A 48,870-nucleotide genomic window follows, 5' to 3' on the forward strand; every position below is an offset into this window, starting at 1 on the left:
TTGTTCAGAAAACCCTATCCACTCGGACTCATGCTTGTCAGTGTGGATGTGTCTTGGACAGAGACCACAATGCAGCGAGGAATATCCTCGGTCGGGGATTGAGTACGGTAGGGCATACCGGAACTTTGGCGCTAGACGCAAGTAACGCTTCAGGAGAATGGGCCTCTACTTTGGCTGGAGTAATCCTGTCAGGGCAAGCTGATTCGTTGAGTGAAGAATCCCCGTGCCTTTAGGCCGGGGAGTGTCAATTTGTAACAAATTTAGCAGTAAAAAACTTTTCAGCTTCTTGAGTTTAACAAGATTTTGGGATAAGAATACTTTTGTCCTAGATTTTAGCTTTCTGGGTCAATACCTAACGCTCTGAGTTGAGCCGCTAATCGTTCTGCCCTTTGCCGCTCCTGTTGGGCCCTTTGCCGTTCTTGTTCGGCCTGTCTGCGTTCCTCATCGGCTCTTTGCCTTTCCCGTTCAGCTCTCTGGTCGGCCTGTTGGGCCCGTCGGCGTTCCTGTTCGGCTCGTTGCCGTTCCTGTTCGGCTCGTTGCCGTTCCGCTTCCCCCCGTTGTTCCAACTCCAAAAAGCTCAAAAATGGCCGGCCATCGGGGCGATATATTTCCAACGTGCTAGCCGTCAGGACAAAACGAATCCCTAGACGAGGACTTGTCCAATTCTGGAGGTTTTCAATCCCTCTTAAACCTTCTTCTGAACGCCACAGTCCATGTAAATCGTTGCGCTCTGGATTGTATATATAGTATTCTTCCACCCCGTAATCGTCATAAAATTGCTGCTTTTTGCTCATTTCTGCTAAACGATTGCCGGGGGAGAGAATTTCAAAGACGACTTGAGGGGCAATATTTTCCTCTTCCCACTGTTTATAAGAACCTCGTTCTCCTTTGGGGCGACCAAACGCTACCAGTGCATCGGGAGCAACGCGGATTTCGGGGTGTCCTTGGACGGGATACCAGAGTAAATCCCCCGCCACAAATACATCAGGCTGATTGGCGAAAAGTAGTTCTAGGTTTTCTTTAATCAGGACAATCCAGCGAAACTGTAGGGTATTGTCTGCCATCGGTAGACCATCACTGTCGGGATAGAGTATCTCACAATCCAAGGAAACGGTCATAGGAATTATCTCCTCTGGGTGAGGGCTGCATCATCATTTTTCAGTTTAACAAGATTTGATGTTTCTGGGTTAATGCCTAACTTGATTGTTCGCTTTGTTTCCGTTCTAATAGTTGTAAGCGGATTTCTTGATGGACTTCTTGGGTAATGGGGTAAAAATAAGCCAAGATTAAGCCAATAATTAACATCAACATGGGCAATGGACCAATAGCAACTCGTATGGCGAATAAAGCACTGTCTGGCTGAATGGGAATGGGTTCTCCGGGAACTTGTTTAATAAATCCAGCCCATTCTAAAGTTTGACCGACAATAAATAAAGAGAAGGCTAAACAGAGTTTTTGTAGTAACACCATAAAGCCGTAAAAAATGCCTTCCCGTCGCTGTCCGGTTTTCAGTTCGTCGAGTTCAATAATATCTGGCACCATTGACCAAGGAATGAGATAGGCAACGGATACCCCGGTTCCGGCTAAGATGGCTAAACCATACATGAGCAAAACTTGACCGGGTTGGAGGAAAAATAGACCGGATTGGGCAATTAACCAGAGAAATGTTCCCATGAAGTAAACCTTTTTTTTGCCCAGTTTATTGCTGACTTGTTGCCAGACAAATAGCATGATCAAGGCTGTCCCTTGAACGGCAATGGCTGTTAAGGGAAAACTGGCTTCCGTGAAGCCCATCCAACTGACGACAAAGTAGATGAGGATGGAGGCAGTGAGTTGAACGGCTAACCAGGAACAAAGGTAAATGCCAATCAAGTAAAGGAACGGTTTGGTACTTAAAGCAATTTGAAATTGTTCGCGTAAATTAAGGGTTGGGAAGGCGTTAGTTTGGGTTTCTTCGCTGTTTGTTTGAATGGTTAAGTATTCTTCGGGGACGGAATCAATTAAGGTTAATCCGGCAACAATAAAGAGAATGCAGAGTAAGATTCCATTAATAACGTTAAAGTCGAAGCTTCTGAGGAAAATTATAAAAATGGGATCATTTCCGAGGTAGACGAGCAGAGATTTGAGGGTATTGAAGAATAAAATACTGAATCCATAAAGACCGCAAGCTCCCCCAATCCAGAGGGAAATCCAGCCCCATTGTTGACGTTTTTCTAGGGGAATTAAGGGTTCCATGCCTCGTTCTTGAATGCGCAAAACACACCATAAGGTGGAGAGAACGGCAATCATGGCGCAGGCTGTGCCTAAAACCCGAAATTGGGTAAAGGAATCGTCAGGATACAGGAGGAAAACAATTTGCGCGAGAATGAGGGAGAAAATACTGCCCCCAATGGAAAAAGCCATGCGGAAACTGTTTAAACGGGTGCGTTCGTTGTAGTCTCGGGTGAGTTCTGGGGTGAGGGTGGTGTAGGGTAGGTTGACGACGGTGTAGGCTAAATGGAAGCCAATGGCAATGGTGACGTAGTAGGCAAAGAGTAACCATTCGTTGGTGGTGACGTTTTCGCTAAAGCGGGGGACAATCCAGAGTAAGCAGTAGAACAGACCAAAAGGGATGGCTCCGGCTAACATCCAAGGGATACGTCTTCCCCAACGGGTGCGGGTGCGATCGCTCAAAATGCCTGTAATGGGATCGTTAATAGCATCCCACACTTTCCCCACGGCCAAGACTAAACTCGCTAATCCCGGTGATAATCCTGCAACATTGGTTAGAAAAAATAACAGGAAGAAGATCATCACGTTAGCGGAAATGGCTGTCCCAAGATCCCCGGCACCATAGGCTAATTTCGTCGAAAAGCGTAGGTGTTCGTCGGCAGGTTTGATCGTCTCTGGATTTGTATCCTTGGAGGTCGAAACGTCACTCATAGTTATTGATAGATGGAGTAGTTCATGGAGTCAACCAATGGCTGTGTGAGGATATTATCGCTGTCTTAGTGATACAGATTTTTTGCAATTTCTGCAAGCAACCCTAGGTTGTCTTTCACGGGAAATAGGCTGAGTCAGGAAAGTGTCTGTCCCGGTCATCTTGCTGCCATAATAAGGGGACAGTTGCTCAGTTTTCACGTTTCGGGATGGAGGTATGGTAGAACAAACGGAACTCTATGTCTCTTGGTCGGATTATCATTACTTGGTTGAACAGTTAGCTGTCCAAATTTACCGTTCTGGGTGGGAGTTTAACCAAATCATCTGTATTGCCAAGGGAGGGCTTCGGGTGGGGGATACGCTCTGTCGTTTGTATGATTACCCTCTGGCGATTTTGTCGGCTTCGTCCTATGGGGGGAGTAAAAATCAGGTGCGGGGGGAGTTAAAGTTTTCTCAGCATTTGGCTATGACGACGGAAGGATTGGGCGATCGCATTTTATTGGTAGATGACTTGGTAGACTCTGGTCTTAGTCTGAGAGAGTCCATCCATTGGTTAAAACAAAATTACGAATCCCAGATTCAGGATCTGCGCACGGGAGTTTTATGGTACAAGTCTTGTTCGGTCATTGAACCGGATTATTATGTGGAATATTTAGCCGATAATCCTTGGATTCATCAGCCTTTTGAGTATTACGAACAAACCACCCCGGCTGAATTGGCCGCTAAGTATGGCTTCGATACCCCTTGAGGGAAAACCTGCAAAATTCCACCAAAAGCGCGTACAATCAAAAAGGAGAATTTTGCGTACAAGAAAGATTGTAGAACCAAGATGATCAAGTTGAGATTAAAACGCTACGGCAAGAAAAGAGCGGTGAGTTATCGGATTGTGGCCATGAACAGTCGCGATCGCCGTGATGGTCGTCCCTTAGAAGAGTTGGGATTTTACAACCCCCGCACCGATGAAACCCGTTTGAATCTTCCCGCCATTATCAAACGCTTACAAGAAGGGGCGCAGCCTACGGATACTGTGCGCTCTATTTTAACCAAAGCCCAAGTTTTTGAGCAACTGAAAGCTTAGGTTGAGGCGTGGTGAGGAATCCTAGCCCTTGAGGGCGGGGAAGATGTCAAGATTTCCGAATATCAGTTAAGATTATGAGTCCCAATTATGACCAACTGGTGCGTTATTTAGTCGAGCCATTACTCGATAACCCTGAGTCTTTGAGTCTGAATTGTGAATTGTCGCGGGGCAATCAAAAGGTTCTGATTCGTCTGGCGTTTGACCCAGAAGAACAGGGGAAAGTGTTTGGTCGAGGGGGACGGAATATCGAAGCGATTCGGATGGTACTAGAAGCGGCAGCGAGCGCAGTAGGACAGTCGGCCCGACTGGAAATATATGGGAGTCAGAACGCCCATTCCTCTTCTTCAGAAACCAGCGGCCCCAAACGAGAACGGAACAACCGTCCTCCTCGCTCGCCTCGCCGTTCTTCTCCTGTCTCTAAACCGTCTCCTCGCAGACGGAGTGAAACGTGATTTCAGAAACCATACCGTTCCCGAGTCCAGAAAGTGCGATCGCCTTGGCGGGAATGCGGGAGGAGAACTTACAACTCCTCTCCCGCCATACGGGGGTTCAGGTGGTGATGCGAGGCTTAGAATTGTGGCTCTCGGGTCAGCCGAAAGCGGTGGAACGCTGTTCTCAAGTGGTGCGATCGCTTAAACCCCTTTGGAAGGAGGGTAAAACTATTGCTCAAGCGGATATTTTGACGGCCTTTCATGCCCTCGACACGGGACAGACCGACGAATACCAAGATTTACAGAAAAGTGTTCTCGCCCATACCCGACGGGGAGAACCCATCCGGGCGAAAACCTTCCGACAACGGCAATATATTAAGGCGATTCAAACCCACGATATTACATTTTGTGTCGGACCGGCAGGAACAGGTAAGACGTTTTTAGCGGCGGTGTTGGCGGTGAAGGCCTTGTTAAGTGATGAATGCGATCGCCTAATCCTTACCCGTCCGGCCGTGGAAGCGGGGGAAAAACTGGGTTTTTTACCCGGTGACTTACAGCAAAAAGTCAACCCCTTCCTCCGTCCCCTCTATGATGCCCTCTACGAGTTCATCGACCCGGAAAAAATCCCCGACCTCATGGAACGAGGCAAAATCGAAGTCGCCCCCCTCGCCTATATGCGCGGTCGTACCCTCAGCAATGCCTTTGTCATTGTAGATGAAGCCCAAAACACCACCCCAGCCCAGTTAAAAATGGTGTTAACGCGCTTAGGGTTTCGCTCCCGTATGGTGGTGACAGGAGATATTACCCAAACCGATTTAGGCCCGGCTCAAGATTCTGGTTTAGTGGTGGCGCAAAAAATCCTTAAATCCGTTGAAGGGATTGCCTTTTGTCACCTGACTTCTAGTGATGTGGTGCGTCATCCCTTGGTACAGCGCATTGTGGCCGCCTATGAGCAGTTTGAGCGTTAGGGGAAATGGGGAGTTGGGCTGCGCGCTCCACCCAAAAACGGCAACGAGGATGCTGCAACCATAATGGGTTCGCAGTTGCGCTTTATCGCCAAATAGTTATGATCTGCTGAATAACTCTACTTAAACTAGGGAATCTTGACTTTGAATATATTTCTTGATGGTTTCCAGAGACCCACCGCCGGGAATCCTCCCACCATAATCTGTGATCATCATCTGTGATTTGGTGGGATGAGGATGTCAATTCGGCAAGCCTAACTGTGAAGGCGCACATTGCCTCGTCGGACGGCGTGTAAAATGCGGTCAATGGCGCGCCGTTCGTCCTCTTGCAGCGTGTCATCTAGTAAGGCTGCCATCAGACCATAGCGATCGCCAATTGTTAAAGTTTGGGTGTCAGCGACAGAGGCCATAATGTCTGCCAGTGCGCCCGGAATCAGTTGCAGTTGGTTTAGCATAATGCAGATTGGCTGGTGCGGATAAGCTCTCTCTAATCTTATTTTATGTGCTTTCACGGAAGATTAACGGCTTATATCCTAAAGATTTTGTAAAGTTTTTTAAAGTTCTCTGAGTTAACCCCGTAATTATACTGAACGTATTTTTGCGGCCGCACTTTTTCCGGAGAACGCAGCACAACGGTGAAAAGTGAGAGTAATAATCGGGGACTTTTAAAACAGGGAGAACCTTGTGTTGAACAGCAAAACATACCATTCACCTGTCGGACAACTGCTAAATCGTCGTTACGAAATTGTCCAAGTTTTAAGTTCTGGTGCGTTTGGTCAAACCTATATCGCTCAAGATATTACGCAACCAGGCCGGCCGCGTTGTGTGGTCAAATATTATCAATCGAATCGGGATTATCCCAACCTCTTAAAAACCAGTCGTCGTATTTTTGTGTCAGAGGTTGAAACGCTCAAAAAATTGGGAAATCATGACCAAATTCCTCAGTTTTTTGATTGTTTCGAGGAAAATCAAGGATTTTATTTAGTGCAAGAGTTGATTATTGGGCAAACTCTCAGTACAGAATTGTCCTTTGCGCGTTACGGGGAACCGACAGCGAAAAAAGAGCAGGTGGTGTATTTGTTGCGGGATCTGTTGACGGTCTTAGACTATGTACATCGTCAAGGGGTGATTCACTGTGATGTGAAGCCTAATAATATTATCCGGCGGATTGAAGATGGTCGCCTGATTTTAATTGACTTTGGGGCGGCTCAACCTGTCCGTTCTCCGGCCTATGATAAAAAAATTATTCATCCTCTGTCCTTAAAAACTACCGTTGCGGTTAGTCCTTCGGGCTATTTAGCCACGGAACAACTCCTCGGAACTCCCTATCCTTGTAGTGATATTTATGCGCTGGGTATTATTGCCATTCAGTTTTTAACGGGTTTAGACCCGGCTAAGTTACAACTGAACTTAGAAACCAGTGAGATTAATTGGCAGGAGCATTATCGCCAAAATAGTGCGCCAGAGGATTACAGCGAAGAACTGGCGGCTATTTTAAGCCAGATGGTGCGCTATAACTACCGGGAACGCTATGCCTCTGCGCAAGCGGTTCTTGATGCCTTAAAGCCTTTATTAGTGGAGGCTAAAGCGATTACCTTAGAGGCCTCTAGTCGGGCTTTAGAAGAGGCTTTTGACCGGGTGAGTGAAGAATGCACCCAGGATATTATTTCCCTGTTTCCGGTGCCGGGGAGCGATCGCCTTGAACAAGAAGCGGAACAGGCCAACTTTGAGGACTGGAGCGAAGAGAAGGAACTGTTTAAACCCCAAGAACAACCCATTGTCTCGTCAATGGGGGGATTAAGCCAAGCACCCAGCTTACCCAGCACTCCCCCCCGTCGCAAGACCCAACCAACACAAGCTAAAGCCAAAGGGAAATCAAGCTCGGGACAACTCCATCCCAGCATGATGAAAATGCTCACTCGTATGGGGGTTCTGGTGGCCGTGTTAAATGCCTTTGCCATTGCCTTGGGGATTTATACGTTAGTGGATAGTCGGGCGAGTGAACCCGCAGAGCGTCTGATTGAGGCCGAACAAGCCTTACACGCGGGTAAACTAGAAGATGCGATCGCCATTGCCCAATCCATCCCCGCCGACAGTCCCGCCTATGAAGAGTCTCAGGCCTTCATCCAACAGTGGCAAAAGGAATGGAAACAGGCCTCTCGCTACGCTAGCGAAACCGAACAGGCCTTTCAGGCGCAACAATGGCAAGAAGTCCTGAGCGTAGCGGCGAAAGTTCCCCCCATTGACTATTGGCGTAATCGGGTAAGTCCCTTGGTCAAAAAAGCCCGCACCCAAGCCGAAACCGAAGCTCAAGACTTACTCAATCAGGCGTTTACTGCCGCCATCAATAAAGACTTCTCCCAGGCCATTGAAAAATTACAACGCATCTCCCCTCAAACCAGTATCGGTCAAACCATCCAACCGAAACTAGAGGAATATCGCCGGAAACAAAACATTCGCGCCATGTGGATGTTACAGCAGGCCTACAACCTCGCGGCAGAACAAGAGTTTCAACGGGCGATTACCTTCCTCGAACAAATTCCCGCCGATACTCCCGCCGGTGCGATCGCCAAAGAAAAACTACCCGAATACCAACAAAAACAGCGTATTATTGAACGCCTTGGTCGCCGAATGTCCTACCATCCCAGTGAAGAAGCAACCTTTGTCTCCACCCTACCGAGCTTCTCCACCCTCTCGGATCTCAACCCCGGCGCCCAATTACAAGAAGTTGGGTGAGGTTATTCTCCCCCTTCACCTCCCCAACCGCTCTAACTCCCAAAGTTATAATCAGAGCAGAACGGATCTGTTTCAACAGCATGATCTCAAGGAGGAACTTCCCATGTTTTACTGGCATTGGTCCTATTTACTCTTAATCCCCGGCATGATCCTAATGTTCTGGGCGCAAAGTAAAGTCAAAGGGACTTATGAGCGTTATTCTCAAGTCGCCTCTAGTTTAGGCTTAACCGGGGCGCAAGTCGCACGACAGATTCTGTTAGCGATGGATATTCGTGACGTTAAAATTGAACCCGTTGCCGGGCAGTTAACCGATCACTATGATCCCAGTGCCAAGGCTGTCCGACTGTCTGAAGGGGTATATAACTCCACCTCCCTCGCTGCGGCCGCCGTAGCCGCCCATGAGTGCGGTCACGTCATGCAGGATAAACGAGAATATACCTTCATGAACCTGCGCGCTAGTTTAGTCCCGGCCGCTAATTTGGGTTCTCGTTTAGGACCTTTTTTAATTATTGCCGGGATTGTCTTAAGTTCTCTCGGAGCGATTTCTGTCTGGTTTATAAATTTGGGGATTGTCCTATTTGCCGCCGTGATTGTTTTCCACCTCGTCACCCTGCCTGTTGAGTTTGACGCTTCCCGACGAGCGTTAAAGTTAATTGATGAGTTAGGTATTTTGCAAGGAGAGGAAAACCAAGGCGCAAAAGCTGTTCTACAAGCGGCCGCTTGGACTTATGTGGCCACGGCTCTCTACGCCGTTTTGCAGTTAGTCCAATACATTATTCTCTCCCGCAGTCGCAATTAATCCCCTGAGACGAAAAAAGGCATTTGAAACCCGCCCAAATGCCTTAAAAAAATATTGACAAATCACTTAAAATATGCTAGAGATTTGGTTCAATTCAGGGAGATTAAGCTTCATCTAAAGCAGCAATCCCGGGTAATACTTTCCCTTCCAATAATTCTAAGCTTGCACCGCCTCCGGTGGAAATGTGGCTCATTTTGCTGGCTACGCCCACTTTTTCCACGGCCGCTACAGAGTCACCACCTCCAATGATAGTGACCGTGCCTTTTTCGGTTAAATCGGCTAGGGTATTGGCGATCGCCTCAGTCCCTTTGGCAAACTGATCAAACTCAAACACCCCCATCGGACCATTCCAGAGCACACACTTACAATCCGCTAAAGCTTCTTGGAAGACTTTCACCGAATCCGGGCCAATATCTAACCCCATCCAGCCATCGGGAATGCTTTCAATACTAGCCACTTGGGAGTTAGCATCGGCGGCGAAATTATCCGCTAAGATCACATCGGTAGGTAATAACAGATCCACGCCTTTCTCTTTAGCTTTAGCTTCCAGAGACTTAGCCAACTCCAGTTTATCCTCTTCCACCAAGGACTTCCCTACATTTAAACCGCGAGCCTTGTAGAAAGTGAAAATCATCCCACCCCCGATCAGCAACTTGTCGCATTTTTCGAGTAAGGTTTCAATCACGCCAATTTTACTAGAGACTTTAGACCCCCCAATAATGGCCGCTAAAGGACGTTGGGGGTTATCAATCGCCCCTTGTAAAAATTGTAATTCTTTCTCAATTAAATAACCCGCTACACTAGGACTGAGGTATTGTGTGACCCCCTCCGTCGAAGCGTGAGCGCGGTGTGCTGTTCCGAAAGCGTCATTGACGTACAGATCAGCATTCGCGGCCAACTTCTTGGCAAAGTCGGGGTCATTTTTTTCTTCTTCAGCGTAGAAGCGGACGTTTTCGAGTAAGGCGACATCCCCATTATTCATACCGTTAACAATAGCGGCGACTTCATCCCCAATACAATCGGGACACATGGTAACGGGTTTCCCCAGCAACTCAGAGAGACGTTGAGCAACGGGAGTGAGACGCATACTTTCTACGACTTTCCCTTTAGGACGACCAAAGTGGCTGGACAACAGGACTTTAGCTCCTTTGCTGATTAAGTCCTGAATGGTGGGCAAAGCGGCGCGAATGCGAGTATCATCGGTAATGCTCCCGTTGTCGATGGGAACGTTAAAGTCGGCTCTTACTAAAACCCGTTTTCCGGTTAAATCGGCGGCTGATAAATTTGCTACGCTTTTTTTCGACACAAGGATATCCTCCTAATTGCGTTCTATTCTATTAGTGTGTGCTGTTTAGCCTGATTTGCTCTTGAGACTCAGGGGGATCTCAGTTTTTGGGATTACTCCCTAGCCGATTGTACCGGAGTGGGTGTTACTGGAGGTATGTTTGATGTTTAAAACTGTGTTGTTTCCGATTGATGCAAGCCGCGAAGCCCGCGAAGCGGCTAAGGTTGTAGAGGATATTGTCAAAACTTACAACAGTCGTCTGATTTTGCTGTCTGTGGTGGAAAACCCCCCCACGGAACACGGAGAGACGACGGCAGAAGTGATGACTTCTGCCGAAGCGGTGGAGAAGTTGCTCGAAAGTGCTAAACAGGCTTTTGCGCAACAAGGGATTCAGGCGGAGATTATGGAACGGGAAGGGATGCCCTCGTTTACAATTTGTGATGTGGCTGATGAGTTGGAGGCTAATCTGATTGTGATGGGGTCCAGTGGCATGGGATTAACGGAGGAGGGGGTGTCTGAGAGTGTCACCACGCGGGTGATTAATCTCTCTCCCTGTCCGGTGTTGATTGTGCCTTAATCTTAGGGGAAAGAGAATAGTTGTCAATTCTATCCAATTCTAGCCATTGGTAATGCTCAATTCCCCTACACCCGATGGATTAATTAATAAGCCCCTACTGCTCTCAGGAGCGTAGGGGGTGATGTCATGACTTCAGTTCTCTCCAAACCCTAAGTTTTGACCTTAGCTTTTGTCACCTTAACCGCAGGTTTTACCACTTTAACGGGGGCTGAACTGGGATAAAACTTAAATCGTTGGATGGCTGCACTGGCGGTTTTAATGACCTCACTACTAGAGTCTTGTAAGGCCTTTTGTAAGTAAGGAATCACTTGGGGGGATTGAATACCACCCAATGCTTGAATCGCGGCTAAACGAACAGAGGACTGGGAATCTGTGCTAAGTTTACCGAGAATGGCGATCGCGCTTTTCACCTCCCTGCGCACAGGTTGTCCAGTCGTCAGGGTTTTAAGTGCGATCGCTACCTGTTCCCGTACCTCTGGACTCACCGAGAAACAATACTGTTCCATTTGGGCAACATAGCGCAGTTGCTTCGACTCGCCCCACCCTTGCAACCGTTTCACAATCTGAGCATCTACCTGATTCCCCAGAGTAGGAATCGAAGTCGGAGGCACTTGGGGAGGGAGTTCCGTTGTAGTCCCTTCTGAAGTTGTCTCTGCTGTTAGCCTCTCCACAGAAAGAGGGGCGGAAACAGCCTCCTGGGGCGACTCTTGCCCTTTCGCCTCATAATCTGCCCGTAATTTTGCGATCGCCTCCTCTTTTTCCCGCTTTAACTTAGCCTCCAACGTCTGAAGTTGTCCCTGTAACTCCCTCTGTTTTTCTTCAGACTCCCGTTGATAACTCGCCTTGAGAGCATCACTTTGCTTGAGATAATCCGCTTCTAACGCCGCAATCCGCGATTGTAATTCCGCCTCGTGTTCTTGAGCTAACTCCTGCTCAACCTGCTCAATTTTAACCCTCGTCGCCTCTTCCTGCTCTTCCCGGGCCTTACGAAACACCCCCGCCCCAAACATGGCAGATAGTGCCACACCAATAATTACACCAGCGATTGTATTTAGAGGATCCATCTCAATTCTTCACTCCAAATTTAACCCTGTGATTCTGATATGAAATACAAAAAAGAATGCTATCCGTAGATTAGGTGCAGCCAAGCGCGAAACCTAACAACCCACTCCAGCAAACCCTTAGACATTTCACATGACATCCTCCCACAACTGATTGCAAGCAATACAGCACGGGCTTCCCAAGATTAATGAACGCTGTAATTGTAGCACGCCCCCCAATCTCTCGATCCTCCATTTCCCCCTCCTCCTTCCCAATCCATCAACAGTCAGAATACAGATACAGCAAGCCACTTAACCCCTTACCGTTCAAAAATTCACCGCCAATGACCACCCCCTTTTCTCCCCTCAGTTTTCAGCAATATTTAATTGCACATAATATTCCTGTACTACAGCCTGTTCTCCCATATAAGTCGGTTCAAACTCCCATTGTTCCAAAATAGCGATCGCCAAAATTTGCGCATCTTCCAGAGCAATATTGCCCCCCAGAATGCGCGTCGTTTCTCCATAAACCATCACCTCTCCCCTTTCCTCAATCCTGATTACCACTTCTATCAGAATAGGTTCTGTAATCCTGATATTTGCCGGAACTTGGGCAAAAATACGCTGATTTTGCCTCGGTTGTGCCTGTTTCGTCGGAATATCACGATCCGGCACCGTGAGACGGGGTGCCTCGATACGAGTGATCATACCCCCTCCCCTTGTTTCTGTCGGTGAAGGTGTGGGTGTGGGAGTTGGTGCGGGAGTTGGTGAAGGTGTGGGAGTTGGTGCGGGAGGTGGTGTGGGAGTTGGTGTCGGTGTGGGAGTCGGTGTGGGAGTTGGTGAAGGTGTGGGAGTTGGTGCGGGAGGTGGTGTGGGAGTTGGTGTCGGTGTGGGAGTTGGTGTGGGAGTTGGTGTGGGAGTTGGTGAAGGTGTGGGAGGTGGTGTGGGTGTGGGTGTAGGTGAAGGGGTAGAAATTAGAGGGAGAGTGGGGGTTGAACTTGGGGAGGGAGCCAAAGTTATCAAATCAATAGAGATGCTGTCTGGTGTTCCTGACAAGAGAGGTTCTTTTGTCCCTTGAACTAACAGCCATCCTAAAATGACATGACAGATTATAGACCCTAAACTTAAACCGATCCATAATCCTTTTGGGTCAGAATGAGCCGTTGTTTTGATCTCCCATGATGCCATGATCAAGAATGTTATAAATTTACCCGCTAACAATCCTCTCATAATACTATAACCTCCCGTAGGTTGGGTGAAGCGACAGCGCAACCCAACAAAACAGTAAATAGTAACCCGTTAACAATGAATGCTCAATAATGGCTAATTGTTCAGGAATTTGTAGGTTGGGTGAAGCGACAGCGCAACCCAACAAAACAGTAAACAGTAACCCATTAACAATGAATGCTCAATAATGGCTAATTGTTCAGGAATTTGTAGGTTGGGTGAAGCGACAGCGCAACCCAACAAAATAGTAAATAGTAACCCGTTAACAATGAATGCTCAATAATAGCTAATTGTTCAGAAATTTGTAGGTTGGGTGCAGCGACAGCGCAACCCAACAAAACAGTAAACAGTAACCCATTAACAATGAATCTTTAATAATGGCTAATTGTTCAGGAATTTGTAGGTTGGGTGCAGCGACAGCGCAACCCAACAAAATAGTAAATAGTAACCCGTTAACAATGAATCCTTAATAATGGCTAATTGTTCAGGGATTTGTAGGTTGGGTGCAGCGACAGCGCAACCCAACAAAACAGTAAACAGTAACCCATTAACAATGAATCCTTAATAATGGCTAATTGTTCAGGAATTTGTAGGTTGGGTGCAGCGACAGCGCAACCCAACAAAATAGTAAATAGTAACCCGTTAACAATGAATGCTCAATAATGGCTAATTGTTCAGGAATTTGTAGGTTGGGTGCAGCGACAGCGCAACCCAACAAAACAGTAAACAGTAACCCGTTAACAATGAATGCTCAATAATAGCTAATTGTTCAGGAATTTGTAGGTTGGGTGCAGCGACAGCGCAACCCAACAAAATAGTAAATAGTAACCCGTTAACAATGAATCCTTAATAATAGCTAATTGTTCAGGGATTCGTCGGTTGGGTGCAGCGACAGCGCAACCCAACAAAACAGTAAATAGTAACCCATTAACAATGAATGCTCAATAATAGCTAGTAGAACAAGACCATCTCAGAGATTTTTTTATTAAGTGATCAGGAGAGAAAAATATTCGCTGTTTGCTGAGGATAAATTTTATTATTACTTAACAATACGTGATCCATCAAATCAGCTAAAATAGATGAGGGTGAGGAAGCAAAAAAACGCATCTTTCCTCACATCTAAGCCCTAAAAAACACGCCCTAAAAAATAAGTCTATCAAACTGGGTTGCGCTCTCGCCCAAGGGTAGATGTGATGCGCAGATTCTTCGATAAGTTTTGTAACAAAAGTTTAACAAACTCTGACTATATTGTGAAAAAACTGTGACAAAACCGTGAAAAATAAGCAGGCTCAATCCCTTCTTCGTTACTTGACTCTCAAAAGCAAACAACACGGCGGAATATTACTTTATCTCATTGGATTTTTGTTCTTACAAGCCGTTAGTAGCCTTCAAATTTGGCATAATTTCCAAGACAAAGAAACTGCTTTAATGGCGCGCTATGTAGAAAAATTACAACATACTTATCGCGTCACCACAGACACTTATAAATTAGTTTCTCAAACCATTTACGATGAAATTGTAAATCGTCCTGAAATTATTGATTTAGTGGAAGCGGCAAATACTGCCACTCCCGAGGAACAGGGGATTTTGCGCGATCGCCTGTTTAACTTACTCAATCCAACTTATCAAAACCTCACCAAACGAAATTTAAGACAGTTACATTTTCATTTCTCCGATGGTATCAGTTTTTTACGAATGCACCGACCAGATCGCTTTGGTGATCCCTTGTTTGATGTGCGTTACTCGATTAAACTTGCCAACGAAGAAAAAAGGTTTGTTTTTGGCTTTGAAGAAGGCAGAATTTATAATGGATTTCGTTATGTTTTTCCACTTTTTTCTTTACAAAATGGGCTAGAAAATGGCAATCGCCAACATCTAGGAACAGTAGAAACTAGCATTAGTTTCCAGGCCATTCGTCAGGAAATGGCGAAACTGTTTCCCGGTTGTTTTGATTTTATGCTACGGCGGGATATTGTGGAATCAACGGTTTTTACAGAAGAACAGGCAAATTATAAAACCAGTCCCATCAGCCCAGATTTTGTCATTGAGTCCCCAGAATTAAGGGGAGATATTTTGGAGCAGAAAGAATGGTGTAAAAATGTCGATCAAATCAATCAATCTTTACAGAAAATTGTTCCGGGTAAGATCCAAGAAAACACACCCCAAGCCATTGCTATTCGTCTAGACAATCAAGAGGATTATGTTGTCACCTTTATTCCCATTCACAATATTAAAGATGAGTTAGTGGCTTATATCATCTCCTACGAAATAGATGACAGTTTAGCTGGATATCGCCTGACCCTTTATTTAATGTTAGGGGCAACCACTTGTTTTAATAGTATTTTGGTGTTCTTTATTGCTTATATCAACCACAGTCGCAAGTTATTGACTGCTAAAAATAAACGCCTTGAAAAGGAAGTAGATGCTCGAAAAATTGCCGAAGATCACGCTCATCAAAAGTCTCAAGAATTACAGATAATATTAGAAGAACTCAAGGTGACACAGGCAAAGTTAATTCAAACGGAAAAGATGAGTTCTTTAAACCAGTTAGTGGCCGGGATGGCTCATGAGATTAATAATCCCATTAGTTTTATTTACAGTAATGTTGAACCAGCTAAAGAGTATCTGACCACAATTTTTGATACCCTAGATTTTTACCAGCAAATCCCCTGTTGTCAAGCGTTGCCACTGCCACCGGATTGGGAAGATTTGGAATTTGTGCGGGAAGATTTTCCCAAACTTTTAGAATCCATTCAATTTGGTGCGAAACGAGTAGATCGGATTGTCCAAGCATTGCGCAATTTCTCGCGACTGGATGAAGCTACCTTAAAGTCGGTAGATATTCATGAGGGACTGGATAGCAGTTTAGCGTTGCTCAATCATCGACTGATGGGAAATGAGCAACGTCAGGAGATTGAAGTGAGTCGAGAGTATGACCATTTACCTTTAATTACTTGTTATCCGGGTTTATTAAATCAGGTGTTTATTAATATTCTCTCGAATGCGGTGGATGCCTTAGATCGGTGCAGTTGGCAGAATAAAGAAGTGCCGAGGCTTCAGGTGAAAACCGCACGAATTGATGAGGATTGGGTGAGCATCGAGATTACCAATAATGGCGACAGCATTCCCCCTGAGATTTTAGACCGGATTTTTGATCCGTTCTTTACGACAAAACCCATCGGCAAGGGGACAGGATTAGGACTCAGTACGGCTTATTTTATTGTAGTGGAAACCCACGGCGGACAGGTGAGTTGTGATGCTCAACCGGGGGGGGATACGATGTTTCGGATCAAGTTACCGATTCAAGGGCTAAATCGGGGGAATTAAGCTCAATTTGAGCGGATCCCAAAGCGTGATTTTTGGCTGTTAGATCCTTCACTTAAGTAGTTCGGTGAGTTCTTGGGTGGAAGTTCCGAGAATCCGAGCGAGGGTGTTCATTTCGTTATTGCTAAAACCATCGCGAATTTCAATGAGTTCTTGGGCGGATTTCCCGACGATGCGGGCAATCACTTTAATTTGCTCGTCGGTGATGTCCTTGCCGCGATAGATGTCGCGTAATTCTTGGGGGGAGAGACGATAGGAGTTACAGAAAAAGATAAATTCCTTGTCGCTGACATCGAGTTCTCGCTGGCGATCGCGTAATAAAAAGGCGATCGCTCTCGTGCCGTGTTCAGGACGCTTGGCATTCTCTAGATAGCGCTCCATTAACTTATTCACCCTCGCCGGATTTCCCCCCGTCCGTCGAATCAAGTCTAAACAAGCCATCTGTAACGCCTTAGTCAGCGTATCATTATCCTCGTGCAGTTGTTCGTCCTCATTGAGCGTTTCCACAATGCGGGCAGCAATTTCGGGGGTACAGAAACCCACCTCTTGATCTTCATAGACAATCGCAATATAGGTGCGGTCAGAGTTGAACTCTAGATGTAAAGGCTGATTGGTTTGTTTCATCTATCTATCTACACTACCGGGAACATTTACAGAACAAGAACGATGGCTCTACATCAATAATAATGGGTGAACTACCCCACCCTGCCGTTGGCGAGGATGGGGCTTCCTGATTCAACGGGAACTGCATCTAACAAAACCGATGTTTTGCCAGGTTGTCTTACACTCCCTCCCCAGGCAGTATCGCTGGTTCCCAACGACAAGATCCGCAAGGCTTCATTTCTGATATTTTGTGCCGCATAGTATTGTCCATCAGCATGTTTGGAGACAGTGACAGTTTTGATTGTCCCTTCAAATGCTCGATGACGATGGCAGTAGACTAGCCCAATCTTCCCAGGTAGTTTGATAGAGTCTCCCTCAAACTTAACGTTGGCGGGATAACTTAAGGACTGCCGACCATGCTTTGACTTGAAACGGGGCAATTGCGCCCGCTTCTCAAAGCAGTTTTTATAGGCAGTGGAAAGATGGAGAGCAACAACTTGCAAGGACTGGGAATAGGCATCCCTTAGCCAAGGGTATTCCTTTTTTAACCTTGGTAACAGACTCTGGATATATCCACGAGATAATCCTTTGCCTGTCTTGAGATAGGTTTCTTGGCATAGGTTGAGTGCAAAATTCCAATACCAACGACAGCATCCAAAGGCCTTGGCGAGAGACGCTTTTTGGTCGTCGGTTGGGTAGATGCGATACTTGTATGCCTTATACATTATCTTGATTTGCTGTTGCTGATAACATTGTAGCTGCTCATCCGAGGATTCGCGATCGCTCAGTTGGTTTATTGGTTGCTATTCATCCCCTCCCTGCAAGAGGGGAATTCCGCAACATTTTGTTAAATCTCATAGTCCGTTGCACAACCGCAAGACGACGGAATTTTATGCCCTGCCAGAGAAAGGGGGAGTCAGAAAACAGTTGAGTTAGGAGAACACTGGATTGGTACGAAAGAGTGGTAATCTGAAAGATGGAAAATTTCAGATTAGCTTAAGAGTTCTCCTAATCTTACTTGTTTTAATCAAATCCCATAGCATACGTTGTGCGGATTGTCAAACATACACAACTCCAAAAGACAAAGCATGGTAGCCACAACAGAACAGACCAGTATTGGCAAAATTTCTCAGATCATCGGCCCGGTAGTCGATGTGGATTTCAGTGGTAGCAAAATGCCCAAAATCTACAATGCCTTACGAGTAGAAGGCAAAAACGAGGCGGGTAATGATGTTGCCGTGACCCTAGAAGTACAACAGTTATTAGGCGATAACCAAGTCCGAGCCGTTGCCATGAGTAGCACAGATGGCCTCGTGCGGGGGATGGATGCGGTTGACACCGGAGCCCCCATTAGTGTTCCTGTGGGGAAAGTGACCCTCGGTCGGATCTTCAACGTTTTAGGGGAACCTGTAGACAATCGGGGGCCGGTTGAAAGTGAAGAAACCTCTCCTATTCACCGTTCTGCTCCTAAACTGACCGAACTGGAAACCAAACCCACGGTTTTTGAAACTGGGGTTAAAGTGATTGACCTGCTGACCCCCTACCGTCGCGGTGGAAAAATTGGTCTGTTCGGTGGTGCAGGTGTGGGTAAAACTGTGATCATGATGGAATTGATCAACAACATCGCTATTAACCACGGGGGTGTATCCGTGTTTGGTGGTGTGGGGGAACGGACTCGGGAAGGGAACGACCTCTACAACGAAATGATTGAGTCCAAAGTAATTAACCCCGATAACTTGGGCGAGTCTAAAATTGCTTTGGTTTATGGTCAAATGAACGAACCCCCCGGAGCGCGGATGCGGGTGGGTCTGTCTGCTTTAACTATGGCTGAATATTTCCGCGATGTGAACAAGCAAGACGTATTACTGTTCATTGACAATATTTTCCGCTTTGTCCAAGCGGGGTCTGAAGTGTCCGCGCTCCTCGGTCGGATGCCTTCGGCGGTGGGATATCAGCCCACGCTAGGGACTGATGTAGGGGAACTGCAAGAAAGGATTACTTCGACTAAAGAAGGGTCGATTACCTCCATTCAAGCGGTTTACGTTCCGGCGGACGACTTGACCGACCCGGCTCCTGCAACTACCTTTGCCCACTTAGACGGAACTACAGTATTATCTCGGGGTTTGGCTTCTAAAGGGATTTATCCGGCGGTAGATCCCCTCGGTTCCACCTCCACTATGTTACAACCCAGCATTGTGGGTGAAGAACACTATCAAACGGCTCGGGCGGTACAGGCCACCCTGCAACGTTATAAAGAGTTGCAAGATATTATTGCCATTTTGGGCTTGGATGAATTGTCCGAAGATGACCGCTTAACGGTAGACCGGGCGCGCAAGATTGAGCGTTTCTTGTCTCAGCCCTTCTTTGTGGCGGAAGTGTTTACCGGATCTCCGGGGAAATATGTCACCCTCGAAGAAACCATCAAAGGGTTTCAAATGATCCTGAATGGGGAATTAGATCATCTGCCCGAACAGGCGTTTTATTTGGTGGGTAATATCGAAGAAGCGATCGCCAAAGGTGAAAAACTGAAAAACGGTTAGGATTTTAACTCCAAGGGTGAGCCGTAGCGGCTCACTCTGGATTCTATCCTGTTTTCGTGGGCCCAGAGCAACTCAGTTGTCTCTCCCCTTCACCACGCTACTCTACCCGAATCAAAGGATTTATAAGCAGTATGACTTTAAATGTGCGCGTCGTTACGCCAGATAAAACGGTTTTAGAAACTTCGGCTCAAGAGGTGATTCTCCCTAGCACTACCGGACAATTAGGGATTTTAAGTGGTCACGCCCCCCTGTTAACGGCGTTAGATATTGGGGTGATGCGAGTCCGTCCTGAGAAAGAATGGTTAGCGATCGCCTTACTCGGAGGTTTCGCTGAAGTTGAAGAGGATCAGATCACCATTTTAGTCAATGGGGCTGAACGGGGTGATAAAATCGACGTTGAAACCGCTCGTCGCGAGTACGAAGAAGCCCAGCAAACACTTAGTACCATTACAGAAGAGAACCGCCAAGGCAAAATCCAAGCAGAACGGACTCTAAAAAAAGCACGCTGTCTCTTTCAAGCAGCCGGTGGGATGTCTAAGGTTTAGAACTGGGTGGCTAATTCTGAATACACAAACCGGGCAGTTTGTCAAGTGTACAAGCTGCCCTATTTTGAGATTGCCCCTTGCCGAAACAGAATGTTATGTCCGCCCCCGATCGTCCTTATCAAAGTCGTCTGTTTAATTTTATTAATCAACAACGGATTGTTTGGCGCGATCGCCTTGAACAAACAGCCCGCTCCGTCAAACTCGGTGCTGTTTGGGGCTTACAAGTCTTAGTCTACCCCTTCTATTTACTCACCCAACTTGGGCGCAGTGTGGGCTTCACCCTAGCCCAAAAAGTAGCCAATGCTCCCAGTTTGCCCCCCCTCGGCACCAATCCCCCCCCAGACAGCAATCAACCCCTAGGGAATCTACTATTCACCGTACAATGCTGTTTATTGCCAGACCAAGAGCCAGGGGAAATGCCCACCATTCAGGGGTTAGCCTGTACCTTGGAAGAACAAGCCCTCGTTTTGGTGACACCGGAAAATCAAACCCTAGATCTTCTCACCCCAGAACAACAGCAGCAGATTCAACAGCGTATTCTGTGGGAAATGGCTGATTATGCCTATCAAAAGTATTTGCAACGGGCAGAACGTCAACGGTTTTTAATTCCCCACACCCTGACCGATGATCCCCAAGTTTTCCCCCTCCTGCGACGCTTTTGGCAGTTCATGCGCTGGATTCAACAAAGTCCGGTCGCCGTGACAACCAATGTTTTTGGGGAAGCGCATCTCGTTCCCATTGAAGTGGTTTCTGAGCAGATGATGCCACCGCTCCAGCCGATTCGCCCCAAACTCCCCCCTTTCCCCACAGCGCCATTCGGGGAAATGATAGAACATCTCAGACCCGATCATCCCGGATTCCTGAGTCGTTTAGATGCTAGAATCGCCCTCTGGGAGGCGAAACAGGATCAATGGAGTGATAAAGTCGCCCAAGCTTGGGAACAAATCCATCGCCGCGAAACCATTGACACCGGGGATTTAGAACCGTGGGAGATTATGGTTTTAATCCAAGGTGCGATCGCCTACTTTTTCGGACCCAAACCCTTAAAACCCAATACCGATCTCCCCCCCACCCGTTCCGTTATAGCCACTCCTTGGTTAACCTGGGAAGACTTATATCAAGGCACACCAGAACCCGAAGCCTTTGTTCCTCAGCGTCCCCAGTTGGAAGATCCCCTAGAATTAGGAGAAATGTCAACCCCCGCCCCCCGTCTCCACTGGTTCTCCTCCCGTCGTCTCAAAAAGCCCCTCCCCCCAGAATCCTCCTCCGTGCATCTGGCAACATCAGGCCATTCCGGGAGTTCACCAGACTATCAACCCGATTGGATTGAAACAGAAGTCACTCCCATCGGCTATGTTCAACACCCCTTAGAGCGCCTACTTCATTTTTTCGATGCCATCATGTTGGCGATTGAAGAATTATTACTAGACCTCTGGCAATTTTTAAACCGCAAGTTATTTTAACTGGGGCTGACTAAGGAAGTCCCCTTGTGGGAACTATTCACCGATTGAGGAAAACAGATATGAGTCAAACCGTAGCATTTCTAGGATTAGGGGTCATGGGAGGGTATATGGCCGCTAATTTAGCCCGTCAAGGCTACACCGTGCAAGGATGGAATCGTACCCCCCAAAAAACTGGGGTAAACATTGCCGCCAGCGCAGGCGTTCAGATTGTCCCAACCCTTGAAGCCGCCGTCACAGGGGCCAAGGTAGTATTCTCCTGTGTCGGGGATGTTCCCGATGTGGAAGCCGTACTATTAGGAGAATCCGGAGCCGCCCGCTATGCTTCCCCCCAGACCCTACTGGTGGATTTTAGTACCATTGGCAGTCAAGCCGCAAAAACCATTGCTCAGGCCTTAGCCGACCAGAATCTATCCTTTCTCGATGCCCCCATTTCCGGAGGCGATGTGGGAGCAAAAAACGGCACCTTAACCATTATGGTAGGAGGCCGTGAGGCAGACTTTCAGGCCGCCTTACCCTATTTCGAGGCAATGGGCAAAACCATCCGCCTCTGTGGTCCCGTGGGCAGTGGACAAGCGGTTAAAATGTGTAATCAGATTCTCTGCGCCCTTAATTTAGTGGGCATTTGTGAGGCGATGATATTGGCCGAAAAACAAGGCCTTGACCCCCAGATTATAGTAGAGGTGTGTGGCACCGGGGCGGCGGGATCTTGGGCGCTGTCTAATTTAGGGCTAAAGGTCGCCACGGGGGATTTTACCCCCGGTTTTATGATTAAACATATCCTCAAGGATTTACGCCTCGTGCGAGAAATTGCCGCAACAGCCCGGCAAGAGTTACCCGGGGTGGCCTTGGCCGAGGACTTGTTTAAACGGGTGGAAGCATTGGATGAGTTGGCCAGGGAACAAGGGACTCAAGCCATGATGCGGGCTTATAGAAATTAACGCTAAAATGCGGGGCAAGTCAGCAACAGATTTTTTAAAGGCAACATGGTTTTAACGGATTCTCTGCATCATGTCGTCATTGTAGGGGGTGGTTTTGGCGGACTCTATGCCGCCCAAGCTTTGAAAAACGCCCCGGTTAAGGTGACGTTGGTGGATAAGCGCAATTTTCACCTATTCCAGCCCTTGTTATATCAAGTGGCGACAGCTTCCCTTTCTCCAGCCGAGATTGCCTCCCCTCTGCGTCTGGTCTTGCGCGGGCAAAAGAACACCCAAGTGTTATTAGATGAGGTGGTGGACCTTGACCCCCAAGCCCAGAAACTCTATATGAAGGATGGGGAATTGCCCTATGACAGCTTAATTCTGGCCACAGGGGTCAGTCATCACTATTTTGGCAATGATCACTGGCAGGATGACGCACCGGGCTTAAAAACGGTGGAAGATGCCCTAGAAATGCGGCGGCGGATTTTTTTGGCTTTTGAAGCGGCGGAGAAGGAATTAGACCCGGAAAAACGCCAAGCGTGGCTGACTTTTGTCATTGTGGGTGGAGGACCGACGGGGGTGGAGTTAGCCGGGGCGATCGCAGAAATTGCCCACGGCGCCCTAAAACAGGATTTTCGCGCCATTGATCCGGGCCAAGCCAAAATCCTCCTCATAGAAGGCTTAGACCGCATCCTCCCCCCCTATCCCCCAGAATTATCCGCCCAAGCTGCCCAGTCTCTGGAACATCTCGGTGTCACCCTACGCACCAATACTTTAGTCAATAACATTGCCGATGGGGTCGTCACGGTCAAACAAGGGGAGGAAGAAGAAGTCATTGCCGCCCGCACCATTCTCTGGGCGGCTGGAGTGAAAGCCTCCTCTTTAGGTCAAGTCCTCCATGAAAGAACAGGTGTATCTGTAGACCGGGCTGGCCGGGTGATGGTGGAGCCCGATTTAAGTATTGCTGACTACCCGAATATCTTTGTCATCGGCGATTTAGCTAATTTTTCCCATCAAGGGAATTCCCCCCTACCCGGAATTGCCCCCGTCGCTATGCAGCAGGGGCGCTATGTGGCAAAATTGATCCCGGCGAAACAACAGGGAAAAACTCCCCCCCCCTTCCACTATCTAGACTTCGGGAAACTCGCCGTCATTGGCCAAAATGTGGCCGTGGTGGATTTGGGCTTTTTGCAACTGTCCGGTTTTGTCGCCTGGCTGATTTGGGTATTTGCCCATATTTATTACTTGATCGAGTTTGATAACAAATTAGTGGTCATGGTGCAATGGGGATGGAATTATTTCACTCGGGGAAGGGGGGCCAGATTGATTACTGGAGAAAGTGTTTTACCCCTTTTGCCCGGCCGATCTTTGACTCAACCCGAGGACAATCAGGTTAAAGTGAAAGCATGAGTTTTCAGGCTGACCTCACCCTGCGAGATCCTCTGGAACAAGTCTCCTGTGGACTGTAGTGACAGATAGGGCGATTCTAGGGGATTGTTGCGATGTCAGATATTTTCATTATGGTGCGGAATCAAAGTAATAACGCATTAACTTCGATTGGTGGGATTCCTTTTGTTACGATGTTGGAGCAAACGGGAATAATATTAGGAACAGAAACGGTGGATTTAGTCTATGCCGATGCTGGTTTTGATGACTTACCCCAAGGACAGTACACTGTAATTGTCACCCATGAAAAAGTGACTCCTCAGTGGGTGAAACAGGATGTAGTCATTCAAGACATTGATGATGTTGTTTTGCTCACGTTTATTTATTGCGAACCTGAGCGAATTTTGCAGGGTGTAAAAGCGACTACCGAAAAACGATTATAATTATGACCATTAAGACGATTCCTTCCTATTCCATTAAGGCTTTTCGCTATCGTGTCCATTGTTTAGGACAGGAATTGTGGAGGGAAAAAGATCCCCAATCTCGGGCAAATTTGGCGTTACAGTTAGCTGATGTTGCTACCAGTTTAGCCCGATTGGAAGCTCAGGAATTAGAACGTTTGGTTGAGGAAGATTGAGTCAGTTAATATTTAGGGCTTTAGGTTAGGGGAGTTGATTTAAAATCAGGGATCAATTTACCTCACAGTCAGACAACCGTTGAGCAAAAACGGCTAGGTGTTTCCACCAAGATACCCCCATCACCCAACGACGGGAGGGCAAATGGCCGGGGGGGGCTTTGAGGTTAAATTGAAAATACTTGAGACTGTGGGGATCATGTAGGGTCCAACCAAGGCGATCGCAAAATAAATTACATTCTCCCCCTACTTCCTGATAAATCGCGGCCTGGACGCGAAAACCAAACAGTCCCCCACTGGCTTGATACCAAAACAGATCAAGGGTCTGTAAATCCCCACAGGGTAAACGCTCTAAATCACTATTCGATAAATAAGCGCCCTCCCGTTTACCCGACAACTCGCACAAAATCCGCCAAGTCTCATCATCGGCCGCTTGCCAGCGTTTGCGTTTTAAGAGGTCTTGTAACCCATTGTAATCAATCACAATGGGTTCTCGATCCACCTCTTGCAACGCCTGAAATAGAGGACTCGGAGTCATACTTTCTTGACGTGGCATTAACTGTAAAGAGTCCTCTTCTTCTTCCTGTGTTTCTTCTCGGGAAATTGCTACGGTGGGTTGATTGGGGTCGGTGACAGGACGGGAAATAGAGGTCGAGGCAGGGGAAGCTATGACGAGAGAAGAGGTCGTTAGGGGAGGGGGAGGGGGAGGTGTGCGTGTAGGTCGTCCCAGTAGTTTTAACAGTGCCTCAGCCGACTGCACCCGTTGACGAAGGGAGGGGGAAATCATCAGGTTTAACACCTCGTTGAGTTTAGGACTGATGGTGGTATCTGGGGTTAAAAACTTGCGCCATTCCCAACGTTCATTTAGCACATCAAACATGGCTTCGGGAGAGACTCCGGTGAGTAGGTGGAGACAAGTCACCCCTAAACTAAATACATCACTAGCGGGTAACACTTTCCCCCGCAATTGTTCCGGGGCCATAAATCCGGGGGTGCCGATAATCGTGGCTCCTCCCATGATGGCCGTTTGGGTCAACATTCGCGCTACCCCAAAGTCAATCAAGACAAAACGGCGATCGCTTTTTCGCCACATAATATTCTCTGGTTTAAGATCCCGGTGAATTACATTCCGTTCATGGATATATTGCAACACAGGTAATAAATCCCGCAAAAGTCGCCAAATTTGAGCCTCTTTATCTCGCACTCGTTGCCACAACTTGGCTGAAATGACCTGTCCCTCAATAAATTCTTGGACTAAATACAGCTGGTTTTCTACCTCAAAATAAGCCAAAAGGCGGGGAATTTGAGGATGCTGACCTAACTCACTTAAACGCACAGCTTCTTGAGCAAATAACTCTTTGGCTTTCTTCAGTACGGCCGGACTCGCCTGTTGTAGATACAGTTGTTTAATGGCACAAGGAGGATGTTGGGGTAAATGTTGATCTACCCCCAAAAAAGTCCGGCCGAAACCCCCTTGACCTAATAATTTAACCGCGTGGTATCGTTCTTTGAGTAATAACGCAGCCCCACAAGTCTCACAACTAGGGCTGAGATTGCTATTATAGGGTTTAGAACAACTTGGATTAAGGCAATAAACCATAATGGGGCTAGGTGGAGGCATATGTATTTAGTATAAATTGAGCCGGGTTGAAAATTGTCCACTGAAATCTTGAGTGATCGTTACATGAACCCAACAGATTCTTCTGAATTGACCCTCTCAGAAATTACAATTGATGTTCCGGCAAAAACCCCATCAGATCAGATTATCCGCATGGAAAATGTGACGAAAGTTTACGGCACTGGGGAGGCTGAAGTTCGAGCCTTAGCTGGGGTGAATTTTACTCTGGAAAATCACGAATATTGTGCCATCATGGGACCTTCAGGATCCGGGAAATCCACCATGATGAACATGATCGGCTGTTTAGATCGTCCCACTTCTGGACGCTATGATCTCGATGGGATTGATGTCACCACCTTATCAGAATCCCAACTTGCCGCCGTCCGTAACCGCAAAATCGGGTTTGTTTTCCAACAGTATCACTTACTCCCCCAATCCAGCGCCCTCGATAATGTGGTGTTGCCCATGATTTATGCTGGGGTAGAGCATGGGGAAAGGTGCGATCGCGCTGCGGCAGCCTTAGAAAAAGTCGGATTAGGCGATCGCCTTCATTATAGACCCAATCAACTGTCTGGTGGCCAACAACAACGAGTTGCGATCGCCCGTGCCATAGTCAACCATCCCATTATACTCCTCGCCGACGAACCCACCGGAGCCCTCGACTCCCGCACCGCCAACGAAATTCTCGATCTCTTCACCGAATTAAATCAAGGGGGAATGACCGTTATTTTAGTCACCCATGAAGCAGATGTCGCTAGTCGCACCCGACGCATTGCTTGGTTTAAAGACGGCACCGTTTTATATCCCGATCTTACCCCCGATCAAATTAAAGAAGTTGCCCTAGAACCTCATTAAGTTGAAAAAAATTTCTGTATTAATTAATACCAAAAACAAATATTAAGCTGAGTATTTATTCTCGCTGAACATCCCACTAGGTGAACCCCAAAAACTGAACCCCCACCATCTAAACTAGGGGTTAAATTATAGCATTTCTCAATTCAAGATCCCCAGTTTTTTGGGGAATATTCACAATTGAGAAAATGACAGCCAAAAACCTGCTTTTCCTGCCTCCACCATAATTCAGTATTTTCCCCAAAAACACTGAATTAAGTTTTTTTGACTTTTCTCCTAATTTGTGAAGCATTGTCATCAACTCGATAAAATAGCCTTAAAATCAGAAAGATAGCTGAGGTTAATCCATTAAACTTTTGGTAATCAACTCCAGAGAGTCGTGGACGCACCCACAGGAAAAGCTAACTCGAACCGTTTTATTCTAGATTAGTTTTTTTCAGAATTTATTAATAAATAATCTGAATCGTAAACTTTTCTTTTTTTAAAAAAGTTCATTTATTTCAATGGTAACTACACCTGAAAAAACTCTGAATACAATAGTCACTTAGGCTGGGATGTATCTAGCCCCAAAAATGGTTTTTGTTCTAGCGGTGTATTTAATAAACAGTCTCTTGTCTTATTTATTTCCTGTAACTCACCCCTAATAAATCAACCATGACAGACTATCGACTACCTATCTCTAACCGTTTTATGTCTAGCTCTTACTGCCAATCATCCCCTATTCCCTACAATACATTGATTGGGGTTACAATCCTTTGCCTAATCCCCTTTAGCTTAGAATTGCTAGGGTTTAATTTTAGCACCATTGCGCCCCTTGTATCCGTACAAGAACTAGCCCAACAAAATACAGCAGAAATCATCGACAGTATGCACTATTCCTTAGCCGGGAGTTTTGTTCACTCCCTCCTAGAATGGAGTGCATTCTGTACCGCTCTTTTCACCGCCATTCTCGCCTTTGTTCACTTTACCTTTAACCGAGATATTGTCACCCCCATTATTGGCATCGCGCTATTTTATGCTGGGTGCATGGATGGATTTCATACCCTCGCCTCAGATCGATTAATTGAAGGAGTTGCGAGTAGTGAAACCCTGATTCCCTTCACCTGGGCTATGTGTCGCCTCTTTAGTGCTGTAATTATGATTGTGGGAGCGAGTATTTTCCTAATCCGTAAACCGACTAAAATATTGGGTAATCTTAGCTTTATTGCCACTGCCTCCCTCCTTTCCGGGATTATTGCTTATAGCACTATTCTCCTTTGTGTACGCAGCAATAACCTGCCCTTAACCCTATTTCCAGATTCCTTCATTACCCGCCCTTGGGATGTTGCCCCTCTAGTCTTATTTCTCGCCGCCGGATTCTTTATCTTCCCCCAACTTTGTTATCGTCATCCTAGTTTATTTTCCCAAGCCTTATTAGTGAGTACAGTTCCCCAAGTCATTACTCAAGTTCATATGGCTTTTGGTTCAAGTCATTTATTTGACAGTGATTTTAACATTGCCCACTTCCTCAAAATTGTGGCTTATCTCGTTCCCTTTGTTGGATTATGTTGTAGTTATATTCAAATTAACCGAGAAAAAACTCAAACCGTTGCTGAATTAGAAAAAACCAAAAAATCCCTGATTAACCAAACCGAAGCCCTCGCCCAAAGTAACTATTCTCTCCAAACATCAGAATTACTTCTGCGTGAACAGAAAGATGAGTTAGAAGAAGCCTTGAAAAGGCTGCAAAATACCCAATTTCAATTAGTCCAAACTGAAAAAATGTCAAGTTTGGGGCAATTAGTGGCTGGGGTAGCCCATGAAATTAATAATCCAGTTAACTTTATTTATGGCAACTTGATCCATGCCGATGAATACACCAAAAATATATTACAAATTATGGATCTTTATCAACTTTACTACCCCCATCCTGCTCCAGAAATTCGGGAAACGATGGATGAGTTAGATATTGAATTTGTCTTAGAAGACTTTCCTAAACTCATGGCTTCGATGCAAATGGGAGCCAAGCGGATTAAAGAAATCGTACTAGCCCTACGCAACTTTTCCCGCATGGATGAAGCGGAATTAAAATCCGTCAATGTTCATGATGGTTTAGATAGTACCCTGACGATTCTCTATAATCAAATGAAAGAGAAACCGGAATGTAGGGCTATTGAGGTGATTAAAAACTATCAAACCTTGCCCAATGTAGAATGTTATGCCGGACAGTTAAATCAAGTCTTTATGAACTTGATTAGTAATGCGATTGATGCTTTAGAACCCCTGCGAGATAAACAACAATCTGCTTCTTCAATACCCACCCTATGGATTGAAACTGAATATAGAGATCCCCAAATTTATATCCGCATTCGGGATAATGGCTCTGGGATTCCCGAGCAAATTAAACATCGTTTATTTGATCCTTTTTTCACAACAAAAGGCATCGGTAAAGGCACAGGTTTAGGCCTTTCAATTAGTTACCAAATCATTGTAGAACGACATCAAGGCAATTTATCCTGTAGTTCTGATACCACTCACGGCACCCAATTTGTCATTGAAATCCCCCTCCATCAAAGTGTATAATGATGGCGATACAATAACTCTAGCTGTCCTCCTAACTCCTGAATTAAGGCTAATTGCCGTAAATATAACCCGCGAAAACTATTGGCAAACAGGAGGGTGATAATGGCCACCACTAACCCCATTCCCGTGGACACTAAGGCCTCACTAATCCCTCCCGTCACCCCTTGGGGGGTACTGTTATTTAAGTCCCCGATTTGTAAGCCCGAAAAGGCCTGCATAAGGCCTAAAATCGTTCCTAATAGCCCTAAGAGAGGGGCAACGGTGATAATGGTTTCAAACACCGTGTTAAAGCGCTTCAGGATGGGTAATTCCCCTTGAGTGGCACTTTCAAGGGCGAGGCGAAACTCTTCTGGGGTGGGGTGATCGAGAGAAAGGGCAGCCCAAAAAATGCGGGGTAGGGGTAGGGTAAGATGAGCTTGGAGGAGTTGATAAGCGCGATCGCACTCCCGAGGATACAACCGCAAAACCGCCTCAATCACCCCCCGTTGACGACGCTGCACCCGCGTCCAAAATAACACTCGTTCCCCAATTAACACCAGTGCCAACACAGAACACCCTAAAAGTGGCACCGTCACCCAGCCACCTGCTATAACCGGAATAACACTGAAGATCACCATTAAATTTAACCCATGAAATTCAACCTAGGATGTCAATTAAACTACAACATTGCCAGCGATAGTACCTTGATTTTTAATGTCGCGGTTTGCAATAATCGATTTCAAAATATCCTGCAAGAAGACCTACAAATCACCTCCCACGTTAAGGTAGATAAATATACCTCTTCCGACCTAGAAAATCGATATATTCGGGTGAACTGCGGCCCCGGAAAATTGCAGCTATCCTACCAAGCCACAGTAGAATTAAAACATTTTGAAGAATCTCCCCACAATATACCCGAAGTCCCCCCCGCTAAACTCCCCTTAAACGTACTGCCCTATTTATACCCTAGTCGTTACTGTGAGTCAGATCGCCTAATCCGATTTGCTCAAACCGAATTTGGGCATTTAGTTCCAGATTATTCTAGGGTAACGGCAATGTGTAACTGGATCTACGAAAATGTCACCTATTTATCAGGCAGTACCAATGCTCATACTTCAGCCTTTAATACTGTGACAGAACGGGCCGGAGTCTGTCGAGATTTTGCTCATTTAGGCATTGCCTTATGTCGGGCTTTAAACATCCCTGCCCGCTTTGTAACTGGATATGCCTATGATTTAAAACCCCCAGATTTTCATGCTTATTTTGAGGCCTATTTAGGGACTCGTTGGTATTTATTTGATGCCACTCGTTTAGTTCCCCGCACAGGCCTAATTCGCATCGGCACCGGAAGAGATGCGGCAGATGTTGCCTTTGCCACGATTTTCGGTTCCGTCGTGATGGAACAAATGAACTTATTTGTAGATTGTATCAGTGTCGGTGAGTCTCCCCGCTATACCGATCAGGCGATCGCCTTTTTAGCTTAACCCCCCAGAAACCCGCGCTGTTAGGTTTGATCGGCACCACAAATAGGGTTGCCATATCGGGGACACCACAACCAAATTATTTACCTTGGCAGCTAAAACTGTCAAACTAACTACAACTTAACTCTATGAATACCCTGTAGAATAATCCCCGACAACGGGATATTCTATAACCCGGAGTTTATAACAAACGGATCAGGGCAACTCGTCCATATCGGGGGTCAGTCTCAATGGCGATAATCTCGACTTGGGACCAGGAAAAACCGTCCCTCGTCGGAATCGAAAAGGTTGTAGACTCTCCTAAACCGAGAGCGCAACAATGCTTAAAAATTGCGGGCCGATATTGGCGGGGTAAAAAATTTTCTTCTCCCATTTTCCAAGAAGCCTCATTATAAAAAGCAAGTTGCCCCTCATAATTGAGGATTCCGGCGGGATAATGGAATTGTTCACACCAGCGCAAGGCCAAAAACCATTTAGCCTCAGACAGTCTTGAATAGGTCTTATGTGGGTTCGGATGTTGTAACACTCGATATCCAGTTTCACATGAAACGATGGTTCCCCCCAAAAAACCAAAGATAGTTCCGATCGCTTCGCTCATAGCTGATAAACTCCTGTAAGGATTGAGTTAGGTATAAAAACCCACTCAGCCCATTCATCAATCGGTGCTTTGATGTTATCAGCTTAAATCCTTCTTACCCCGACTTACAGAAATAACGGAAAGAGTTAATAAAATCCCCTTAACGGCCCTAAAATTTTAGATTCTCTTTAGGAATGAGGTCAAAAATGTGAAAAAATGGTGGATACCCGACTTTTAAGATTGCTTAAGAATTTTTAATAATTTCTGGGATCAATCCACAAACAGACATCGCCTACAATTCAGCTTCTAGGCGATGTCCCACTGTTCATAAAGGATTGATTACTGTTCAGCAACCCGATTCTTGAAACGATGACGATTCAAGCTAATTGAACAGGAATTAATTAAGTGGTCACTAACTCTTTATCGGCCACCTCTTGATGCTTAGTATTTTTGAACTGTTCCAGTAGCCGATCCGCCCAGTATTTCACATCATAGGTCGTCACGGTTTGATACATCTTACTCATGACTTTTTCCTGTTCTTCTGGGGACATAGCTAAAGCCCGATCAATCGCGTCATTCATGCGATCCATAGAATAGGGATTAGTCAAAATGGATTCGGGTAATTCTACCGCCGCCCCCACAAACTCGGATAAAATCAAAACCCCATCTTTCCCCTCATGGGCAACAATGTATTCTTTAGCCACCAGGTTTAAACCGTCTCGTAGGGGCGTTGTCCAACAAATATCCGCCGCTTTATACAGGGCAATCAGTTCATGAAACGGTAACGGTTGGGTAAATAATAAAATCGGCGACCAGCCCAGTTTTGCGTATTTCCCGTTGATTTTCCCTACCAACTGTTCAATCTGACTCTGGGCTGTTTTATACACCCGCATCCCGGCGGCTGGGGTGACACAACTCACAACAAAGTTCACTTTTCCATGTAATTCAGGACGACGTTCTAATAAACGTTCGTAAGTTTCCAACATCTCCTGATTGCCTTTTACATAGTCTACCCGTCCAGTCGCCAGAATTAGTTTCCGACCTTGGAGTTCTTCTTTAATTTTGGCAACGTGGGCCTTGGTTTCTTCTTTTTGCAGGGTGTTCAGGATATGTTGGGGATTGGTGCCCACGGGGAAGGCATCAATATTGACCAATTGATTTTTATGGCGAATCTGGGTGATAACTTCCGGTTCCGCTAAGGCTGTACCAACGGGGGTTAGATGTTCGGGTACAGGTTCTTGATGGACAATTTCGATTTCCCGTAAACTACGAGCAACGTTAACGAAGTTTTCCGAGTAACGGGGAATGTGGAAGCCAACAATATCACAACAGAGCAAGCTGTCTACAATGGCTTCCCGCCAAGGCAAGATATTAAAAATATCTACACTGGGGAAAGGGGTATGGTGGAAGAAGGCAATGCGGGCGTTGGGTTTTTTCTGGCGGATGTAGTAAGGCACTAACCAGAGATTGTAGTCGTGAATCCAGATTAGGGCATCGTCGGCCGCTTCTTCACAGGCCGCCTCTGCAAACATTCGGTTGATTTCTTGGAAGTTCGCCCAGTCGGAACTTTCGTAGGTGAAGTGATAGGGGAAGGAGTGCAAAATCGGCCAAAAGGCTTCTTTTGAGGTGATGTGGTAAAAGTGTTTGACTTGTTCGGCGGTGAGGGGTATGCGATAAACGCTGTAATTGCCTTCTCCTTCGATGTTGACTTTGGTTTCAAAGTTGGTTTTTTGTTTGGCCGTAACTTGTTTCCAAGCTATCCAAGTCCCACGACTGACGCTGGCAAAGAAGCTTTTTAGGGTGGGCAGAATCCCGTTGGGGCTTTTCTTTTGGCGGTAGTGAATGACACCGTTTTCAATGACTTCATCGTAGGGTTCACGATGGTACAAGATCACGAGATCAGATTTTTCCATGGTTGTTGTGTTTTAAGGGTTAATGAATGAATGAATGGGTTGGAAGTTGGCGATCGCACCAATCCCCAGAATCAAGTCAGCAGGATCAAGGTGAATCCTTGTCTCGTAGATGGGAATAACCTGCTGATGGGTTAGGACTCAAAACCTTTCCCAGAAGTCTGTTGAACTATGTCATGATTTCCTAATAAACTCGATAGCCGGAGATATCAAATCTCTGGGTCAATAGACACAATACATTGTCTATACAATATCATACCAGATTTCTCCCGTTCCGGATAACTCCCTGTAGATCCCTGAAAAAACATCAGAAAAACTCCCTCTCTCCCTTCCTGCACAATCAGCCCCGATTTTCTTCCGGAATATACCCCTTGAGGGCTGTAGACCGATCCCAGTACGGCCTTCCACGAGAACTTGTTCCACACAGAACAGAATTCCTGTGTTAGAGTGGGCATAAGACCTCCTGTAACAACATCCTCCCCATCAGCGCGATAGATAATAGCTTATGGTATTTACAACTCGCGGGCTAGTTTTTGGCACAACAGCATTAGTAATCACCACCGTAGCCATCATGGGGGCTTTACCCCAGAGCAAAGCTTTTTTCAATGAAAGCCCAAAAGAGCTAGTTGATGAAGTTTGGCAGATTATTAATCGTCAATATGTCGATGCTACCTTTAATCAAGTAGATTGGCGTGCAGTGCGCAATGAGTATTTAGACCGGAATTATAGTAATTCTGATGAGGCCTACAAAGCGATTCGAGAAATGCTCGAACGTCTTGAAGACCCCTACACCCGTTTCATGAATCCAGAAGAGTTCAAAAATATGCAGATTGACACTTCTGGCGAACTCACCGGGGTGGGCATCCAAATTTCTAAAGATGAGCCATCAGACCGTTTAATTGTCGTTTCTCCCATTGAAGATAGTCCAGCCTACGAAGCGGGGATTCTGTCTAAAGATATCATCATGAAAATTGATGGCAAAGACACCCTCGGGATGGATGTTAATGAAGCGGTGCAACTGATTCGCGGGAAAGTTGGCTCTCAAGTAGTGCTGACCATTCGACGGGGTGAACAAGAAATCGACTATCCCATCACCCGCGCCAAAATTGAAATTCATCCAGTCCGTGCCAGATTGCAACACACGGAATTAGGCAATATTGGTTATATTCGCTTGAATCAATTTAATGCCAACGCCGCCAAAGATATGCGGGAAGCGATTCAAGATTTTGAGTCTAAAAACGTGGCGGGTTATATTCTTGACCTCCGTTCTAACCCCGGTGGGCTGCTTTACGCCAGCATTGAAATCGCTCGGATGTTTATTCCCGAAGGAACAATTGTTTCGACGGTGAATCGAGATGGAGAGATGGATCGACAGGTGGCCAATAACCGCGCCTTAACCGATAAACCGATGGTGGTTTTAGTCGATGGCGGTTCTGCTAGTGCCAGTGAGATTCTCTCCGGCGCTCTGCAAGATAATGATCGAGCGGTGTTAGTTGGAACCCAAACCTTTGGGAAAGGTTTAGTTCAGTCTGTGCGGAGTGTTGGTAATGGCGCAGGTTTAGCGGTCACCATTGCCAAGTATCTGACTCCCAGTGGTCGGGATATTAATAAGGAGGGGATTCCGCCAGATATCGTGTTTGAAATGAGCGAAGACGAGCGGAAAAACCTGCAAACTAATAACGAAAAATTAGGGACTTTAGATGATCCCCAATTTGCGAAAGCCTTAGAAGTATTGCGGGAAGAAATCGCGGCCAAAAGCGGAATCCGTGTGGATGCGACCCCTCATTAGCCAACCGCCGAGAAGCCCTGCGCTATGCCGATAGGGGAGCGTCAGGAGGATGTCACTTCGTGATGTATTAGGCCGTGATATAGTAAGCAATGATCACAAAGCATTGGGATTAGAGTGCAGGTTAACTCTAATCCCATTTTGCTTTTAAGGATTACTGGATTAGCCTCTTTTTTGATTCCCACAGAGAAAAACAGCATGGAACCCATTACCCCGGAAGAACTAGCCCAATGGCGGAGTCAGTTGGCCAATTATCCCCCCGCCCAAAAAGCACTATTAGAAATTGAGGACTGTGAGGGAGATTTAGAAGATGCCGCCATTTCTTTAGCGATTCGGGCAGGACAACAACCCCAACAAGATAACGCCGAATGGTTGGCTTCCTTGGCGAAACGCTGCCGCGCCGCCATTTGTCAGGATAGTATTTTGCGGGAGAATATCGCCACGGGAGAATTAGAAAAAGCGGCCATTGCGCTGGCGAATTTAGATTTAATTCCGCCAATTCTTGCAACTCCGGTGTTGTTTTACGTGCTTAAACAAGGTTTAAATCAATTTTGTCAGCCTTTTGATCAAACTCCTGATTAGCTCTAGAGAGACTGTAGAAAGGAACAAGTTAGAAGAGACATAAAACTCAGGAACAATTGTGAGCTTTAAGACTTCAAAGGTACTCTGAGGACGTTTGCAAGCGTTGTCCAATTATCTTAACTTTAAACTTTTTTGATTCAGTCACACCCTACTGGAGTTCTGTCATGTGGAATTGGGCTAAACAGTGTTTTTTTTCTGCCTCAACACAACCGTTAGGGGGTCATTCTGCCCCGAGTCCTCGTCGGAAAAATCGCAATCATCGCCATTTTTGTGGTCAAGCGATTGTGGAGGAAATGATTCATCCCCATTGCCGGGGTAGGGTGCGTTATCGTGCGGGGTGGTGGTTTGCCCTCTGTGAGCAGGAAACGGTCATTTCACCCGGGGAAGTGGTGGAAGTGGTGGGCATTCAAAATATTACCCTGTTGGTGAAACCGCGATCGCACGCTTAACTCTACTAAAACCTGAACATCCTGTGCTTCTTTGTCACTCAGATTTGCTCCTCACCCTCAAAATCCCCTAGAATGTCCACTAGGCCATGATAAATGAAGCATTGATAAGTTCAGGTAAAAACGAATATGACAGCGCAAATTCAATTTTCTAGAGGGATTGCAGAAGAGACAGTCCCCGATGTTCGTGTGACCCGCAACCGTAACGGGAACGGTGGCACCGCAACATTTTATTTTGATGATCCCAATATCTTAAGCGCGGAAAATAGTGACGAGATCACCGGGATGTACTTGGTGGATAGTGAAGGGGAAATTATGACCCGGGAAGTGAAGGGAAAATTTATTAATGGTCAAGCTCGTGCCATTGAAGCCCTGTTAGTGATGCGTTCTGAGGAGGAATGGGAACGCTTCCTGCGTTTTATGCAGCGCTATGCAGAAACCCAAGGTTTAGAATTAACTCGTTCTTAATGCGTTTTTGACTCCTTTCTGATGATCCCAACCCCTCATCCTGATTCTGACCCCAAGGCGTTATGTTGCGCGGTGATTACTGTCAGTGATACGCGAACAGTGGCAACGGACCCGAGTGGTGCGTTGATGCAGCGTTTATTGAGTGAGGCGGGTCATCAGATTATTTTCTATCAAGTGTTGCGGGATGAACCAGAAGCCATTCAAGCTCAACTGGTGGATTGGGGGCAAAATTCGGAGTTACAGGTGATTTTGCTCAATGGGGGGACGGGGATTGCACCACGAGACAGAACCTATGATGCTATTGTTCCCTTGTTAGACAAGACGTTACCGGGTTTTGGGGAACTGTTCCGGCTGTTGAGTTTTCAGGAAATTGGCTCTCGGGCGATCGCATCCCGGGCGATCGCAGGACTTTACCAAAACAAACTGATCTTTTCGGTTCCAGGCTCCACGAATGCAGTGCAGTTAGCGATGGAGCGCCTCATCTTACCGGAATTAAATCATCTTGAATCCATGATTAAGGACTCTCCCCCACACTCCACCCCCCCCAGAGATCCAAGTGCTTGACAAATGACTTTAAATCAGTTAAGGATGATGGGACAACTTCCTAACCTGAGTTACGATCTAGCCTAATTGAGCGGTCAAATTTTGATTTATCAACGGTTAGACCGTTAGCGCTATCATTGACCCACTGATCAAGAATTTTCTAAGGGCTAACAGAGTTTAAACGGAAACCATTCCCTTGGCAGGGCTAAAATTGCCCGGGGATTAATGACCACTGATTCAAGGGCTGTTTTGCGGAATGAACCCCGTTGAGTTTAACCGACTGATACTTAGCCCTAGACCTTTTTGGAGTGATCAACTCAGTTGGGTGTATTTTGCCATCCTCTCTATTCATGCGATTCCTAGGCTGGGCTTTCCTTGGTTGGGTTTTCCTTTCCTAGGGAAGGCTACGCCAACGCACCCGATTTGCTCTCGTGATTCCATCTTGCCAACGCCTGACCCCATGACCGCAGCACCCCTTCCTCCTCCCCAGTCTTCCACCTCTCCAGATTCTGCCTCTGCCACCAAGACAGAAGCCGATCAAACTCCGGTTTCCGCCCTCAAGGAATTAGTTTCCCGTCTCCATCGGGAACAAAACCGGATTCAAAATCTCTTGAGTTCCTTGGGCTTTGCCCTGCGAAGTTTCAACAATCTCAATCAGTTTTTAGAAATTGTGCCGCTCATGGCCGCCCGGGTCACGGATGCCGATGGCGGGGCTTTAGTTTTATTAAAACCCAATGGCCAAGCTAGACTAGAACAATTGCACTGCCAAGAAGGTCATACCTGTCAGGATATCCGGCAGGTTTTAGAGTCTGTCACCAAGCAAATGGCCGTCGAAGGGAGTCATGCTCCGGTGATTGCCAGTTATTCATCGGGCAGTGTAAAAACCCCGGATTTAAAAGCGATTCACTTTAATCCCTCTTTGTTAGATGAACAGTTAAAGCAATCCTTAGAGGATGATATACAGTTATTTGGCACCCCCATCCTGATTAAAAATGAGGAACGGGGGCGCTTGTATGTGTTTAGTCGGGATGAGGAGTATATCTGGACAACGACCCGCAAGAAATTAGTCCAGTTAGTGGCTGACCAAACGGCTGTAGCCATTGCCAATCATGAATTGACCAACGAACTACGCAAGAAAGAACGTCTCGACCGGGAGTTAGAAATTGCCGCCGAAATTCAGGATCATCTGCTACCTAGCAAATGCCCGATTGTCGAAGGGGTAGAGTTAGCGGCCAGTTGCCAAACGGCGAACCGGGTGGGGGGAGACTACTATGATTTTATTCCGGCAAGTTATGAACAGTTTGACCCCCAAGAGCGACAACCTGCGGCCTCAGTGCCTTGGAGTATTGTGATTGGGGATGTGATGGGGAAAGGGGTACCGGCCGGGCTAATTATGACGATGACGCGGGGAATGTTGCGGGCTGAGGTGTTAAATCGTCACTCCCCTTCTACTATTGTCCAACACTTGAATCAGGTCATGTATGTGGATTTGGAAAATTCTCATCGCTTCTTGACCTTGTTTTACTCGGAGTATGACCCGAAAACTCGGATTTTGTCTTATACCAATGCCGCCCATAATCCTCCCCTGCTGTGGCACGCGGCCAGTCATTCGATTTTGAAATTAGACACGAAGGGGATGTTAATTGGTTTGGAACCGAATTCTGAGTATGAGGACGCACAAATTCAACTGGAATCGGGGGACACCATTATGTACTATACCGATGGTTTCACGGATGCGGTGAATCAAGAGGGCGATCGCTTTGATGAAGAGGGTTTAATTACAGTGTTTGAATGGTGTTGTCGTCAAGGTTATCGACCTCAAGCTTTACTGAATCAACTGTTTAAAGCGGTGAAAGAGTTTAGCGGTGAGGATAGTCCCCGAGGGGATGATATGACTGTTGTGGTGATGCAAGTCCTTTAACAAAATGTTGCGGCATTCCCCTTCCTCGCTTGCAGGGAGCAGGGTGGAGTAGTTCACAACAGTAATCAGTAATCCATTTCCTCTATCAGCCCTGCTAGGGTATCGCCTAAGCGGTCGGCATCGGCAGGATGTCACGTATAATCAAGGCAGAAAAAACTCATCTGGTGGTTAAGAGCGAGGATATTATGATTTTAGAAGGCACTCTATTAGCCCAGACTGTAAATGATCCTGATGTGTTGGGACAAATTCAACGGGCTGTCCAGAACTTTATTGAATCGGGTCAAGTTTGGGCGTTGATTATTGGTTTTATTATTGGCTATGGCTTTAAAGGCATGATGCCGGGGTGAAAGGCTTCCCCCCTCAGACCTTTCTGAACTATTTCTTCGGTATTAAGGACAGGGTGTGATCACTCTCCGCGTGGGATAAACAAAGAATTCCTTAAATCCCGGCAGTTTGGGGGGATGCTGGGATAAAACGGAATAGCTTAGGCCCCAGCTTTTCCTCCCTCGGAAAGGGGCTTTTCCCTTGCCCTTCTCTCTCTAGGTTATCAAGTAGATTAAGGCTATGACTCAACCGAAAACTTGGAGCGATCGCTTTGAAAGTGCGCTACATCCTGCTATTGCCCGTTTTAACGCCAGTATCGGCTTTGATATTGAACTGATTGAGTACGACATTACTGGATCGATTGCCCATGCCAAAATGTTGGCCCATACGGGGATTATTAGCAAAGAAGAAGCGATGCAGTTGGTGACGGGTCTAGAACAAATTCGCATCGAATACCGAGAAGGTCATTTTAATCCCGGCATTGAGGCCGAAGATGTTCACTTTGCCGTAGAACGTCGTTTAACGGAGTTGGTGGGAGATGTGGGGAAAAAACTCCATACGGCGCGATCGCGCAATGATCAAGTCGGCACTGATATCCGCCTTTATTTACGGGATCAAATCACCGAAATTCGCCAACAGCTACGGGAATATCAAGGGGTCTTGTTACGCCACGCCGAAAAGCACGTTGAAACCCTGATCCCCGGTTATACCCACCTCCAGCGCGCTCAACCCCTCAGTTTAGCCCATCACCTGCTGGCCTACTTCCAAATGGCCCAACGAGATTGGGAACGCTTAGGGGAAATCTATAAACGCACCAATATTTCCCCCTTGGGCAGTGGAGCCTTAGCGGGAACCACGTTTCCCATTGATCGCCATTTCACCGCCTCAGAATTGGAATTTGGCGGCGTTTATGCCAATAGTTTGGATGGGGTGAGCGATCGCGACTTTGCCATAGAATTCCTCTGTGCTTCGAGTTTAATCATGGTTCACCTCAGCCGCCTGAGTGAGGAACTCATTCTCTGGGCCTCCCAAGAATTCGGCTTTATTACCCTCAAAGATAACTGTTCCACCGGCTCCAGTATCATGCCCCAGAAGAAAAACCCCGACATCCCCGAATTAGTACGGGGCAAAACTGGGCGGGTGTTTGGGCATTTACAAGCGCTGTTAACCATCATGAAAGGACTCCCCCTGGCCTACAACAAAGACTTACAGGAAGACAAAGAGGGCATTTTCGACAGCGTGAAAACGGTTCAAGGCAGTTTAGAAGCCATGACCATCCTGTTACGGGAAGGGTTAGAATTTCGCACTGAACGCCTCAGCACAGCCGTTGAGGAAGACTTTTCTAATGCCACCGATGTGGCCGACTATTTAGCCGCTAAGGGCGTTCCGTTCCGCGAAGCGTACAATTTAGTGGGTAAGGTGGTAAAAACCAGTTTAGCGGCAGGAAAACTGCTCAAGGATTTAACCTTGGAAGAGTGGCAAGCCCTCCATCCGGCCTTTGCAGAGGATATTTATCAGGCGATCGCACCCAGGCAAGTGGTAGCCGCCCGCAACAGTTACGGAGGCACAGGTTTTGAGCAAGTTCGCAACGCCATCGAGTCGGCAAAAACTCAACTGTTGTAAATCCCCATGAATTGATGGCAAAATTCAACCTCCGAACGCGCTTATTTTTCTCCCACTTATTAGTCATGGTGGTAGGATTGGGCAGTTTTACCCTGATTGCGCGTTACTTCTCCCCCCGCTTTTTTGTTCTGCGTTTAGAGCAACTCGAACAACGGGGGTTTTTAACCATTCGTTTAGCGAGAACTTACCTAGTCGAAGGGTTTGAAAGTGCTTGGAATCGTAGCACTATTTGGTCATTTGTAGTGGGGAGTAGTGCCTCGGGTGTTGTTAGTTATTGGGCTTCTCGTCGAATTATTAAACCCTTGCAAAATATAACTGAAATTACCGAAAAATTTGCCGAGGGAAATTTACAGGCACGAGTCCCCAGCAGTGAAATCGCCGAACTTCAGAAACTCAGTAATAGTTTTAACCGCATGGCGCAAAGTTTGGAGGGGGTAGAACAGCGACGACGGGAGTTAATTGGAGATTTAACCCATGAATTGCGCACCCCTTTAACAGTAGTGCGTGGCTATTTGGAAGAGTTAGCCGATGGGTCTATTGATGGGTCGCCAGAACTCTATTTAAGGTTAGTGAAAGAAACCCGACGCTTAGAACGGTTAGCCAATGATTTACAGGAAATTTCTAAGGCAGAAGCGGGGTATTTGCCCATTCAATTAAAGCCCTTTAATTTGTTACCTTTATTAGAATCTTTAGTCGAACGATTTAAGGATCAACTATTAAACGATAATCCGGTTTTAGTACTAGAAACTGAGGGAGAATTACCACGAGTCATTGCGGATTCTGATCGGACTGAACAAATTTTGGTCAATTTGATTGGCAATGCCATTCGCTACACAGAAGAGGGTCAGATTACCTTGACTACTTGGCAGACAGGCGATCGCCTTTGGGTCGCTGTGACGGATACAGGCATTGGCATTAGTGAGGCTGACCTGCCCTACGTTTTTGAGCGCTTTTGGCGGGCGGATCGGTCGCGTTCCCGTATTAGAAGCGGCACAGGTTTAGGACTCGCCATTACTCGCCGTCTGGTCGAATTACAAAACGGTCAGATTGAAGTAGAAAGTGAACTGGGAAAAGGGAGTACCTTCCGTTTTTGTCTTCCTCTAGCGTGACAATTTTATGACCTAAATTTTATGACCTAAATTGAGGAATTTTATACAACAAAATTACCGCAAAACTAATCAAAATAATCCCCGACAGGCGATTAATCCATTGTAGCTTTTCCACGGTGAGGGAATTGGAGAGAACGTTATGTTGTAAGTGATTCACTCCCGAACTCAACAACAACCACCACAAGGCTGACCCTATAAATACTCCCAGAATTAAAGGAAATGCAGTCAAAAAATGGTGATGCTCCCCTAAGCCTAAACCGGAAAAGATACTCAAAAAGAAAAAGATGGTTAAGGGATTAGTGAGGGTTAAAAAAAGGGTGGAACTATAGGCAAACAGACCATTCATGGGGGCAGTAGCGGAAGGGGTTTCTGAGTTAGGAGAAGGGGGTTTACTGGTGAAGGTTTGGACTCCTAAATAGAGCAGAAACAGCCCTCCTAAAAGACGTAATAGCCCTTGATGCTCTAGGACAGGATTCATCAAACCGAGGCCTAAACTGGCAATACAGCCATAAATTCCGTCGGCTGTGGCAGCCCCTAAACCGGAGAGTAACCCAATGAGACGACCGTGGTTAAGGGTGCGTTGAATACAGAGAAAACCAATGGCCCCGATGGGAGCGGCGATCGCGAATCCAAAGAGCATTCCTTGTAAAAATAGAGATAACATGGTGAGGAGATTGGGTCTAAAAGCTTAGTTTTAATTTAAAGGAATATTTGGCAAAAATAAAGATAAATTTTAAGCAAAGTTCTTGCTTTACCCGTCATATTTAAGGTATATTAGAATAATTGCTTTTAAATTAACGATGCAACTGGATCATACAGACTGGCAACTGCTCAAAGCCTTACAGAAAGATGCACGCTTGTCCTTTTCCGAATTGGGGCGACGAGTGGGGCTATCTCCTCCGGCTGTGACCGAACGAGTGCGGAAACTGGAAGAATCGGGCATTGTGGCCGGGTATGGGGCAGACTTGAATCCGGGGGCTATTGGCTTACCCATTTTAGCCTTTATTCAACTCACCACCTCACCGGAACATTATCAACAAGTAATTGCCTTAATGCAGGAGTTGCCAGAGATTCTGGAGTGTCATCACGTCACGGGGAACACTTCTTTTGTCGTGCGTGCGATCGCCTCTTCCCTAGCCCACCTAGAACAGATTATCGGAAAACTGAGTCAGTATGGGCAAACCAGCACCTCAGTAGTCCTATCCAGTCCTGTCACCAAAAAGCCCATTGCTTCCCAACTCATTCCCTAATTAGGGCTTGCGGAATAATTGATAATTGTCAATTGTCAATTATCAATTCCCTGCTCCCCCGCTCTCCTATTCCCTATTCCGCAATCCCCCAAAGCTTAATTTCCGTATCACTAGCACTGACAATCCACCAACCATCAGGACTCACGGCCACCCCATTAACGGCCGTTTGGTGAGCTTTTAAGGTGCGTAAATTTTCCCCTGTATCTAGACGAGTAATATTAATCATTCCCTGTTCATCCCCACTAACAATACATTGATTATCTGGGGTTAAAGCAATGGTCGTTACTCGGAAGGATTTAACATTCAACGGTCCCAATAATTCCCCCGTCGCAAAGTCCCAGAACTTAATATTACTGTCGTGAGATCCAGTGAAAACCGTTGAACCATCAGAAGAAATCACCACCGATGTCACCGCCATAGATTGATCATTAAACGGGCCGAGGAGTTCCCCCGTGGTAAAATCCCAGAGTTTAATATTACTGTGGGCTGAACTGCTAATAATAATTTGTCCATCAGGAGTCATGGCTAAACTATTAATCCCCATCGACTGATCACTGAGGGTGTCGAGGAGTTCCCCCGTCATAATATTCCAGAGTTTGATGTTGCTGTTGTGAGCGCCACTGATTACCGTACTGCCATTAGGACTCACCGTAATACAGTGGGCCCCTTTGGAGTAGAGGTTAAACTGCTCAATTTTGCTCAGGGTAGCTAATTCCCAACGGCTGATATAACTGTTTTCGCCGCAGGTGTAAAACGTCAGACCATCGGGACTCATCGCAATATCTTGAATCCCATAGGCTTGGCGGCGGTTGCCGTTAGTTTGTACACAGTCAAAGAATTCGTAGGGGATGGGAGTACCGGGGGGGAGGAATTCTAAGGGAGAATGGACAGGGTGGACACCATTATCCGGGACAGGGATGGATTCCGGTTCCGGGGCAACCACAGGGGGGGGAGGACTCACGGGAGCGGGTTCAGGGTGGGCGCTGATCAGGGTGGCGGTATTATCGGGGTTGGCTTGAGGGGTGGGGGCTTTGTGGGCTTTAGGTTGGGCTTTGTGGGCTTTAGGTTGGTCTTGAGGAGTGCGAGGGCGTTGGGCATTGGCGATCGCGGCCTTAATCGCTTTCTGGAACGTTTTGCGCTCAAAAGGCGGCGTAACCACGGCGCAGTAGTCTAACACATCGGCTAGTTTTTGGGTCACGGGATCTTTTTCTGTGGCCACTAACACCATGGGGATGTTTTGGAGTTTGGGGTGCATTTGGGCTTTGTGCAGGATTTTCCAGCCTTCAATCTGGGGCAAGGCATATTTAAGAATAATCAGGCGCAGGTTCTCATGTTCTTCTTTGATGGTAGCCAGTGCCGCTTTGCCATCGACAGCCTCAACCACTTCAAATTTCCCCCCCGGCAACATTTCCCGGAGTGCAATGCGCATTGCACTATTATCATCTGCGATGAGTACTCGATTAGCCATGTTTACCTCTCAGAAGCCTTACCTGATTGTGTGCGCGCAGGGTGGGCGGATAGGATGGCAGACTAGGTTCATCTCGTAATTGGGCAACCCGCCCCTAGGAATGGGAAATATATTTCCATACTTTGATTGTATTGTCTCGACCGCCACTGACAATGGTTTTGCCGTTAGAACTAACGGCTACAGCACGAACTAAATCCGTATGTCCCATCAGGGTATGGATATATTGTCCCGTTTGGAAGTCCCAAATTTTCACGGTGTTATCACGACTGCCGCTAATAATGGTTTTGCCGTCTCCACTGATGGCTACGGAGGTGACAGATTGATTATGGCCGCGCAGGGTGCGTAAAACGTGACCTGTTTTGAGATCCCAAATTTTAATCGTGCGATCGCGACTCCCACTAATAATATTTTCCCCGTTAGGGGTAATACAGACGGAACGAATTTCGTCAGTGTGGCCTAACAGTGTGTTGAGAAATTTCCCGCTTTTCAAGTCCCAGATTTTCAAGGTTTGATCTCGACTGCCACTCACCACGCGATCGCCCTTCGGACTGATCACTAAATCTGTCACCCCCCGAGAATACCCCATCAAGCTCCCTTTTTCTTCCCCACTGTCGAGATCCCATATCTTAATGGCGGGAGTGCGTCGTAATAGGGTGAGAATGAATAACACCAAGGGGACACTCTGCATGGGCAGACGACTGAGCATTTCTTCTAAACTAAAATCAAAGGTCGGTTTGATGGTATTTTCCGCGCTGGCACTGACTACGGTTTTCCCATCGGGACTCACCGTTAACGCATAGATTTTGTGGGAGTCGCTGCTAATGGTGCGGATTTCTTCCCCACTGTCAAACTCCCAGATTTTTATGGTGTCGTCGGTGCTACTGCTGACAATGCGATCGCCCTCCGGTGTCACCGCAATGGACAACACCGCCGACTCATGACCCACTAGCGTCCGCACTTCTCGCCCCGTTAAAATATCCCAAATCCTAATCGTGCTGTCCTTACTCCCACTCACCGCATAGCGACCATCCGGAGTTAACGTCAACGCTTGCACCCAATAAGTATGACCCACTAAAGTATGGATACATTCCATCTGCAACCAGTCACTTTGCTCAATCACCATCGGCAAGTAACGCTGGGGATTTTTTAGGTTTTCAATGATTAGTTTTTCGGCGGTTTCTTGAATAATCCCAGACTCTTCTTTCACCGCATTAATCACTAAACGATATCCTTCCTCTCCGTAATTAAATGCGTCCCTTAATGCCCCTAATCGTTCCGCTTCAATAGCACTTTGCCAACGCATCATCAGGTCATCCAGTCCCCCTAATGTCACTTGAGATTGAATTAATGTACTCTGACGATTAGTTTGGGTGTCTTCCTCTAAAACAATATCATGGACCCCATAACTTTCCTCTTCTGCTTCCTCCTCTTCTGGGCTTAAACTAAACCCTTCCGTAGACTCAATTTCTACATTGCCAAAGTTTACTTCTACCCCATCCGCATCAAAGGTAATACCAATCCCTGTTTTTCTCGTTGATTCTTCGGCTTCTTCCTCTTCTAACGGCAGATTTAAAAAGTCGGCAGGTAGCGGTTGCTGGTCTTCTACAATAGTTTGATCTGAATCAAGGGGATTGAAATTCAAGGCTTTTGAATCCCCTAAGTCTTGACCAGAAAAAGGCTCATTTGTCAAGACAGAATCAGCAAAATCTGACCCCACCTCATCTAAATCTAAAACATCATTTTCCTCATCAAAGGGGCTAAACAAATCATCAGGAATCTCCTCTAAGCCCGGAGCAGACAAACTATCATTATCCCCAGCAAAAGGATTCGCAAATTCTCCGGGGGTGGAATCAGTTTCTAACAAATGGGGCGAGGGGGTAAAAGGATGATCAGGAGTTGGAGTAGGCACTGCCCCTGTATCTTCCTCTGAAGTAGTGTAATTATCTAACGGCGTGACATTGGGATCATCATCTTCCGAATCTTCCGAGCCAAATTCTAAATCCAGAGAACGCCTTGCCAAAGCGGCCAATTCTGCCAGTTCATCCGGGGCTAATTCTGAGCCGAATCCGCTTAATTCTTGGGGGAATTGAGCCATAAAATCCCCAAACTGTTCTAACTCTCCAAAGGGATGGTCAGGATCATCAAAATTAGGCGTTTCCGGTTCTGTGAGAGGGACTTCTGGGGGTAAAACTACCGAATCCAATGCTGAGGGGGGAGATTCTAGGGGAGTTTCAGGAAGATCAAAATCAAAATCGAAGCCATCCGAGGAGGTGTTGATCTCCTCCGTGATGACAGGGGGGGGAGGCATGACCATCACTTCCTCTGAGGGGGTGGGGGTATCGTCGGGGGGATGTTCCTGTCTACTGGCTGTTTTTAGGGCTTTAGCTTGATGTACGGCCGATTTGACAGCCGCTTTGAGTTGCCCTTTACTAAAGGGTTTTTCCAGTAGGACAATGGGGCGGGAGTCTAAGACCAAACCCTCGGGAGGGGTAGTATTGCGACCAATTAACACCATAGGGATGTGTTCTAGAGTGCGATCGCCTTGAGTCCGTTCAATCAGTTCCCAGCCATTCAACTGCGGCAGATTCACCTCCAAAATAATGAAGCGAATCAAAGCCCCTTCCTGATAGATTAAGGATAACCCCTCCTCTCCATCCCCAGCTTCTTGAATTTCGTAATTGCCTTTCGGTAACAATGTCCGAAGTTGCGTCCTCATTTCGTGGTTTTCATCAATGATTAGGACTTTGCGGCTTACCATGATGTGTTGAGTAGATGACGATAGGATACAGCAACCACGAGAGCAGACTGGGAGAGGATCATCAGACCATAGACTATCCAACAGTCTCACCGTTGAACTTCGGCTGTAACGAAGGAGGGTTAGCTCAGATCCATATTATCTGACTTATCGCTTAAAGTCGCTGGATTTTCTGGGGTTTCTTCCTCTTCCCCTAATGCCTCCCCTAAACGCCGCAAATAACGGGATTGTTTAGGGGGTAAAGGCAAACCTAAACGTTTATGAAAATCACGTTGAACTTTATAGGTCAAACGGGGGGAGATTTGCCGGACAATTTGGGCTAGTAGCCGATCTCCAGTATTCTGCAACAAGGGACGAGGAAATTTGTAGATAAACTTGGGAAATTCAATCATCACCTTGAGATGAAGATGCCAAGTCACTTGAGTTAAAACAGCATCCTCGGGATAATGTTGATTCCAAGGCACCGCTACCCCAGCCACTTCGGCTAAACGCATGGAAGCAAAATAATCCACATCATAGCCCGGAGGAGTGTAGTCTGGTACAGGAACACTATACATATCATAAATCTGGTTCTCCGGTGGAGCTAGAACAACCCCCATTTTAGGTTCCACTTCATAGCCAAATGCCCCAAACCGCCCAATAGTCAAAATATATCCATTAACCCCAAAAGGCTCGGCTGTCATGGGTTTAGCACAGCGCGTAAACCATCCTTCATGGGCATCCAAATATTCGGCGACGACTTGGGGGGAATCATACATTCCCATACCCCCGTGAAAGTGGGTTTCAAAGGTGAAGGGATCATAATCGATCTCCTCAATCCCCTCTTCAGAGGAATTGGTTTCCATTGCCACAGGATTGAAGTCTGGAGGGAAACTAGATCGATTCACGGCGTGATGATTCCTAAAATTAGTTGACATAAAACACCCTTGGGCATGGTTTACAGTGGCGTTGATGCTCCCCCTTAAACTGGAGAACAATTCAGTGCGGGAGATTCTGGGGTTTACTGATTTAGTTTATAGGGTAACCTTCTCCGCCCTAAAGGACGGAGCTTTAGCCCTAACCTGATACTCTATCTAGTAGCGAACAAGATAGCAGGTTGGTGCTTTCGGGACGGGTTACACACGCCCCCAAGAGTTTAATGTTTTGT

At 46.6% G+C, this 48,870-nt stretch carries 45 protein-coding genes and 1 pseudogene; 30 read left to right on the plus strand and 16 right to left on the minus strand.

Annotated features, from left to right (window positions below; genetic code table 11):
• On the plus strand, window positions 1–233 hold a 233-nt coding region (locus K4A83_RS07615; RefSeq protein ID WP_265263875.1), incomplete at its 5' end, for a transposase.
• Window positions 234–332: 99 nt separating this feature from the next.
• Here K4A83_RS07615 and K4A83_RS07620 read toward each other — a convergent pair.
• Both K4A83_RS07620 and K4A83_RS07625 read right to left on the minus strand, forming a co-directional pair.
• Window positions 333–1,118 carry a Uma2 family endonuclease gene (locus K4A83_RS07620; protein WP_265263876.1) on the minus strand — a complete coding sequence of 262 codons (786 nt, stop codon included), beginning with the start codon at window positions 1,116–1,118 and terminating at the stop codon, window positions 333–335.
• A gap of 76 nt (window positions 1,119–1,194) precedes the next feature.
• Window positions 1,195–2,922, minus strand: coding sequence for an MFS transporter (locus tag K4A83_RS07625; protein ID WP_265263877.1), 1,728 nt, complete (start codon window positions 2,920–2,922; stop codon window positions 1,195–1,197).
• A gap of 214 nt (window positions 2,923–3,136) precedes the next feature.
• On the opposite strand from K4A83_RS07625, the gene K4A83_RS07630 reads away from it, so the two are divergent.
• The 4 genes from K4A83_RS07630 to K4A83_RS07645 all read left to right on the plus strand — a co-directional run bounded on the left by K4A83_RS07630 (window position 3,137) and on the right by K4A83_RS07645 (window position 5,396).
• Entirely contained in the window at window positions 3,137–3,667 is a 531-nt protein-coding gene (locus tag K4A83_RS07630; protein WP_265263878.1) for a phosphoribosyltransferase, read from the plus strand.
• Between the two features lie 81 nt (window positions 3,668–3,748).
• Entirely contained in the window at window positions 3,749–3,997 is a 249-nt protein-coding gene (rpsP, locus tag K4A83_RS07635; protein ID WP_265263879.1) for a 30S ribosomal protein S16, read from the plus strand.
• A 74-nt stretch (window positions 3,998–4,071) separates the two neighbouring features.
• Window positions 4,072–4,449: a KH domain-containing protein gene (locus K4A83_RS07640; protein ID WP_265263880.1), complete on the plus strand. Its 378-nt coding sequence runs from the start codon at window positions 4,072–4,074 to the stop codon at window positions 4,447–4,449.
• Between the two features lie 53 nt (window positions 4,450–4,502).
• The gene (locus K4A83_RS07645; RefSeq protein ID WP_407809943.1) at window positions 4,503–5,396 is read left to right on the plus strand and encodes a PhoH family protein; all 894 of its coding nucleotides are present in this window, start codon (window positions 4,503–4,505) and stop codon (window positions 5,394–5,396) included.
• 251 nt (window positions 5,397–5,647) lie between these two features.
• Here the strand turns inward: K4A83_RS07645 and K4A83_RS07650 are convergent, their stop codons facing one another.
• Entirely contained in the window at window positions 5,648–5,848 is a 201-nt protein-coding gene (locus K4A83_RS07650) for a hypothetical protein (RefSeq protein ID WP_265263882.1), read from the minus strand.
• A 232-nt stretch (window positions 5,849–6,080) separates the two neighbouring features.
• On the opposite strand from K4A83_RS07650, the gene K4A83_RS07655 reads away from it, so the two are divergent.
• Both K4A83_RS07655 and K4A83_RS07660 read left to right on the plus strand, forming a co-directional pair.
• Window positions 6,081–8,129 (plus strand): serine/threonine-protein kinase, encoded by a 2,049-nt coding sequence (locus tag K4A83_RS07655; RefSeq protein ID WP_265263883.1) that lies wholly within the window; start codon window positions 6,081–6,083, stop codon window positions 8,127–8,129.
• 103 nt (window positions 8,130–8,232) lie between these two features.
• Entirely contained in the window at window positions 8,233–8,928 is a 696-nt protein-coding gene (locus K4A83_RS07660; RefSeq protein WP_265263884.1) for a zinc metallopeptidase, read from the plus strand.
• Between the two features lie 103 nt (window positions 8,929–9,031).
• On the opposite strand, the gene K4A83_RS07665 is transcribed toward K4A83_RS07660, so the two are convergent.
• A complete protein-coding gene (locus tag K4A83_RS07665) occupies window positions 9,032–10,234 on the minus strand; it encodes a phosphoglycerate kinase (protein WP_265263885.1) in 1,203 nt (400 codons plus the stop codon).
• Between the two features lie 142 nt (window positions 10,235–10,376).
• On the opposite strand from K4A83_RS07665, the gene K4A83_RS07670 reads away from it, so the two are divergent.
• The gene (locus K4A83_RS07670; RefSeq protein WP_265263886.1) at window positions 10,377–10,790 is read left to right on the plus strand and encodes a universal stress protein; all 414 of its coding nucleotides are present in this window, start codon (window positions 10,377–10,379) and stop codon (window positions 10,788–10,790) included.
• A 149-nt stretch (window positions 10,791–10,939) separates the two neighbouring features.
• Here the strand turns inward: K4A83_RS07670 and K4A83_RS07675 are convergent, their stop codons facing one another.
• Complete coding sequence (locus K4A83_RS07675; RefSeq protein WP_265263887.1) at window positions 10,940–11,854, minus strand: HEAT repeat domain-containing protein; 915 nt, start codon at window positions 11,852–11,854, stop codon at window positions 10,940–10,942.
• Between the two features lie 342 nt (window positions 11,855–12,196).
• Entirely contained in the window at window positions 12,197–12,538 is a 342-nt protein-coding gene (locus K4A83_RS07680) for a hypothetical protein (RefSeq protein ID WP_265263888.1), read from the minus strand.
• A gap of 23 nt (window positions 12,539–12,561) precedes the next feature.
• On the opposite strand from K4A83_RS07680, the gene K4A83_RS07685 reads away from it, so the two are divergent.
• Window positions 12,562–12,789, plus strand: a complete 228-nt coding sequence (locus K4A83_RS07685; RefSeq protein ID WP_265263889.1) for a hypothetical protein — start codon at window positions 12,562–12,564, stop codon at window positions 12,787–12,789.
• A 1,540-nt stretch (window positions 12,790–14,329) separates the two neighbouring features.
• Window positions 14,330–16,384, plus strand: coding sequence for an ATP-binding protein (locus K4A83_RS07690; protein WP_265263890.1), 2,055 nt, complete (start codon window positions 14,330–14,332; stop codon window positions 16,382–16,384).
• Between the two features lie 48 nt (window positions 16,385–16,432).
• Here K4A83_RS07690 and K4A83_RS07695 read toward each other — a convergent pair whose 3' ends face one another.
• Both K4A83_RS07695 and K4A83_RS07700 read right to left on the minus strand, forming a co-directional pair.
• Window positions 16,433–17,005, minus strand: coding sequence for a hypothetical protein (locus K4A83_RS07695; protein ID WP_017303184.1), 573 nt, complete (start codon window positions 17,003–17,005; stop codon window positions 16,433–16,435).
• A 230-nt stretch (window positions 17,006–17,235) separates the two neighbouring features.
• A pseudogene (locus K4A83_RS07700) lies at window positions 17,236–17,709 on the minus strand (RNA-guided endonuclease InsQ/TnpB family protein); the annotation flags it as partial.
• A 363-nt stretch (window positions 17,710–18,072) separates the two neighbouring features.
• Between K4A83_RS07700 and atpD the strand changes: the two are divergent.
• The 7 genes from atpD to K4A83_RS07735 all read left to right on the plus strand — a co-directional run bounded on the left by atpD (window position 18,073) and on the right by K4A83_RS07735 (window position 24,472).
• Window positions 18,073–19,524 (plus strand): F0F1 ATP synthase subunit beta, encoded by a 1,452-nt coding sequence (gene atpD, locus K4A83_RS07705; RefSeq protein ID WP_265263892.1) that lies wholly within the window; start codon window positions 18,073–18,075, stop codon window positions 19,522–19,524.
• Between the two features lie 131 nt (window positions 19,525–19,655).
• Window positions 19,656–20,069 (plus strand): ATP synthase F1 subunit epsilon, encoded by a 414-nt coding sequence (gene atpC / locus K4A83_RS07710; protein ID WP_265263893.1) that lies wholly within the window; start codon window positions 19,656–19,658, stop codon window positions 20,067–20,069.
• A 77-nt stretch (window positions 20,070–20,146) separates the two neighbouring features.
• Window positions 20,147–21,532: a hypothetical protein gene (locus tag K4A83_RS07715; RefSeq protein WP_265263894.1), complete on the plus strand. Its 1,386-nt coding sequence runs from the start codon at window positions 20,147–20,149 to the stop codon at window positions 21,530–21,532.
• Window positions 21,533–21,591: 59 nt separating this feature from the next.
• Window positions 21,592–22,470: an NAD(P)-dependent oxidoreductase gene (locus K4A83_RS07720; protein ID WP_265263895.1), complete on the plus strand. Its 879-nt coding sequence runs from the start codon at window positions 21,592–21,594 to the stop codon at window positions 22,468–22,470.
• Window positions 22,471–22,515: 45 nt separating this feature from the next.
• The gene (locus tag K4A83_RS07725) at window positions 22,516–23,859 is read left to right on the plus strand and encodes an NAD(P)/FAD-dependent oxidoreductase (protein ID WP_265263896.1); all 1,344 of its coding nucleotides are present in this window, start codon (window positions 22,516–22,518) and stop codon (window positions 23,857–23,859) included.
• Window positions 23,860–23,951: 92 nt separating this feature from the next.
• Window positions 23,952–24,278: a hypothetical protein gene (locus K4A83_RS07730; protein WP_265263897.1), complete on the plus strand. Its 327-nt coding sequence runs from the start codon at window positions 23,952–23,954 to the stop codon at window positions 24,276–24,278.
• A 2-nt stretch (window positions 24,279–24,280) separates the two neighbouring features.
• The gene (locus K4A83_RS07735; RefSeq protein WP_265263898.1) at window positions 24,281–24,472 is read left to right on the plus strand and encodes a hypothetical protein; all 192 of its coding nucleotides are present in this window, start codon (window positions 24,281–24,283) and stop codon (window positions 24,470–24,472) included.
• Between the two features lie 52 nt (window positions 24,473–24,524).
• Here the strand turns inward: K4A83_RS07735 and K4A83_RS07740 are convergent, their stop codons facing one another.
• A complete protein-coding gene (locus tag K4A83_RS07740; RefSeq protein WP_265263899.1) occupies window positions 24,525–26,090 on the minus strand; it encodes a serine/threonine-protein kinase in 1,566 nt (521 codons plus the stop codon).
• A gap of 63 nt (window positions 26,091–26,153) precedes the next feature.
• Between K4A83_RS07740 and K4A83_RS07745 the strand changes: the two genes are divergently transcribed.
• Together K4A83_RS07745 and K4A83_RS07750 are read left to right on the plus strand one after the other, a co-directional pair.
• Complete coding sequence (locus K4A83_RS07745) at window positions 26,154–26,942, plus strand: ABC transporter ATP-binding protein (protein WP_321161007.1); 789 nt, start codon at window positions 26,154–26,156, stop codon at window positions 26,940–26,942.
• A 687-nt stretch (window positions 26,943–27,629) separates the two neighbouring features.
• Window positions 27,630–29,501 carry an ATP-binding protein gene (locus tag K4A83_RS07750; RefSeq protein ID WP_265263900.1) on the plus strand — a complete coding sequence of 624 codons (1,872 nt, stop codon included), beginning with the start codon at window positions 27,630–27,632 and terminating at the stop codon, window positions 29,499–29,501.
• Here the strand turns inward: K4A83_RS07750 and K4A83_RS07755 are convergent.
• Window positions 29,489–30,118, minus strand: coding sequence for a MotA/TolQ/ExbB proton channel family protein (locus tag K4A83_RS07755; RefSeq protein WP_265263901.1), 630 nt, complete (start codon window positions 30,116–30,118; stop codon window positions 29,489–29,491). The two genes, K4A83_RS07750 and K4A83_RS07755, sit on opposite strands and share 13 nt — an antisense overlap.
• Window positions 30,119–30,130: 12 nt before the next feature.
• Between K4A83_RS07755 and K4A83_RS07760 the strand changes: the two genes are divergently transcribed.
• The gene (locus K4A83_RS07760) at window positions 30,131–30,964 is read left to right on the plus strand and encodes a transglutaminase-like domain-containing protein (protein WP_265263902.1); all 834 of its coding nucleotides are present in this window, start codon (window positions 30,131–30,133) and stop codon (window positions 30,962–30,964) included.
• Window positions 30,965–31,142: 178 nt separating this feature from the next.
• Here K4A83_RS07760 and K4A83_RS07765 read toward each other — a convergent pair whose 3' ends face one another.
• Together K4A83_RS07765 and ggpS are read right to left on the minus strand one after the other, a co-directional pair.
• Complete coding sequence (locus tag K4A83_RS07765) at window positions 31,143–31,559, minus strand: hypothetical protein (protein ID WP_265263903.1); 417 nt, start codon at window positions 31,557–31,559, stop codon at window positions 31,143–31,145.
• 380 nt (window positions 31,560–31,939) lie between these two features.
• Window positions 31,940–33,451 (minus strand): glucosylglycerol-phosphate synthase, encoded by a 1,512-nt coding sequence (gene ggpS, locus K4A83_RS07770; protein ID WP_265263904.1) that lies wholly within the window; start codon window positions 33,449–33,451, stop codon window positions 31,940–31,942.
• Between the two features lie 502 nt (window positions 33,452–33,953).
• Here ggpS and ctpC point away from each other — a divergent pair.
• The 9 genes from ctpC to K4A83_RS07815 all read left to right on the plus strand — a co-directional run bounded on the left by ctpC (window position 33,954) and on the right by K4A83_RS07815 (window position 42,250).
• Window positions 33,954–35,237, plus strand: a complete 1,284-nt coding sequence (gene ctpC, locus K4A83_RS07775) for a carboxyl-terminal processing protease CtpC (protein WP_265263905.1) — start codon at window positions 33,954–33,956, stop codon at window positions 35,235–35,237.
• 195 nt (window positions 35,238–35,432) lie between these two features.
• Complete coding sequence (locus K4A83_RS07780; RefSeq protein WP_265263906.1) at window positions 35,433–35,816, plus strand: hypothetical protein; 384 nt, start codon at window positions 35,433–35,435, stop codon at window positions 35,814–35,816.
• Window positions 35,817–35,980: 164 nt separating this feature from the next.
• Window positions 35,981–36,265, plus strand: a complete 285-nt coding sequence (locus tag K4A83_RS07785) for an NfeD family protein (RefSeq protein ID WP_265263907.1) — start codon at window positions 35,981–35,983, stop codon at window positions 36,263–36,265.
• A gap of 126 nt (window positions 36,266–36,391) precedes the next feature.
• The gene (gene psb28 / locus K4A83_RS07790) at window positions 36,392–36,730 is read left to right on the plus strand and encodes a photosystem II reaction center protein Psb28 (protein WP_017306807.1); all 339 of its coding nucleotides are present in this window, start codon (window positions 36,392–36,394) and stop codon (window positions 36,728–36,730) included.
• Between the two features lie 21 nt (window positions 36,731–36,751).
• Window positions 36,752–37,294: a MogA/MoaB family molybdenum cofactor biosynthesis protein gene (locus tag K4A83_RS07795; protein WP_265263908.1), complete on the plus strand. Its 543-nt coding sequence runs from the start codon at window positions 36,752–36,754 to the stop codon at window positions 37,292–37,294.
• A 439-nt stretch (window positions 37,295–37,733) separates the two neighbouring features.
• Window positions 37,734–39,194 (plus strand): GAF domain-containing SpoIIE family protein phosphatase, encoded by a 1,461-nt coding sequence (locus K4A83_RS07800; protein ID WP_265263909.1) that lies wholly within the window; start codon window positions 37,734–37,736, stop codon window positions 39,192–39,194.
• 128 nt (window positions 39,195–39,322) lie between these two features.
• A complete protein-coding gene (locus K4A83_RS07805; RefSeq protein WP_265263910.1) occupies window positions 39,323–39,541 on the plus strand; it encodes a hypothetical protein in 219 nt (72 codons plus the stop codon).
• Window positions 39,542–39,758: 217 nt separating this feature from the next.
• Window positions 39,759–41,141, plus strand: coding sequence for an argininosuccinate lyase (gene argH / locus K4A83_RS07810; RefSeq protein ID WP_265263911.1), 1,383 nt, complete (start codon window positions 39,759–39,761; stop codon window positions 41,139–41,141).
• Window positions 41,142–41,155: 14 nt separating this feature from the next.
• Window positions 41,156–42,250, plus strand: a complete 1,095-nt coding sequence (locus tag K4A83_RS07815; protein WP_265263912.1) for a sensor histidine kinase — start codon at window positions 41,156–41,158, stop codon at window positions 42,248–42,250.
• 19 nt (window positions 42,251–42,269) lie between these two features.
• Here the strand turns inward: K4A83_RS07815 and K4A83_RS07820 are convergent, their stop codons facing one another.
• Entirely contained in the window at window positions 42,270–42,914 is a 645-nt protein-coding gene (locus K4A83_RS07820) for a LysE family translocator (RefSeq protein WP_265263913.1), read from the minus strand.
• Between the two features lie 136 nt (window positions 42,915–43,050).
• On the opposite strand from K4A83_RS07820, the gene K4A83_RS07825 reads away from it, so the two are divergent.
• Window positions 43,051–43,500: an Lrp/AsnC family transcriptional regulator gene (locus K4A83_RS07825; RefSeq protein WP_265263914.1), complete on the plus strand. Its 450-nt coding sequence runs from the start codon at window positions 43,051–43,053 to the stop codon at window positions 43,498–43,500.
• A 73-nt stretch (window positions 43,501–43,573) separates the two neighbouring features.
• Here the strand turns inward: K4A83_RS07825 and K4A83_RS07830 are convergent, their stop codons facing one another.
• From K4A83_RS07830 to K4A83_RS07840, 3 genes are all read right to left on the minus strand, one after another.
• Window positions 43,574–44,968, minus strand: a complete 1,395-nt coding sequence (locus K4A83_RS07830; protein ID WP_265263915.1) for a response regulator — start codon at window positions 44,966–44,968, stop codon at window positions 43,574–43,576.
• Between the two features lie 94 nt (window positions 44,969–45,062).
• Window positions 45,063–47,726, minus strand: coding sequence for a response regulator (locus K4A83_RS07835; protein ID WP_265263916.1), 2,664 nt, complete (start codon window positions 47,724–47,726; stop codon window positions 45,063–45,065).
• 119 nt (window positions 47,727–47,845) lie between these two features.
• On the minus strand, window positions 47,846–48,640 hold the full coding sequence (locus tag K4A83_RS07840; protein ID WP_407809942.1) for a DUF1997 domain-containing protein: 795 nt from the start codon (window positions 48,638–48,640) through the stop codon (window positions 47,846–47,848).
• Window positions 48,641–48,870 lie beyond the last annotated feature (230 nt).

The organism is Spirulina subsalsa FACHB-351, from assembly GCF_026130165.1.
GTDB lineage: Bacteria > Cyanobacteriota > Cyanobacteriia > Cyanobacteriales > Spirulinaceae > Spirulina_A > Spirulina_A subsalsa_A.

Excerpts from the sequence above, each read along its gene's own strand:
- K4A83_RS07650 (WP_265263882.1), bottom strand. The coding sequence starts at position 5,848 with ATGCTAAACCAACTGCAACTGATTCCGGGCGCACTGGCAGACATTATG.
- K4A83_RS07695 (WP_017303184.1), bottom strand. The coding sequence starts at position 17,005 with ATGAAACAAACCAATCAGCCTTTACATCTAGAGTTCAACTCTGACCGC.
- K4A83_RS07795 (WP_265263908.1), top strand. The coding sequence starts at position 36,752 with ATGATCCCAACCCCTCATCCTGATTCTGACCCCAAGGCGTTATGTTGC.
- K4A83_RS07800 (WP_265263909.1), top strand. The coding sequence starts at position 37,734 with ATGACCGCAGCACCCCTTCCTCCTCCCCAGTCTTCCACCTCTCCAGAT.
- K4A83_RS07785 (WP_265263907.1), top strand. The coding sequence starts at position 35,981 with ATGTGGAATTGGGCTAAACAGTGTTTTTTTTCTGCCTCAACACAACCG.
- K4A83_RS07825 (WP_265263914.1), top strand. The coding sequence starts at position 43,051 with ATGCAACTGGATCATACAGACTGGCAACTGCTCAAAGCCTTACAGAAA.
- K4A83_RS07745 (WP_321161007.1), top strand. The coding sequence starts at position 26,154 with ATGAACCCAACAGATTCTTCTGAATTGACCCTCTCAGAAATTACAATT.
- K4A83_RS07750 (WP_265263900.1), top strand. The coding sequence starts at position 27,630 with ATGTCTAGCTCTTACTGCCAATCATCCCCTATTCCCTACAATACATTG.
- atpC (WP_265263893.1), top strand. The coding sequence starts at position 19,656 with ATGACTTTAAATGTGCGCGTCGTTACGCCAGATAAAACGGTTTTAGAA.
- K4A83_RS07725 (WP_265263896.1), top strand. The coding sequence starts at position 22,516 with ATGGTTTTAACGGATTCTCTGCATCATGTCGTCATTGTAGGGGGTGGT.
- K4A83_RS07835 (WP_265263916.1), bottom strand. The coding sequence starts at position 47,726 with ATGGTAAGCCGCAAAGTCCTAATCATTGATGAAAACCACGAAATGAGG.
- ggpS (WP_265263904.1), bottom strand. The coding sequence starts at position 33,451 with ATGGAAAAATCTGATCTCGTGATCTTGTACCATCGTGAACCCTACGAT.
- atpD (WP_265263892.1), top strand. The coding sequence starts at position 18,073 with ATGGTAGCCACAACAGAACAGACCAGTATTGGCAAAATTTCTCAGATC.
- K4A83_RS07815 (WP_265263912.1), top strand. The coding sequence starts at position 41,156 with ATGGCAAAATTCAACCTCCGAACGCGCTTATTTTTCTCCCACTTATTA.
- K4A83_RS07820 (WP_265263913.1), bottom strand. The coding sequence starts at position 42,914 with ATGTTATCTCTATTTTTACAAGGAATGCTCTTTGGATTCGCGATCGCC.
- K4A83_RS07630 (WP_265263878.1), top strand. The coding sequence starts at position 3,137 with ATGGTAGAACAAACGGAACTCTATGTCTCTTGGTCGGATTATCATTAC.
- K4A83_RS07670 (WP_265263886.1), top strand. The coding sequence starts at position 10,377 with ATGTTTAAAACTGTGTTGTTTCCGATTGATGCAAGCCGCGAAGCCCGC.
- K4A83_RS07660 (WP_265263884.1), top strand. The coding sequence starts at position 8,233 with ATGTTTTACTGGCATTGGTCCTATTTACTCTTAATCCCCGGCATGATC.
- K4A83_RS07780 (WP_265263906.1), top strand. The coding sequence starts at position 35,433 with ATGGAACCCATTACCCCGGAAGAACTAGCCCAATGGCGGAGTCAGTTG.
- K4A83_RS07755 (WP_265263901.1), bottom strand. The coding sequence starts at position 30,118 with ATGGTGATCTTCAGTGTTATTCCGGTTATAGCAGGTGGCTGGGTGACG.
- K4A83_RS07830 (WP_265263915.1), bottom strand. The coding sequence starts at position 44,968 with ATGGCTAATCGAGTACTCATCGCAGATGATAATAGTGCAATGCGCATT.
- K4A83_RS07805 (WP_265263910.1), top strand. The coding sequence starts at position 39,323 with ATGTCACGTATAATCAAGGCAGAAAAAACTCATCTGGTGGTTAAGAGC.
- ctpC (WP_265263905.1), top strand. The coding sequence starts at position 33,954 with ATGGTATTTACAACTCGCGGGCTAGTTTTTGGCACAACAGCATTAGTA.
- K4A83_RS07740 (WP_265263899.1), bottom strand. The coding sequence starts at position 26,090 with ATGCCTCCACCTAGCCCCATTATGGTTTATTGCCTTAATCCAAGTTGT.
- K4A83_RS07840 (WP_407809942.1), bottom strand. The coding sequence starts at position 48,640 with ATGTCAACTAATTTTAGGAATCATCACGCCGTGAATCGATCTAGTTTC.
- K4A83_RS07730 (WP_265263897.1), top strand. The coding sequence starts at position 23,952 with ATGTCAGATATTTTCATTATGGTGCGGAATCAAAGTAATAACGCATTA.
- K4A83_RS07760 (WP_265263902.1), top strand. The coding sequence starts at position 30,131 with ATGAAATTCAACCTAGGATGTCAATTAAACTACAACATTGCCAGCGAT.
- K4A83_RS07765 (WP_265263903.1), bottom strand. The coding sequence starts at position 31,559 with ATGAGCGAAGCGATCGGAACTATCTTTGGTTTTTTGGGGGGAACCATC.
- K4A83_RS07620 (WP_265263876.1), bottom strand. The coding sequence starts at position 1,118 with ATGACCGTTTCCTTGGATTGTGAGATACTCTATCCCGACAGTGATGGT.
- K4A83_RS07720 (WP_265263895.1), top strand. The coding sequence starts at position 21,592 with ATGAGTCAAACCGTAGCATTTCTAGGATTAGGGGTCATGGGAGGGTAT.
- K4A83_RS07625 (WP_265263877.1), bottom strand. The coding sequence starts at position 2,922 with ATGAGTGACGTTTCGACCTCCAAGGATACAAATCCAGAGACGATCAAA.
- K4A83_RS07680 (WP_265263888.1), bottom strand. The coding sequence starts at position 12,538 with ATGATCACTCGTATCGAGGCACCCCGTCTCACGGTGCCGGATCGTGAT.
- K4A83_RS07675 (WP_265263887.1), bottom strand. The coding sequence starts at position 11,854 with ATGGATCCTCTAAATACAATCGCTGGTGTAATTATTGGTGTGGCACTA.
- K4A83_RS07645 (WP_407809943.1), top strand. The coding sequence starts at position 4,503 with ATGCGGGAGGAGAACTTACAACTCCTCTCCCGCCATACGGGGGTTCAG.
- rpsP (WP_265263879.1), top strand. The coding sequence starts at position 3,749 with ATGATCAAGTTGAGATTAAAACGCTACGGCAAGAAAAGAGCGGTGAGT.
- argH (WP_265263911.1), top strand. The coding sequence starts at position 39,759 with ATGACTCAACCGAAAACTTGGAGCGATCGCTTTGAAAGTGCGCTACAT.
- K4A83_RS07640 (WP_265263880.1), top strand. The coding sequence starts at position 4,072 with ATGAGTCCCAATTATGACCAACTGGTGCGTTATTTAGTCGAGCCATTA.
- K4A83_RS07735 (WP_265263898.1), top strand. The coding sequence starts at position 24,281 with ATGACCATTAAGACGATTCCTTCCTATTCCATTAAGGCTTTTCGCTAT.
- psb28 (WP_017306807.1), top strand. The coding sequence starts at position 36,392 with ATGACAGCGCAAATTCAATTTTCTAGAGGGATTGCAGAAGAGACAGTC.